This is a genomic window from Aeromonas sp. 96A (genome assembly GCF_051919165.1).
In the GTDB taxonomy this organism is placed as follows: Bacteria; Pseudomonadota; Gammaproteobacteria; order Enterobacterales; family Aeromonadaceae; genus Aeromonas; species Aeromonas veronii.
This window is the reverse complement of record NZ_JBQBFE010000001.1, coordinates 2639810-2697480: the sequence shown is the minus strand read 5'-3', so window position 1 is coordinate 2697480 and position 57671 is coordinate 2639810. Positions and strand designations below refer to the sequence as shown.

The window sequence follows — 57671 nt, the reverse complement described above, 5'->3', positions numbered from 1 at the left end:
ACGTATAGGGTGTGACACCTGCCCGGTGCCGGAAGGTTAATTGATGGGGTTAGCGCAAGCGAAGCTCTTGATCGAAGCCCCGGTAAACGGCGGCCGTAACTATAACGGTCCTAAGGTAGCGAAATTCCTTGTCGGGTAAGTTCCGACCTGCACGAATGGTGTAACCATGGCCATGCTGTCTCCACCCGAGACTCAGTGAAATCGAATTCGCCGTGAAGATGCGGTGTACCCGCGGCTAGACGGAAAGACCCCGTGAACCTTTACTACAGCTTGGCACTGAACATTGAACCTACATGTGTAGGATAGGTGGGAGGCTTTGAAGGCGTGACGCCAGTTGCGCTGGAGCCGTCCTTGAAATACCACCCTTGTATGTTTGATGTTCTAACGCAGGGCCCTGAATCGGGCTCGCGGACAGTGCCTGGTGGGTAGTTTGACTGGGGCGGTCTCCTCCCAAAGAGTAACGGAGGAGCACGAAGGTTGGCTAATCCTGGTCGGACATCAGGAGGTTAGTGCAATGGCATAAGCCAGCTTAACTGCGAGACGGACAGGTCGAGCAGGTACGAAAGTAGGTCATAGTGATCCGGTGGTTCTGAATGGAAGGGCCATCGCTCAACGGATAAAAGGTACTCCGGGGATAACAGGCTGATACCGCCCAAGAGTTCATATCGACGGCGGTGTTTGGCACCTCGATGTCGGCTCATCACATCCTGGGGCTGAAGTCGGTCCCAAGGGTATGGCTGTTCGCCATTTAAAGTGGTACGCGAGCTGGGTTCAGAACGTCGTGAGACAGTTCGGTCCCTATCTGCCGTGGGCGTTGGATGATTGAAGGGAGTTGCTCCTAGTACGAGAGGACCGGAGTGAACGAACCTCTGGTGTTCGGGTTGTCACGCCAGTGGCACTGCCCGGTAGCTAAGTTCGGAATCGATAACCGCTGAAAGCATCTAAGCGGGAAGCGAGCCCTGAGATGAGTCATCCCTGACCCCTTGAGGGTCCTAAAGGGCCGTTGGAGACCACAACGTTGATAGGTGGGGTGTGTAAGCGCGGCGACGTGTTGAGCTAACCCATACTAATTACCCGTGAGGCTTAACCATACAACACCCAAGAAGTGTTCTGGGCCTTGTAACGAATACGAAACTACTTACATCAGCTTTCTCAGATTGAAGAATTTGCCTGGCGGCCATAGCGCCGTGGAACCACCTGATCCCATGCCGAACTCAGAAGTGAAACGCGGTAGCGCCGATGGTAGTGTGGCATTCGCCATGCGAGAGTAGGACACTGCCAGGCACCCAATTTCAAGATTACGCCCAGCGTGGTCTTTACCGGTTAGTGTGCTGATATGGCTCAGTCGGTAGAGCGCATCCTTGGTAAGGATGAGGTCCCCAGTTCGATTCTGGGTATCAGCACCATTTTCAAGTTAGTTTTAAAAGCTTTTGCCTGACGGCAATAGCGCCGTGGAACCACCTGATCCCATGCCGAACTCAGAAGTGAAACGCGGTAGCGCCGATGGTAGTGTGGCATTCGCCATGCGAGAGTAGGACACTGTCAGGCACCTATTTAGAAGAGGCCTCCCATTCGGGAGGCCTTTTTGCATTTCTGTGTTCCAAAAATCTGCCATGCCACCGGGATTTTAGTAAAAGTGCTGGGCTATCAAGGGATTGCCCGTTACTCTTTAGCCGTTGCCGATTAACACGTGATGCTGCCAGCGAGGTATTGATGGCTACGTTGAAGGAAATTGCACAGGAAGCGGGGGTTTCTCTCGCCACGGTATCCCGGGTACTGAACGAGGATCCCAGCCTGAGCGTCAAGGAAGAGACCAAGCAGCGGATCTTCGAGATTGCCGAACGGCTGGAGTACAAGACCAGCAGCGCCCGCAAGGGGGTACACAAGAGCAAGCTGCACTTTCTGGTGGTCTATGCCTATCCCCAGAGTACCGAGGTCAACGACCCTTACTATCTCGCCATCCGTTATGGTATCGAGACCCAGAGTGCCCGCCTCAATATCGAGCTGACCCATCTCTACAACTGTGGTGAAGGGCGTGAATTGAGTGCCGTGGATGGCATTCTGGTGGTCGGCACCCTAACAGCCGAGCGCCTCACCCAGCTAAGGGCTTGTTCCAGCCAGCTGGTGTTTGTCGACTGCCGTTCACAGGGAGAGTTCGACTCGGTCGATGTGGATCTCGCCCTGATCAGCCAGCAAGTGGTGGATTATTTTATCGCTCAGGGACACCAGCGCATCGGTTATATCGGTGGCCAGGATGAGAATCCGGATCTGCGCGAACTGGCCTTCCGGGATTATGGTCAGCGGCTGGGGGTGGTGCAGGAAAGCGATCTCTATCGTGGGGACTTCTCCAGCGCTTCCGGCTACCAGTTGGCGAAGGAGATGCTGGCAGGGGATTGGCCCAAGGCGCTGTTCGTCGCCTCCGACTCCATCGCCATTGGTGTGCTGCGTGCCATTCACGAGAAAGGACTGGCGATTCCCCAGCAGATCGAGCTTATCAGCGTCAACGATATTCCGACCGCCAAGTTCACCTTCCCGCCACTCTCTACGGTGCGGATCCACTCCGAGTTGATGGGCTCCCAGGGGGTCAATCTGCTGGTTGAGCGGCTGCGAGACGAGCGGGATATTCCACTTCGGGTGCTGGTACCTAGCAAGTTGACCCTGCGTGGCACCACTCGCTGATTTTAGTAAAACATTCTGCTTTTTAGTCGCGCCATCTTGCGGTGGTGCGACTCCTCTCCCAAGTAAACTTATTTCCCATATCATCCAGTGACGTCATATCATATTGTTTTATAGTTGATTTTATTGCAGTTCAGCCAACGGCTATCAACATCTATGCCACTCATCCATATCTTGCCCTCCTTTATCTCCCGCTTCTGATCTCGCTCACAAAACCATCTGTTCATTGTGATCAGGTTAAAACTTTACCAATTATTAGCTGATATCTAGTAAAGTTTTATCTAAAGTTTACCCAGTCAAAGTTGCCTTGTTCCGGGAGGACATGTGAATAACTGGGAAAACGTCCAATTCGTTGGTGAAAACAGGCTGGCTCCGCGTGCCTACTTCTTCTCTTATGCCGACCACGCGCTGGCGGCCACCATGCAGCGCGAGCTGAGCCGCCGTTTTCTGAGCCTTAGCGGTCAGTGGCAGTTCCACTACTTCGACCACCCCCTGCAGGTGCCGGAGGCCTTTTACCACAGCCCCATGAGCGAGTGGGGCCAGATCACCGTGCCCAACATGTGGCAGATGGAAGGGCATGGCCAGCTGCAGTACACCGACGAGGGTTTTCCCTTCCCCATCGACGTGCCTTTCGTGCCGACCAACAACCCGACCGGTGCCTATCAGCGCAGCTTCACGCTGAGCCCGGCCTGGGACGGCGAGCAGGTGATCATCAAGTTTGACGGTGTAGAGACCTACTTCGAGGTCTATGTGAACGGCCACTATGTCGGCTTCAGTAAGGGCAGTCGCCTCACCGCCGAGTTCGATATCAGCGCTTACGCCAGCATCGGCGAGAACCTGCTGTCGGTGCGGGTGATGCAGTGGGCCGACTCCACCTATATCGAAGATCAGGACATGTGGTGGATGGCGGGGATCTTCCGCGACGTCTATCTGGTGGGCAAACCGGCCGCCCATGTGCAGGATTTCTTTATTCGCACCGCGCTGGCCGATGACAATCAAAGCGCTACCCTGAGCTGCGACATCCAGCTGGAAAATCTGGGGGCTCCCGCCCGTGATCACCGTCTGGTCTGGTCGCTGCTGGATCAGGGCAGCGAGATCGCCAGCGGCTCGCTCGATCATCTCGCCATTGATGGCAAGTGTGATTGCCGCTTCACGCTGGATATGGCTAACCCCCATCTGTGGAGCGCCGAAGATCCTTACCTCTACCAGCTGCAACTCTCCCTCTACAACGGTCAGGGCGAGCTGCTGGAAGTGATCCCGCAGCGAGTCGGGGTGCGTGAAATCAAGGTCAAGGATGGCCTCTTCTACGTCAACGGCCACTACCTCAAGCTGCACGGGGTGAACCGTCACGACAATGACCACCTCAAGAGCCGCGCGGTCGGTATGGACCGTGTTGAACGCGATATCGTGCTGATGAAGCAGCACAACCTCAACTCGGTGCGCACTGCCCACTACCCGAACGACCCGCGTTTCTACGAGCTGTGTGACCAGTACGGCCTGTTCGTGATGGCGGAGACCGACGTGGAGACCCACGGTTTTGCCAACGTCGGCGATCTCAGCCGCATCACCGACGACCCCTTCTGGGAGCCGGTGTTCGTGGATCGCATCGAGCGCCACGTGCACGCCCAGAAGAACCACCCCTCCATCATCATCTGGTCGCTGGGCAACGAGTCAGGCTACGGCTGCAACATCAGAGCCATGTACCAGCGCTGCAAGGCGATCGACCCGACCCGGCTGGTGCACTACGAAGAGGATCGCGATGCCGAGGTGGTGGATGTGGTGAGCACCATGTATTCGCGCGTCTCCCAGATGAACTGCTTCGGCGAGTTCCCGATGGAGAAGCCACGCATTATCTGCGAATACGCCCACGCCATGGGCAACGGCCCGGGTGGCCTCAGTGAATATCAGCAGGTGTTCGACCGCCATCCCCACATTCAGGGCCACTACATCTGGGAGTGGTGCGATCACGGCATTCTGGATCAGGACGAGCAGGGCCGCCCCGTTTACAAGTACGGTGGCGACTATGGCGACTATCCCAACAACTACAACTTCTGCATGGATGGCCTCATCTATCCGGATCAGACCCCGGGGCCGGGCCTGCGCGAATACAAACAGGTGATCTGCCCGGTCAAGGTGCGGGCTCTGGATCTGGCGAGCGGCAAGCTGGCGGTCGAAAACCGCTACTGGTTCTCCACTCTCGACGACATCCGCCTGCTGGTCGAGGTGAAGGCCGAAGGCGAGCTGCTGGCCAGCCAGCAGATCCGGCTGGAAGGGGTTGCTCCCGGTGCCACCACAGAGCTGCAACTCGAGCTGCCCTCTCTTGATGGGCGGGAAACCTTCGTCCAGCTGCGGGTCATCAAGGCCACCGCCACCCGCTACAGTGCGGCGGAGCACGAGCTGGGCCAGTACCAGTTCCAGCTGAAAGAGTCGACTCGCCAGCTGCAGCCCTTTGCCAATCCCAACGCCACCCCGTTGCAGATCGCCGATGAGCGCCTCGCGCTGACCTTGAGCGGCAGCGGCTTTTCCCTGCGCTTCTCGCGTCTCGACGGCAAGCTGGTGAGCTGGCAGCAGGACGGTATCGAGCTGATTGAGCGGGCACCGCGCCTCACCTTCTTCAAGCCGATGATCGACAACCACAAGCAGGAGTACGAGAGCCTGTGGCACCCGAACCACCTGCAGATCATGCAGGAGCACTTCCGCACTCTGAGCTGGCGCCAGCTGGGTGACGCGGTCGAGGTGACGGTAGAGAGCCTGATCGCGCCGCCGGTGTTCGACTTCGGCATGCGCTGCCGCTACGTCTACACCCTGAGTCCGAACGGTCAGCTGCATGTGGCGCTCTCCGGTCAGCCCTACGGCGGTTATGACGACATCATTCCCAAGATCGGCTTCGAGCTGGGTATTCGTCAGGATCTCGACCGGGTGCACTACTACGGCATGGGGCCGGGTGAAAACTATCAGGACAGCCGCCAGAGCAACTGGATCGACAGCTTCAACAGCACAGTAGGCGAGATGTGGGAGCACTACCCCTTCCCGCAGGACAACGGCAACCGCCAGCAGGTGCGCTGGGCGACCCTGACCAACCGCCACGGCGCCGGTCTCTACGTGCGGCCCGATGCCCCCATCAACCTGAGCGTCTGGCCCTACAGCTGGGAGCATATTCACGGGGCGCAGCACATCAACGAGCTGGAACCGAGCGGCTATCTCACCCTCAATCTGGATCACAAGGTGCTGGGGCTGGGCTCCAACTCCTGGGGCTCCGAGGTGCTGGACTCCTGGCGGGTGCGCTTCGAGCCGTTCAGCTTCGGCCTGACCCTGCTGCCCATCGCCCGTGGCAACCTCAATCCGGCTGCACTGGCCGGGATCGATCTCACCATCAACGGCGGGAGGAACCTCGCATGATCACCCTGGACAACCTGACCCTGTTCAAAAACATCTACCGGGAGGGCAAGAAGTGGGGCCGCTGCGTGGAGGCCATCAACAACCTGCCAAACCTCAAGCCCGGTATCTGCCACTCCATCGGTGACTCCCTCACCTACCGCTTGCAGGAGGGGGCCAGCCCGGCCACCTCACTGTTCGAGGGGCAGCGCCGCTACTTCGATGTCCACTACTACCTGGAAGGGGCAGAGACGGTGGAGTGGGCTGCCAAGAGTGAGCTGGGAGTCGAGCAGGCCTATGACGACACCACCGATCGCGAGTGGCTGGCCGGCGAGGTGCAGGGGCGCCATAAAGTCGGCAACGGTCAGGTGGTGATCTTCGAGAACGACGAAGCCTACCGGTTCGTCGGCGACGGGCCGGTGCGCAAAGTGATCATCAAGGTCACCGTCGAAGGCGGCTACTTCAAGAACAAATAACAAGCCGCCGGTTCTGCACTGATAAAAGCCGGAAGGGCGGGGCTCACCCTACAACCCATGCCTCGCCCTTTCGCGGCAATAACTACAGGTCTGGAGATGCACCATGTCTGATTCCAAACGCAATACGATAGGCAAGTTTGGTCTGCTGTCGCTCACCTTCGCGGCGGTATTCAGCTTCAACAACGTCATCAACAACAACATCGAGATCGGTCTGGCCTCCGCCCCGATGTTCTTTCTGGCCACCATTTTTTACTTCATTCCGTTCTGCCTCATCATTGCGGAATTTGTGTCACTGAACAAAAACTCCGAAGCGGGCGTCTATGCCTGGGTGAAGAGCTCCCTCGGCGGTCGCTGGGCCTTTATCTCCGCCTACACCTACTGGTTCGTGAACCTGTTCTTCTTCACCTCCTTGCTGCCGCGGGTCATCGCCTATGCCTCCTATGCTTTCCTCGGCTACGAGTACATTCTCACTCCGGTGGCAACCACGGCATTGAGCATGGTGTTGTTTGCCTTTGCCACCTATGTCTCCACCAACGGCGCCAAGATGCTCGGCCCCATCACCTCGGTGACCTCGTCCCTGATGCTGCTGCTGACCCTCTCCTACATCCTGCTGGCAGGTGCGGCACTGGTGGGCGGCGTGCAACCGGCCGACCCCATCACGGTAGAGGCCATGGTCCCCGATTTCAGCTGGGCCTTCCTGGGCATCACCACCTGGATCTTTATGGCAGCCGGTGGCGCCGAGTCGGTGGCGGTCTACGTCAATGACGTGAAAGGGGGCTCCAAGTCCTTCGTGAAGGTGATCATCGTCGCCGGGATCTTTATCGGCGTGCTCTACTCCATTGCATCGCTGTTGATCAACGTGTTCGTCCACAGCGGCACCCTGAAATATACCGGCGGCTCGGTGCAGGTGTTTGAAGGGCTGGCAGCCTACTTCGGTTTGCCGGAGATCCTGATGAACCGCTTTGTCGGGCTGGTCTCCTTCACCGCCATGTTCGGCTCCCTGCTGATGTGGACGGCGACCCCGGTGAAGATCTTCTTCTCCGAAATCCCGGCCGGCATCTTCGGCAAGAAGACAGTCGAGCTCAACGAGAACGGCGTGCCTGCCCGTGCAGCCTGGATCCAGTACCTCATCGTGCTGCCGCTGATGGTGATCCCGACCCTGGGTTCCAACACCGCGCAGGATCTGATGAACACCGTCATCAACATGACCGCCGCCGCCTCCATGCTGCCACCGCTGTTCATCATGCTGGCCTACCTCAATCTGCGCCTGAAGCTCGACCACCTGCCACGGGAGTTCAAGATGGGGTCGCGCACCACCGGCATCGCCGTGGTCTCGGTGCTGATCGCCATCTTCTCGGTGGGCTTCCTCGCCTCCACCTTCCCGACCGGTGCCGACATCATGACCATCATCTTCTACAACGTCGGCGGGATCGTGATTTTCCTTGGCTTCGCCTGGTGGAAATACAACAGATACGAGGCCTCCCTCAGCGCCGAGGCGCGAGCGAAAGAGGCTCAGCCGACAGCGCAGGTTGCCATGCAGACGCCATAGGCACGGCATTGAATCCCAATCAAACCGGGTGGCCGTTGGCCACCCGCAAACCGTTGAACCAGAAAAGGAAAAGAGAATGAGCGAGACGATCGAGTTTGCCGAATTCAAGCGGGTCGAGATGAAGGTGGGCAAGGTACTGGAGGTGGTGCGCCACCCCGGGGCCGACAAACTCTACATCGTCCAGATCGACGTGGGTGGCGAGCGGCCGCTGCAGACTGTCACCAGTCTGGTGCCTTACTACAGCGAAGAGGAGCTGATGGGCAGCGAGGTGGTGGTGCTGACCAACCTTAAGCCCACCAAGATGCGCGGCGAGCGATCCGAGTGCATGTTGCTCTGCGCCGAGACCCCGGACGAGAGCCAGAGCGTGCTGTTGCAACCGCGGGTGCCGATGGCGCCGGGCACTCCGATCGTCTGAATGGTATTGCGAGCCGGTGCGGGAGACGGCACCGGTTCAGCAACGAGGCCGTCCACGCGGCCCGATCATAACAAGAGAGTAAAGTGCGGGGCCGACAGACCCTTGCCGAACACATCACAGAGTCACAGCGCTCCCCGCAGGGAGTGCGAGTCCACTGGAGGACACCATGTCTGAATCCGTACGCGGCACCATAGGCAAGTTTGCCTTGTTGTCGATGACCTTTGCCGCCGTGTTCAACGTGCGCAACATCGTCAACAACAACATCGAGCTGGGGCTCAGCTCCGCCCCCATCTTCCTGCTGGCGACCATCGTCTACTTCATCCCGTTTGTTTTCATCATCGCCGAGTTCGTTTCGGCCAATAAAAACTCCGAGTCGGGGATGTACGACTGGCTTAAAAAACCGCTCGGCACCCGGATGGCCTATCTGGGCTCGTTTCTCTACTGGTTCGTGAACCTGTTCTGGTTCGTCTCCCTGCTGCCCAACGTCATCGCCTACGCCTCCTACGCCATGCTGGGCTATGAGTACAGCTTCTCGCCCATGGTCACCTCGATCATCTCCATCGTGCTGTTTGCGGCGGCGACCCACATCTCCACCAAGGGGGCGAGCTGGCTTGGCAAGATTGCCGAGATCGTGGCCTACGGGGTGTTTGCCCTGTTCGCCATCTATGTGCTGGGCGCGTTGATGGCCCTGAGTGGCGATCATGTGCCGGCCCAGCCCATCACCCTGGAAGCGATGACCCCCACCGTCAACTGGGCGACCCTCGGCATCATGTGCTGGATCTTCCAGGCGGCGGGCGGTGCCGAGACCGCAGCGGCCTACCTCAATGACGTGAAGGGGGGCCAGAAGTCCTTCATCAAGGTGATCATCAGTGCCGGCATCGTCATCGGTGCCATGTATGCGGTCGGTTCCCTGCTGGTGAACGTGTTCGTGCCGCGCGAGAGCCTCACCTATGCCGGTGGCATGGTGGAGATCTTCACCGGCATGGCGCAATACTTCGGTCTCTCCGAGGCGCTGGTGGGCCGCTTCGTCGGCGTGGTGCTGTTTATCGCCATGTTTGGTTCCATGATGATGTGGACCTCGGCGCCGGTGAAGATCCACTTCTCCGAGATCCCGCAGGGGGTTTACGGCGAGAAGACCACCCAGCTCAACGAGCACGGCGTGCCGGTGCGCGCCGCCTGGTGGCAGTTTGTCTTCGTGTTCGCGATGCTGGTGGTCAACGGCTTCGGCTCCGAGTCGGTGCAGCAGATGATGAACACCGCCATCAACCTCACTGCTGGCACCGCCATGTTGCCGCCGATCTTCATCATGGTGGCCTACTTCGTGTTTCGCTGGAAACATGACGACACCCCCCGCGACTTCCGCATGGGCTCGCGCACCTTCGGCATGGCGGTGGTCTCGGTGCTGATCGCCATCTTCGTGGTGAGCATGAGCGCCTCCGCCTTCCCGGCCGGGGTGGATCTGGTGCGCGCCTTCTTCATCAACGTCTTTATGACCGCGGTCTTCTCGGCGCTGGCCTACTGGTGGATCTCCCGCTTCGAGAAGCGGCAGGCTCGCAAGCTTGCCGGCAATGAGAAGAAAACGGGCAACGGCAAGCTGGCCAGCCAGCGCTGATCGGCTGGGTGAAAAAGCGGAACGGGCGGCCTGGGTCGCCCGTTTTTTATCCATTTCGCGCCGGTTTGGCGCTATCTGGCCGCGGGTCAGCAACTTCCGCTATTCAACAAAGCAAAGGCGTTAAGCATTGATGAACAATTAACCGCTGCACAACGTTGCGCCTCTCCGTTATCGGGGTAAGCTGGAGGTTCGTTTTAGCGGGAGGTGCCAGACATCTCCCGCTCTGTTTCTTGTCCTCCCCAATCCTGACTGCTGCCATGGCAGCAGGATGCCCTTCTGATGGAGACCTTTCGTGCGTCTGGATCCCTTTACTGTTGTGCTGATTGCGGTGGTCACCCTGGCTTCTCTCTTCCCCTGCGAGGGTCTGGTGGCCGTCTGGTTCGGTCTGCTGACCAAGCTGGCGGTGGCGCTGCTGTTCTTCATGCATGGCGCCAAGCTGTCGCGCCAGAACCTGCTGGCAGGCCTCGGCCACTGGCGGCTCCATCTGGTGGTGATGCTCAGCACCTTCGTGCTGTTTCCGCTGCTCGGGCTGCTGCTCACCCCGCTGGTGCCGGGCTGGCTGAGCCCGGCCATCTACCTCGGCTTCCTCTATCTCTGCGCTCTGCCTGCCACCGTGCAGTCGGCCATCGCCTTCACCTCTATGGCGGGGGGCAATGTGTCGGCGGCGGTGTGCAGCGCCTCGGCCTCCAGCATCCTCGGGATCTTCCTCTCGCCGGTGCTGGTGGGGATGATGATCCACGTGCAGGGGGAGGGGATCGACACCTGGCACTCCATCCAGTCCATCATGATGCAGCTGATGCTGCCGTTCGTGGTGGGCCACCTGTCGCGCCCGCTGATCGGTCGCTGGGTCGATAGCCACCGCCCGCTCATCGGCAAGCTGGATCAGAGCTCCATTCTGCTGGTGGTCTACGTCGCCTTCAGCGAAGCGGTGGTGCAGGGGATTTGGCACCAAGTAGGTTGGTACGATCTGGCCAGTATCGTGCTGCTGAGCTGCGTATTGCTGGCGCTGGTGCTCTGCTGGAACGTCTGGATCAGCCGCCGCCTCGGCTTCGACAAGGCGGACGAGATCACCATCGTTTTCTGCGGCTCGAAAAAGAGCCTCGCCAACGGGGTGCCGATGGCCAACGTCATGTTCCCGGCCGCCAGCGTCGGGGTGATGGTGCTGCCGCTGATGATCTTCCACCAGATCCAGCTGATGGTCTGCGCCGTGCTGGCGCGCCGCTATCATGAGCAGGGGCATTGATACTCGCGCCGTTTTGACAGCCATAACAAGAGAGAGGGAGGCCAGTTGGCCTCCCTCTTTTCATCTGCATGCCGACCGGCGGATTAGCGTTTGCGCCAGACGGTGAGCTGCGCCACCGTGTGCTGGTATTTGCGGGCGGTCTCGCGGATGACGAAGGGCACATCCCGCGGCGGGCAGTGCTCTTCGAACTCCGCCGCCAGCAGCCGTTGCAGCGCCTGATAGGTGGTGAGCGCCTCGCCGTTTTCGCGAATACCGCCGAGCTATATTCCGCCAGCCAGGTATAGGGGCTGGTGAGCACCAGCAGACCACCGCTGCGCAGCCGCGGGGCGATATCCCGCAGGAAGCGGGCGGGCTCCCGCAGCCGGTCGATCAGGTTGGAGGCGAGCACCAGATCGTAGTGGTCATATTTGGGCTTGAGGTTGCAGGCATCCCCCTGACTGAAGTGGATGCGCTCAGCCTGACTTGCCCCCAGCCCGTGGCTCGACAGGCGTGCCTCGCAATACTCCACCAGTTCACCCTCCAGCGGAATGGCGTAGCGGAAACTGTCCTGACTGGCGAGGGCCAGCGCCACATCGATGAAGCGGGCCGAGTAGTCCACCCCGTCCACATGCTGGAAGTGGCGGGCCAGTTCGAAGCTGGCGCGGCCGGTGGCACAGCCGATATCCAGCGCCCGCTGGTGGTTGCTGCACAGCTCGCCAGCAAGATCAGCAAGCGTCTTGGCGTAGTTGGCTACCCCGAAGTGGCTCGGGCCGTACTGGAAGTCGAGGTACTGAGCGACCAGCGTGTCGGTTTCATAGGGATTCACGATAACGGGTTCCTGATAACGGGAGACCAGATAGCGGAAACCCGCATGCTGGAAGAAGTGACGCCGGAAGGCGTAACGGGATGATTTGAGCGCTTCGTTACCCGTGCTGATCCAGCTGCCGCCCTTTATCAGGGTGTGCTTGCCATCAAAGGTGGGGGTGGAGAAGTCGTCGTAGAGCGGGTGGATTTTAAAGCCGTCGAAGCCGTCGATGGCGGTGCTGGTCCACTGCCAGACATTGCCCACCAGATCGAAGAACTCCCCTTGCGGGCAGGCATCCACCGGGCAGGAGGAGGCGAAACGGGCCAGATTGATATTGCCGGGGGCCTGTGTCCAGTCCGGCTGATCGCCGGGTAGCTGCTCGCGCAGCAGCATCCATTCCGCCTCGCTCGGCAGCTGGATGGGGAGTCCGGTCAGGGCCGCCTTCCAGCGGCAGAAGGCAGCCGCCTCCAGCTGATTCACCTCGACCGGCCAGTCCCAGGGCATGGCGATCTGCCCGGTCATCAGCCGCAGTTGCAGTTGTTCGGGCTCGGCGGGGTCACCCACCCAGAAGGTGGGCATCTGCGCCTTGGCGTACTGACACCAACCCCATCCCTCCTCATCCCACCACTGTTGCTGGCCATAGCCGCCCGCCTGAACGAAGGCGAGGTACTCGGCATTGCTCACCAGCATGCGGCTGGCCTGAAACGGGGCCAGCTCGATCTGGCGCTCGCCATATTCGTTGTCCCAGCCGTAGGTGGCGTCCTGCTTGCCAAGGCGCACCTTGCCGCCGGCCACCGGCAGCAGGCTGTTGGCGGGCACCTGATCAATGCGGTGGCGGGCTTCGGTACAGGTGGGCCAATAAGGCTGCGGCCGCACCCAGGCGAGTGGCAACTGGCGGATGAGCACGCTGGAGGTCTCGAGGTGGATGCGCTCGTGCTCTATCCCCATCAGGATCACCCAGGCCGGGCTCTGCCAGTCGATGGGCAGGGTGAGCGGCATCTGGCGAATAAAATCGCACACCAGCGAACGGACTTTGGCCCGATAGCTGCGCAGCTCGCTGACCTTGGGCCAGTCGTAGTGGGTCTCGTCCAGATCGTCCCAGCTCATCTCGTCCACCCCGATGGCGACCATGGCCTCGATGCGGGCATCCAGCCGCTGATCGATCAGGCGTGCCGCCAGCAGCTTGTTGATAAAGAAGGCGGCGGTGTGGCCGTAGTAGAAGATGAGCGGGTGGCGTAGCGGGATCGCCTTGTTGAACCAGGCCCGCTCATCGGCCAGACAGTCGAACAGCGAGTCGTAGAGATCGAAGGTCTGGCAGAAGTAGGCGAGCAGTTCGCGCCGTTTCTGCTGGGGATCGCTGCCGGTCAGCAGCGGGGTGCGAGTCGGTTCCGGCAGACCGGTGGCGGTGGCATAGAGAGGGCTTGCTTGGGTCACGCTCTGGCTCCTTGTTGGCAGTGAAGACTGACAAGACAGTGGTAATGACATTACCGCAATGGAGAGCTTGGTACGCACGAAGTACCACTATTGGCTCAACAGACCGGCAGGGCAATTAAAAACTTCCACGGGCTGTCAGCATAGTGACCGGCAGGGTGACCCGCCAATCAGCCACAATCATATCCGTTCGAGAATGGTTATTTTCACCAAAATATGGTCTAAATGGCTCTCTGAATTCTTCGGTTTGTTCTGGGTTTAATGGTTATTTCCTTTTGAATCATTAAGTTAATTTTTGGCCCGCGCTTTGCAGAGCATGAAAACCAATTGGCCCTGGATGGCCAACACATAAGGAGGAGAGTAGTGATGAAATGGATGATGGTTGTCATGTTGATGGCAGGGCTCAGTGGTTGTCACTGGCTGGATCAGACCAGAGTGACCGGAACGGGAGCTGTGGTCGAGCGCCAGCAGGCGCTTGGTGACGGGGTGACCCGGGTGCTGGCGGGGGTGCCTGCCACCCTCCATCTGGTTGCGGGGGAGCCGCGCGGTATCCTGATCAAGGGGCAGGAGAACCTGCTGCCCTATCTGGTGCTGACCGAGAGCGGCGACAAGCTGGAGATCGAGGTGAAGGAGGGTTACCGGCTCGAGCCTACCGAGCCGCTGGAGCTGACCATCACCTTACCTGTGCTGAACGAACTGGCATTGGCCGGGACCGGCAACGGCGATCTGAGCGGCTTCAAGGGCGATGAGCTGGTGCTGTCAGTGGCCGGTACCGGTGACATCGTCGCCAGTCAGCTGGAGCTGAAACGGCTGGAAGGGAATATCGCTGGCACCGGCAGTCTGGAGCTGGGCAGCGGTTCGGCGCAGGCCATCGAGCTGAACATTGCCGGTGCTGGCGACGTGCTCGGGAGCGAGATGCGCGGCAAGGAGGTAGAGGTCAATATCGCCGGCAGCGGTGATGTGGCGGTACGGGCGCAGGAGACGCTGAAAGTCGGCATCGCCGGTTCAGGCAACATCGCCTACTGGGGCGATCCCAAGGTGGAGCAGCAGATCGCAGGCTCCGGCGGAGTGACCCGAGCGGGCAGTTGATATCAACCGATCACCACAACTGAAACAGGCCCGCAACGGGCCTGTTTTGATCAGAGGTGGCGGGCGTGAAAGCACAGGTGCGCCTCGATAAAGCTCGCCACGAAGTAGTAGCTGTGGTCATAGCCCTCGTGGCGGTTGAGCTCCAGTGGCCACTCCTTGCTGGCGGCCACTTCGGCCAGCGCATCGATATGCAACTGCTCGGCGAGGAAGGGATCATTCAGCCCCACATCCACCAAGGTTGGTAGCAGTGTGACCGGCTGGTGGCGCAGCAGCTGGCAGGCATCCCACTCCTGCCACAACAGCGGATTGCTGCCGAGGTAGGCGCCGAGCGCCTTCTGGCCCCAGGGGCAGCGGCTAGGGTGACAGATCGGGCTGAACGCCGAGACCGAGCGGTAGCGACCCGGCTCCCGCAGCGCGGCGATCAGCGCACCGTGACCGCCCATGGAGTGGCCACTGATGGCGCGGCGGGTCGAGACCGGGAAGTGGGTCTCTATCAAGTCAGGCAGTTCGCGGGTGACGTAGTCATACATCTGGTAGTGCGCCTGCCAGGGGCTCTGGCTGGCATTGACGTAAAAGCCCGCGCCCATGCCGAGGTCATAACCGGGATCGTCCGCTACGCCGTCGCCGCGGGGGCTGGTGTCCGGCGCCACCAGGGCGATGCCAAGCTCGGCGGCGATACGCTGGGCACCCGCCTTCTGCATAAAGTTCTCATCGGTGCAGGTGAGGCCGCTGAGCCAGTAGAGTACTGGGACTTTCTGGCCGGTGAGGGCCTGAGGCGGCAGATAGATGGCAAAATTCATCTCGCAGCCGAGCACGCTGGCGTGGTGGCGATAGCGCTTGTGCCAGCCGTCGAAGCTCTTGTTGCTGCTGATAATCTCCAGATTCATCGAAGGACTCCTGCACCCCGCCCACGATGGCGGGCGGGGTGATCATGCTCAGTAGTGGATGACGGTGCGGATGCTCTTGCCTTGGTGCATCAACTCGAACGCCTCGTTGATCTGCTCAAGCCCCATGGTGTGAGTGATGAAGTCATCGAGACGGAACTCACCCTGCATGTAGCGCTGCACATAGCTCGGCAGTTCGCTGCGACCGCGAACCCCGCCGAAGGCGCTGCCGCGCCAGACCCGACCGGTCACCAGCTGGAACGGACGGGTGCTGATCTCCTGACCCGCTCCGGCGACGCCGATAATGACCGATTCACCCCAGCCCTTGTGGCAGCACTCCAGCGCCGCACGCATTACCTTGACGTTGCCGATGCACTCGAAGGAGAAGTCGACGCCGCCGTCGGTCAGCTCGACGATCACCTCCTGAATCGGTTTGTCGTAGTCGTTCGGGTTGATGCAGTCGGTGGCGCCCAGCTTGCGGGCCAGTTCGAATTTGCTCTCGTTGATATCGATGGCGATGATGCGACCGGCCTTGGCCAGACGGGCACCGATCACTGCGGAGAGGCCGATGCCACCCAGCCCGAAGATGGCGACGCTCTCACCTTCCTTCACCTTGGCGGTGTTCATCACGGCGCCGATGCCGGTGGTGACGCCGCAGCCGAGCAGGCAGACCTCTTCCAGCGGGGCGGCCGGATCCACTTTGGCGATGGAGATCTCCGGCAGTACCGTGTATTCGCTGAAGGTGGAAGTGCCCATGTAGTGATAGATGGGCTGGCCATCTTTCGAGAAGCGGGTGGTGCCGTCCGGCATCAGCCCCTTACCCTGAGTGGCGCGGATCTTCTGGCAGAGGTTGGTCTTGCCGGATCTGCAGAATTTGCACTCGCCGCACTCGGGGGTGTAGAGCGGGATCACATGATCCCCCACTTTGACGCTGGTGACGCCCTCGCCGACCGATTCGACGATGCCGCCCCCCTCGTGACCGAGAATGCAGGGGAAGACCCCTTCCGGATCCTCACCGGAGAGAGTGAAGGCATCGGTATGGCAGACGCCGGTGGCGACGATGCGCACCCGCACCTCGCCCGCTTGTGGCGGCATGACTTCCACCTCTTCGATGGAGAGGGGCTGACCCGGACCCCAGGCGATGGCGGCTTTACACTTGATGCTTTGAACCTGTGCCATGAATGACATCCTTCTTGTTGAGCAGGGTGAACAGAGATGAGTTCGGATATTCAGTGTAGTTTCCCGCCGATTTGGTGATAATGAGGGCAAATCTCAAATCACTTTTACACACAGGTAATAATGTTCGGCTGGGAAGGGATCTGTGAATTTGTCAGCGTGGCGGAGCAGGGGGGCTTTACCCCGGCGGCGCGCAAGCTGGGGGTGTCGGTGGCGCAGGTCAGCCGTCAGGTGGCACAGTTGGAGGATCGGCTGCAGGCCAAGCTGCTGCTGCGCACCACCCGTCAGGTGCGGCTCACCGAGCTTGGCGAGATCTACTATCGCCACTGCCGTCAGCTGCTCGACAACCTCTACGAGGCTGAGCTGGCGGTGGGGCGCCATCAGGCGGTACCGCAAGGGTCGCTGCGCATCACAGCCCCCGTCTCCTACGGCGAGAGCCGCATCGCCCCGCTGGTGAACGACTTCATGGTGCGCTTCCCCCAGCTGGAGGTGACCCTCAACCTCACCAACCAGCTGCTGGATCTGGTGCACGAAGGCTACGATCTGGCGCTGCGGCTAGGTCATCTCAAGGATTCGACGCTGGTGGCGCGCAAGCTGGCGCAGCGGGTGCCCTATGTCTGCGCCTCACCGGCCTACACCGCCCGCCACGGCATGCCCAACAGCCTCTCCGAGCTGACCCGCCACACCTGTCTGGTAGGCAACAGCGACGAGTGGCACTTCACCCTGGATGGTCGCCCCCACAGCGTGCGGGTGCGCGGATTGTTGCAGTGCAACAGCGGCCACGCCCTGCTGGACGCGGCGCTCAAGGGGATCGGCATTATCCAGCTGCCGGACTACTACGTGAGCGACCATCTGGCCCGAGGCGAGCTGATCGAGTTGCTGCCTGAACTGCGGGCCCCGGCGGAGGGGATCTGGGCCCTCTATCCCCATAACCGCCACCTCTCCCCCAAGGTGCGGCTGCTGGTGGACTATCTGGCCGATCGGCTGAGCGACCCTCACCAACCGGCGCTGGTGATGCCGATAGGTTAGGGCGCTTCCCAGCCGCTGACTTACCGGCGGTGGGCGACAGGTGTGATGGCCGGAAAATAAAAGAGCCCTTGAGGAATCAAGGGCTCTTTTGCAGGCAACAACCGGATAGTCAGCGACTCATCATTCGATGTTCTGGATCTGCTCGCGCATCTGCTCGATGAGGACTTTCAGCTCGACGGCGGACTGGGTCACTTCGGCATTGATGGACTTGGAGCCGAGGGTGTTCGACTCGCGGTTGAACTCCTGCATCATGAAGTCGAGACGACGGCCGCAGGCGCCACCCTTCTTCATGATCTTGTTGGTTTCGCTGATGTGCATCTCCAGACGATCCAGCTCTTCGGCCACGTCGATCTTCTGGGCCAGCAGCACGATCTCCTGCTCGATGCGGGCCGGATCCAGCTCCACCTTGGCTTCGGCCAGACGGTCGGTGAGCTTCTGGCGCTGCCACTCGATGATCTGCGGCAGGTGGACGCGTACCTTCTTCACTTCCACCTGAATACCGGCCAGACGCTGTTCGATCAGCGCCTTGAGGTTGGCCCCTTCGCTGGCGCGGGAGGCGAGGAAATCTTCCATGGTCTGGTCAAAACCGCCGAGCAGCTCGGTGGCGACCGCGTCCATGTCCTGCTCGGCGGCGGCCATGACGCCCGGCCAACGCAGTACGTCGACCGGATTGAGTTGGCCCTGACCCGCCTCTTTCATTACCCAGCTGGCGCTGTCGATGATGAGCTTGGCCAGCTCTTCATTGATATGGAGTTGGCTGGCGGCGGCCTGAGCGGCTTCAAAACGCAGGTTGCACTCCACCTTGCCGCGCTGCAGCTTGGCGCGGAAACGCTCACGCAGAACCGGTTCCAGGCTGCGCAGTTGCTCCGGCAGGCGAATGTAGGTTTCCAGATAGCGCTGGTTGACCGAACGAATTTCCCAAACGGCTGTGCCCCAGTCGCCCTTGAATTCCTTGCGGGCGTAGGCGGTCATGCTGTGAATCATTGATTGTTCCGGGCTTGATGAAGTGTGCGGCCAGTATACTCAGCCCGGCCCTGCTCGTCAGCCGATGCCGTGGTTTTAGCGGCTGATATTTGGGGCGGGATCACTTATAATCCCCCGCCAATTTGAGCCAGCCCAGAGGTCCGTTCCATGTCACGTCCAAGCGATCGCAGTGCCGCGCAACTTCGCCCGGTTACCATTACCCGCAATTTCACCAAACATGCAGAAGGCTCAGTGCTGGTGGAGTTCGGTAACACTCGCGTGCTCTGCACCGCCAGCGTCGACACCAGCGTGCCGCGCTTCCTGAAAGGGAAGAACCAGGGCTGGGTGACTGCCGAATACGGCATGCTGCCGCGCTCCACCCACTCCCGGATGAACCGCGAAGCGGCCTCCGGCAAGCAGAGTGGCCGTACTCTGGAGATCTCCCGTCTGATCGCCCGCTCCCTGCGCGCTGCGGTAGACCTGACTGCGCTGGGCGAGCACTCCATCACAGTTGACTGTGACGTGCTGCAAGCCGATGGCGGCACCCGTACCGCCTCCATTACCGGTGCCTGCGTGGCGCTGGTGGATGCGCTGAACTGGATGGTCGAGAAGGGCATGATCAAGCAGAGCCCGCTCAAGCAGATGATCGCCGCCGTCTCCGTCGGCATGTATCAGGGCGAAGCCATCTGCGATCTGGAGTACATCGAAGACTCCGCCGCCGAGACCGACATGAACGTGGTGATGACCGAAGATGGTCGCATCATCGAGGTGCAGGGCACCGCGGAGGCCGAGCCCTTCACCCACGAAGAGCTGCTGGAGATGCTGGCGCTCGCCAAGGGCGGCATTGCCGACATCATTGCGCTGCAGAAGCAGTCGCTCTCCTGATTTTAAAAACGCGGCATTGACCGCGTTTTTTTATACCCCCACACAAGACAACGACAAGCCAAGCAAGGAGCCAGAATGAAAGCCTACCAGCGTCAATTTATCGAGTTCGCCCTGGAGAAGCAGGTCCTCAAATTCGGTGAATTTACCCTGAAATCCGGTCGTAAAAGCCCCTACTTCTTCAACGCCGGTCTGTTCCACAGCGGCCGCGATCTGGCCCGTCTCGGCCGCTTCTATGCCGCCGCTCTGATGGATGCCGGTATCGAGTTCGATGTGCTGTTTGGCCCGGCCTACAAGGGGATCCCCATCGCCTCCGCCACCGCCGTGCAACTGGTGGAGCAGCACGACGTGGACGTGCCCTGGTGCTTCAACCGCAAGGAAGCCAAGGATCACGGTGAGGGCGGCAATCTGGTGGGCAGCCCGCTCAAGGGGCAGATCATGCTGGTGGACGACGTTATCACAGCCGGCACCGCTATCCGTGAATCCATGGATCTGATCCAGGCCAACGGCGCCTCGCTGGCGGGCGTGCTGATCGCGCTGGACCGTCAGGAGAAGGGCAAGGGCGAGCTCTCTGCCATTCAGGAGGTGGAGCGTGACTACGGCGCCCACATCATCGCCATCATCCAGATGAGCGACTTGATCCAGTATCTGGAGGAGAAGCAGGCCGATCAGCCGGAGCTGGCAGCACAGCTGGCGGCCATGAAGGCTTACCGCGCCCAGTACGGTATCTGAGCTCCGCTCACTCCGCGCAATAGCTGAATGCGGCGCCCGTTTGCTCTCTGGCAGCAAACGGGCGTCGTTTTTTTCCATCTGCAAAAAGTGGATCATGTGGCTTGAGCTTGCCCTTACAGTAAAGGTTAGGGTTTGCCCGTCGGCGTTTTGTGGTGCCGACGGGTTCCGGGGAGGAACAACATGACCACTCATCTTCAATCACCCATTCATCTGCAGTTGCCGCTCAGCGGCATGAGCTGCGCCAACTGCGCAGGCCGTATCGCGACCAACCTCAACAAACTCGACGGGGTATCGGCCACCGTCAACTTCGCGCTGGAGCTTGCGGCCATCGAGTTGGCCAGCCCCGACCGCCTGCCTGCGGTGCTCGACAGCATCAAGAGTCAGGGTTACGACTACGGTAGCGAGACCTTTTTGTTTCAAATTACCGGTATGACTTGTGCCGGTTGCTCGGCCCGCCTGAACAAGATGCTGGCGGCGCTGCCCGGCGTTATCTCGGCCGAGGTCAACTTCTCCATCGAACAGGCCCGGATTGTGCTGGTCCCCGGGATGCAAACGCCCGCCGCTTTGCGCGAGCAGATCGAGGCGCTCGGTTTTGGCGCCCAACTGGCGCAAGGCTCGGCCAGCGGCCGCCGCCAGCAGTTGCTGGAGCGGGAAGCGCAGGAGGCCGCCACTGCCCGTCAGGCGCAAACCCGGGTCATCGTCTCGGCCCTGCTGACCCTGCCGCTGCTGGTGGGGATGCTGGCCATGGCCGGACTGTTCCCCTGGCATCTACCCGCCTGGCTGGAGCTGCTGCTCGCCACCCCGGTGCAGTTCTGGATTGGTGCCCGTTTCTATCGCGGCGCCTGGCTCGCCATCAAGAACCGCGCAGCCAATATGGATGTGCTGGTGGCCACCGGCACCAGCGCCGCCTACTTCTACAGCCTCTATCTGCTGTTGACGCTGGGGATGGCTGCCAGCGGCAAGCTCTATTTCGAAGCGAGCGCCATCATTATCACCCTTATCTCCCTCGGCAAGTTGCTGGAGGCGCGGGCCAGACGCAGCACCCAGTCCGCTATTCGCGAACTGATGGCGCTGCGGCCGGAAACCGCCACCGTCTGGCGTGGCGAGAGCTGGCAGAGCGTCGCCATCGATGAGGTGCTGCGCGGCGATCGGCTGCGGGTGTTGGTGGGTGAGCGGGTGCCGGTGGACGGCAAAATCGTGAGCGGCGCCAGCGAGCTGGATGAGTCGATCCTCACCGGCGAGAGTCTGCCGGTGCCGCGCAGTACGGGCGACAAGGTGCTGGGCGGCGCCATCAACCGCTCCGGCGTGCTGGAGATCGAAGCCACTACCGTGGGGGAGGACTCCAGCCTCAGCAAGATCATCGCTCTGGTGGAGAGTGCCCAGATGGGCAAGGCCCCGCTGCAACAGCTGGTGGACAAGGTTTCTGCCGTGTTCGTACCGGTGGTGATGGCCATCGCCCTGTTCACCCTGCTGGTGTGGTACGCCATCAGCAACGACTTCGGTCAGGCGCTGCTGGCAGCGGTGGCGGTGCTGGTGATCGCCTGCCCCTGTGCGCTGGGGCTGGCCACACCGGCGGCCATCGTCACCGGCACCGGCGTCGCGGCGCGCCACGGCATCCTGATCAAGGATGTGGATACCTTGCAGAAGGCCCACGCCATCAAGGCGCTGATCTTCGACAAGACCGGCACGCTCACTCAGGGCAAGCCGGTACTGGCTAGCTGGAGCGGCAATGACGAGCAGTTGCATCTGGCCACCGCCCTGCAGCAGGCGAGCGAACACCCGCTGGCGCTGGCGATGCGCGAGGCGATCGGCAAAGAGGCGGTATTGCCCCAGCCGGAAGCGGTGGAGGTGCTGGTCGGGGCCGGTATTGTCGGTCAGGTAGCGGGTCACACAGTTGCCATCGGCAATGGCGCCCTGCTGGCCCAGCTCGGCATTGATCAGCCGAAACAGGATGAACAAGCCGCCGATGGGGCGACCCGGGTTTGGGTTGCCATCGACGGTGCTGTGGTTGGTATCGCTGCTTTGGCCGATACCCTGCGCCCCGAGAGCCCGGAAGCCATCGCCACCCTGCGCCAGCGCGGCATCGCCAGCTGGCTGGTGAGCGGCGATGCACCGGCGCCGGTGGCCCATATCGCCGCCAAGCTGGGGCTGGACGGGGCCTTTGACTCCGTGCTGCCAGCGGGCAAGGTGGAGAAAGTGGCGGCACTGCGGGCGCAAACCCGCGGGCTGGTGGCCATGGTGGGGGACGGGGTGAACGACGCCCCGGCGCTGGCGGCGGCGGATGTCGGCATCGCCATGGGCTCCGGCTCCGATGTGGCGATGGAGACCGCTTCCATCACCCTGATGCGATCTGACCCGCGGTTGGTGGCCGATGCCATCGATATCTCGGCGGCGACCTGGCGCACCATCCAGCAGAATCTGTTCTGGGCCTTCGTGTTCAACATCATCGGCATTCCGCTGGCGGCGCTGGGTTACCTCAGCCCCGAGCTGGCGGGGGCGGCCATGGCCCTGAGCAGCATCACAGTTTTGAGCAATTCCCTGTTATTGAAACGCTGGCAGCCCAGGGCGGCACACGGGCCAGCATCCAACCCGATCAGTAAGGAGGCATAAATGAACATCAGCAAGGTTGCCAAGGCCACTGGGCTGACCGCCAAGACCATCCGTTATTACGAGAGCATTGGCCTCATCACAGCCCCGGTACGCAGTGACAACGGCTATCGCAGTTACACCGAGGGGGCGCTGCGGGAGCTGCGTTTCGTCAAGCGGGCGCGGGAGACCGGCTTCAATCTGGAAGAGTGTCAGGAGCTGCTGGCGCTCTATCGGGACGAGCACAGAACCAGCGCCCAGGTGAAGAAGCTGGCGCAGGAGAAGATCGTCGATCTGCGGGCCCGCATCGCTGGGCTTCAGGCGATGCTTACCTCCCTGGAAGGGTTGGTCTGCTGCTGCCATGGGGATGAAAATCCCGAGTGCCCGATCCTCGACGAATTGGAGAAGGGGTGAGCAAGGACTCACCTGCCAGCGCAGAAGAAATCGTTATTGATTGATTAACTTCTTAATAAGCGGCGCTTTATTGTTGCGGGTCAGGGGGTAATGGTAGACTGCTCGGCTCTTGTACAGGAGTACTCAGTTGACCCAGAGTGTGACACGCCAGGTTAAGCAGGCCATCATGGCCCAGCTCTATACCCATGCATCGTTCAGTCTCCCCTGTTTGGGCGTGTTGGCATTTGGCTGGAGTCTGCTGTTTCACGACTATCTACCCGCCATCGAAGCGCTCGGTTGGCTGGCAGGCACTTTCCTGTGGCTGCTGGCTCGGGGCTGGCACTTGCGCTGGCGCCGAGCCCGCCTGCACCAGACACCGCTGCCGGTGCTGGAGCGGGAGCTCTTTATCGGAGCCACCATCACCTCCATCATCTGGGCCCTCGGGGTGCTGCTCTACATGGACAAGCTGCCCGATACCTACCGGGCCGCCATGATGATGCTCTCCAGCCTCATTCTTACCGGCAGCGCCATCATGCTGTTTGGCAGCCGCCGTACCCTCTATGGTTCCGCCCTGCCGCTGGGCATGGCGATGCTGTTCGAGCTGGGTAATGGCAACGAGCAGGAGCGGATCGTCTCCTGCATGCTGGCGGGCTATCTGTTTGTCTTTCTGCCGACCCTGTTGCGCCGGATGCGGCGGGATCAGATCGCCTCGCTCCACCACCGTTTCTCGAACGCCGAACTGGTTGCCGAACTGAAGGCGGTCTCCGAGCATTTGCGTCTCACCTCCCGCCTCGACGGCCTGACCGGCATCGCCAACCGCGCCCATCTCGACGACTCTCTGGAGCGGGCCTGGCGGCGCTGCCATCGCGCCCGGGCGCCGTTGTCGCTGGTGCTGGTGGATGTGGATTACTTCAAGCAGTTCAACGATCTCTACGGCCATCAGCTGGGGGATGACTGCCTGCAACAGGTGGCGGGGCTGCTGGCCGAGGTGGAGCGGCGCGAGGACGATCTGGCGGCCCGTTACGGGGGCGAAGAGTTCGCCTTGCTGCTGCCCTGCACCGGCATGCAGGGGGCGTTGCAGGTGGCGGACAATGTGCGGCAGGCGCTCAAGGAGCTGGCCATCCCGCACCAGAAATCGCTGGTCTCCGGTCGGGTCACATGTAGTTTTGGTGTTGCGACACTGATACCGGACAACAGCATGAAAATCGCCGATTTGATCCAAAAAGCGGATGCGGCCCTGTATCAGGCCAAGCATAATGGGCGGGATCGAATCGAAGTAGCCTTGATGGGTAAGGTTGCCTGAATTTAACGTGACAGATTAAAGAGGTTGTCTATGCAATGTCATCGTATCGAAGAGCTGCTGGAGTTGTTGCAGCCTGCCTGGATCAAGGAACAGGATCTCAGCCTGGTGCAGTTTGTTGCCAAACTGGCCCAAGAAGCGGGATTTGAAGGGCCTCTGTCCGAGCTGACCGACGACATGCTGATCTATCACCTCAAGATGCGGGAATCCGACAAGCAGGCGATGATCCCCGGTCTGGCCAAGGATCATGTGCCCGATTTCAAAGAGGCACTACTCAAGGCGCGCGGAATCAAGTGAATCTTTAGCGGAAGCGCATCACCTCGGGGTGATGCGCTTTTTTGTTGCCGAAAATTGCGATCCAACCCCAATATTAGATACATCTAATCCACACAATTAGCATGCTGTTTAAGATATAATCCGCTCCATAACAAATAAGGGAGCGATGTCTTGCAATGGCCGACCACGATAAAATCGATATCAAGGACGTCACCGACAAGGGCGTAACCGGGACCTTCAACCCCAATACGTTCAAAGCCAGCGACGACAGATTCAACCCGGGCAACCGCATCTATGTGCGGGCCCAGAAAGGGTATTGGCAGCGGATGCGCAAGGCCATGGGCTGGTTCTTTGTGGCGCTGTTCGTGCTGCTGCCCTGGCTGCGTTACGACGGGCGACAGGCGGTGCTGTTCGACCTCGGTCACCAGCAGTTCCATATCTTTGGCGCCACCATCTGGCCGCAGGATCTGACCCTGCTCGCCTGGCTCTTCATGATCGCCGCCTTCGGACTCTTCTTTATTACCACCTTCCTCGGTCGGGTCTGGTGTGGCTATCTCTGCCCGCAGACGGTCTGGACCTTCATGTTCATCTGGTTTGAAGAGAAGCTGGAAGGGCCCGCCAACAAACGGCGCAAGCTGGACGAGGCGCCCTGGAGCGGCGAGAAGCTGGCTCGCAAGGGGGCCAAGCATCTGGCCTGGCTGGCGATCTCGCTGGTGACCGGCCTGACCTTCGTCGCCTACTTCCAGGATGTAACTGAACTGGTGCCGGACCTTTTCACCCTGCAGGCCAGCGGATGGGTGCTGTTCTGGGTGATCTTCTTCACCATCATTACCTACGGCAACGCTGGCTGGATGCGTGCCATCATGTGTATCCACATGTGCCCCTATGCCCGCTTCCAGTCCGCCATGTTCGACAAGGACACCTTCATCGTCGGCTATGACACCAAGCGTGGCGAGACCCGTGGTGCCCGCTCCCGCAAGGCGGATCCCAAGGCGATGGGGTTGGGTGACTGTATCGACTGCGATCTTTGTGTACAGGTCTGCCCGACCGGTATCGATATCCGCGACGGCCTGCAGTACGAGTGCATCAACTGCGGTGCCTGCGTCGATGCCTGCGACCAGACCATGGAACGTATGGGCTACCCGAAAGGGCTCATCAGTTACACCACAGAGCACAAGCTGGCCAACGACTCCACCCATGTGGCGCGGCCCAAGCTGATTGGTTACGGGCTGGTGATGGCGGTGATGCTGGGGGTCTTTGTCTACAACGCCATGTCCATCATGCCGATGGGGCTCGATATCCTGCGGGATCGCAACCAGCTGTTCCGCGAAAACAGCGAGGGGCTGATTGAGAACACCTACACCCTCAAGATCCTCAACAAGACCCTGCAGTCCCAGACCTACCAGCTGGATGTGGAGGGCTTGCCCGAGTATCAGTGGTTCGGCCCCCGTGAAGTGACCCTGAAGGCGGGCGAGATCTACACCCTGCCGGTCAGTCTGGCGGTCGATCCCTACAACCTGAAACGGCCGGCGCTGGATATCCAGTTCGTGCTGAAACGGGAGGGGGCTGCGCCCGATGACAGCAAGGGCAACCTGCGCCAGGGCAGCAAGTTTATCAGCCGGTTGTAACTGCGTGTGGCTGCGGGCCGGGCGTGACACCAGTCCGGTCACCAGCGAGCACGGCAATGGCGGGTAGTAGTGATAGAATGGGGCGCAACGGCGCCCCTTTCTTATGGTGGATGACATGCGTTTCAACTATTCCGACCTCAATCCCGACCTCATCATGGATGCGCTCGATCTCAGTGGCCTGCGGCTCGACTCCGGCCTTATCGAGCTCAACAGCTACGAAAACCGGGTCTACCAGTTTCAGGATGAGGATCGTCGCCGCTATGTGGTGAAGTTCTACCGTCCCGGCCGCTGGAGCCGGGCCCAGATCCTCGAGGAGCATGAGTTTGCCACCCGTCTTGCAGAGGCGGAGATCCCGGTCGCCGCGCCGCTCGCCTTTGCAGGCGAGACCCTGCTGGAGCACGAGGGCTACCCCTTTGCCATCTGGCAGAGCGTCGGTGGCCGCCAGTTCGAGGTGGATAACCTCGACCAGCTGGAGTGGGTGGGGCGTTTCCTCGGCCGCATTCATCAGATCGGCGCCAGCAAGCCGTTTCACCATCGGGTGCGGCTCGATGTGGAGAGTATGCTGCATGAACCGCGTCAGCTGCTGGCGTCTGGCGAATGGCTGCCAAGCGGGCTGGCGAAGCAATTCTTCGGGGTGCTGGACGAGCTGATTAAACATGTCAGCGACGCCATGACCCTTGATGTGGCGCAGATCTCCCTGCATGGCGATTGCCACCCGGGCAACATCCTGTGGCGCGATGACCCCATGTTTGTCGACCTCGATGATTGCCGTACCGGCCCCGCGATTCAGGATCTCTGGATGATGCTCAGCGGCGAGCGCCACGAGCAGCAGATCCAGCTCGACACCCTGCTGGCGGGCTACGAGGAGTTTATGGAGTTCGACTCGCGGGAGCTGGCGCTGATCGAGCCGCTGCGGGCGATGCGCATCGTTCACTACATGGCGTGGCTGGCGCGGCGCTGGGAAGATCCCGCCTTCCCCCGTCACTTCCCCTGGTTCAATACCGATCACTACTGGCGCCAGCAGATTGCGACACTGCACGATCAGCTGGAGGCACTCAAGGCGCCGCCGTTGAGTCTGATGCCAAACTGGTGAAATAGAAGGGATCTTGCGCGGCAAGGGGGACTCGATCTCCGGCACTGACCATTGACGTCAGCATGGCGAAACAATAGGCTTGGCACTGCTTCGGTTCGCCGGGCGTGCCTCACAGTGATCCCTTAACAGGAAACATCATGAAAAAAGTTCTATTTTTCCTTGCTGCCATGCTGATGATCCCCATGGTTCACGCCGCCCCCGAGTTCAAGGAAGGCGTCAACTACGATGTGGTCAAACAGACTGGCAGTGCTCAGCCGGAAGTGATGGAGTTTTTCTCCTACTACTGCCCGCACTGCGCTACCTTCGAACCGATCGTTGAACAGTTGAAGGCCGGGTTGCCAGAGGGTGTGCCCCTCAAGAAGAACCCGGTTGCTTTCCTCGGTCGCGAGATGGGCCCCGAGATGCAGCGTGCCTACGCTGTTGCCAGCCTGCTCAATGCCGAAGCCAAGCTGACTCCGGCCATCTTCACCAAGATCCACACCCAGCGTCAGCCGCCGATGAGCCGTGATGACGTGAAGAAGATCTTCGTGGACAACGGCGTACCGGCTGAAGAGTTCGACGGTGCCGTCGACAGCTTTGCCGTCTCCGGCATGGTCTCCCAGTTCGATCGCAACACCGAGAGCTACAACATTCGCGGTGTACCGGCTTTCCTGGTGAACGGCAAGTACATGGTGAAGATTGAATCCATCACCTCTCAAGAGCAGTTCAACAAGCTGGTGCAGTTCCTGCTGGCCAAGAAAGACTGATACCCCTTGAGTCGATAAAAAAGCCCGCTGGTGTGAACCGGCGGGCTTTTTGTTTTCTGATTGTCGGGAAGATCAGACCCCGACGTGGAACGCCTGTTTGAGGTTGCGGATAAACTCTGCATCCCGGCAGAGGGTCTTGCCAGGGCTGTCGGAGATCTTGGCAACCGGGCCGCCATTGCACTCGATCAGCTTGAAGACGATGTTCATCGGGCTGACACCGGGCAGATCGCAGGTGAGCTTGGTGCCGATGCCGAAACTGGTATTGATGCGGCCACGGAAGTGACGGAACAGCTGCACCGCCTTGTCGAGGTTGAGCCCGTCGGAGAAGACCAGGGTCTTGTCGGTAGGATCGATGCCGAGACGCTGATAGTGGCTGATCGCCTTCTCGCCCCACACCACGGGATCGCCGGAGTCGTGACGCAAGCCCTGATAGCTGCTGGCCAGCTCGAAGTCGAAGTCCCGCAGGAAGGCATCCATGGTGATGCAGTCGGTCAGGGCGATACCGAGATGGTCGGTGAACTCGTCCAGCCAGCTGGTGAGGGCTGCGCGCTGGCTGTGCTCCAGCGGGAAGCCAAGCTGCTGGTGCGCCTGGAACCACTCATGGGCCTGGGTGCCGACCGCGGGCAGCTTGTACTTCTGGGCCAGCATGTAGTTGCTGGTGCCGCGAAACGCCGGCAGCCGCTCCTTGAGGCGACCCACTACCGCATCCTGTACCGCGTGAGAGAAGCGGCGGCGGGTGCCGAAGTCGATGAGGTTAAACTCGCTCATCTCGTCGCTGCTCAGCTCCTTCTCCAGCTTGTCGATCTTCTGATCGAGCCGCTCCAGCGCGTGGCTGACGCCGAACTGGGGGTAGCGGAAGCGGTTGCGCATCTCGCTGATGATGGCGAGCACCGGGATTTCCCACAGGATCACATCCTGCCAGGGGCCCTCGACCCGCACATTGATGCGGCCATCCTGCTCGAACACTTTGAGCAGCGAGGCGTCGAGTGGCTTGCGGCGCAGGTGGTCGAGGTAGTCAGGGGTGAAGAAGGGACGCTCGGCCAGAAAATCGAGCTCTGGCTTGGTCAGTCGCAGGGAACCGGCGAGGCGCAGTTGCTCCTCGATCTGCCCCATCATGGGCAGCAGATCCTCTTCATTGCGGCTGTGAAACTCGGCCACCACCTCGGCATCCGGATAGCGATGGAACACCGCCTGCTGCATATGCAGCTTGTAGGCGTCGGTGTCGAGCAGGCTGGTAAGAATCGGTGGCATATCAGGCTCCCCGCAGGCGAGCGAACGCCAGTTGCATAGTTAAATTGCAGGAGCCGCTATCGGATAGGCTGGTGAGGATTGCGGGCATATCAGGCGTCCAGCAGGCGTTGTACATCGATCAGGGTCTGGGCCAGTTCGGCCCCTGCCTCGATCATCTGGGTGTGGGCGCTGGCAACCGTCGCGGGGGCGATGCCACGGCAGGCATCGAGATGGACGATTACCCGGAAACCGGCGCGGCGCAGTTGCAGCACGCTGGTTTTGACACAGTAGTCGGTGGCGAGGCCGCCGACCAGTACGGTATCGACCTGGCGGGCTTGCAGGAATTCGATGAGTCCGGTGCTGCGCCGTTCGGCCAGGTCGTGGAAGCAGGTGCCGTAGGGATGGAGATCCGGTTCGACCCCCTTCCAGACGAAGAAGTCATAGTCGATGGGGGCGGGCAGGCCGTCGAGCAGCTCAAAGCCCTTGCTGCCCGGTACGCAGTGCACCGGCCAGGTGAGGTCTGCATTGGGCAGGTCCAGCGGCAGCAGCATGCCGGCGGGGTCAGAGACGGCCCAGTCGGCATTGGCGGGGTGAGAGTCCTTGCTGCCGATCCGCAGCGTGGCGAGGGTGGCCTGAGCGTTGAGCGCAGCCACAATATCATCACCGCCCGCAACGGGCAGTTCGTTCGGGCAGAGGGGGGTAAAGCCCTTCTGCGCATCAATATCCAGGCTGGCGACGGTTCCCATGATTGGCTCCTGCACATACTATTCGTGTGATATTATCTACCAAACATTAATGGAAGGCGAGCAGGGCGATCGGCATGCTGAGAATGAGTCTGGATATGGTGGTGCTGCGGTTGCATGAGGAGCGGCTCGAGCTGCTGCTTGAGACCCGCGATCGCCCCCCCTATGCCCACTGCTGGCAACTGCCTGCGCTGCGCATCGACGAGACCCGGGATCGGGATCTCGATGCCGCCCAGCGCCGCCTGCTGGCGGAGTGGGGGCTCGGTCACTGCTACAGTGAGCAGGTCTGCACCCTCGGCAATCTGGAGCGGGATCCCCGCGGCTGGTCCACGACCCTGGTCTATCTCTGCCTGGTGGATCCGGAAGTGGAAGCGATCCACGGTTGCTGGCACCCGCTCGCCAACCTGCCGGGGCTGAGCCTCGCCTTCGACCATGTCCAGCTTATCGCCAAGGGGCTGGAGCGGCTGCGGATCAAGAGCCGCTACAGCACCCTGCCGCTGCAACTGCTGGGGCCCGAGTTCACCCTCTCCGAGGTGCAGCGCGCCTTCGAAATCATCCTGCAAACACCCATGAATACGGCCGCCTTTCGCAAGCGGATTCATCGTGCCGACATTCTGGTGGATACCGGCCGCAAGCGCACCGGCAAACAGCGCCCCGCCATCCTCTACCGGTTGGAGAGCCCCTGCTGCGTGATGTTCGATCAGGTGATGCACGGAGCGGAAGCGTGAGTGAGGCCGGCGTGCACAAGGTGCTGGTGAGTGCCTGCCTGCTGGGTCATCTATGTTCGTTGCGTTACGATGGCCCAGGTTTTAGTCAGTGGGGGAGCAAAGCATGAGTAAGACCAGCGTGCACAAGGTGCTGGTGAGTGCCTGCCTGCTGGGTCAGCCGGTGCGTTACGACGGCCAGAGCAAGGGGATTGTCAGCGACTGGCTGAGTGCGCTGAGTGCGCTGGGTGCCGAGGGGCGGGTGCTGGCCTTCTGCCCCGAAGTGGCGGGCGGTTTGCCAACTCCGCGCCCTCCTGCCGAGCGACAGGGCGAGCGCGTAGTGACGGCGAGCGGGATGGATGTGACAGCCGAGTTTGATCGCGGCGCCGAGTTGGCGCTGGAAATCTGTCAGACGCAGGGCATTCGCTTCGCCCTGCTGAAAGAGGGGAGCCCCTCATGTGGCAGCGGCCGTATCTATAACGGCCGCTTCGAAGGGGTCTCTGTGGCGGGCGAGGGCAAGACCACTGCCCTGCTGCGCCGCCACGGGATTGCAGTCTTTTCCGAAGATCAGTTGGCCGAGTTGGCTTCTGCGCTCTCTTTGGATTCCTCCCCGGATTTGGCGACAACCGGCAGCGGCACCTGACCGCTCTGCCACCCCTCCAGCACCTCGTCCTTCTCCTGCCAGCGCTGGTTTAGCCACTCCTGAAAACCGCGCTTGAACTGCTTGTCGTTGAAGTAATCTCCTATCAGCTGCTCATTCACCGGCAGCTCCTCAATCCGCACCTGAATGCGTTTTACCCGCCCCATCAGGAAGTCCTTGAACGGGGTCTCGGCGTTGTCCGGATAGCGGATGGTGACGTTGATCAGGCTGTCGAACTGTTCGCCCATGGCGGCCAGTGTGAAGGCCAGCCCCGCCGCCTTGGGCGGCATCAGGTGACGATAGCGGGAGCGGGCCGCATCCCGTTTCTGCTCGGTGAAGCGGGTTCCTTCCACGAAGTTGATGACGGTAGTGGGGATGTGGCGAAACTTCTCGCAGGCGTTGTGGGTGGTCTCGATATCCTTGCCGCGCAGATGGGGATTTCTTAACAGAAACTCTCTCGAATAGCGGCGCATAAAGGGCATATCGAGCCCCCAGCAGGCGAGCCCCAGCAGCGGGATGTAGATCAGCTCGTGCTTCATGAAGAACTTGGGCACCGGCAGCCTATCGCGGAACAGGTGGCCGAGCACCACGATATCGGTCCAGCTCATATGGTTGCTGATGATGAGATACCAGCCATCCTTGCGCAGCTTGGTATTGTCCTCCACCTGCCAGTCAATACGGGTGGTGAGGCGGATCACCAGCGCATTGCAGGCCAGCCACAGACGCATGAAGCGGTTGTTGAGGCGGCTGCAGGTGCGGCCAAAGGCCGGGATCGGCAGTACTAGTTTGGCCAGCGACACCAGCAGGATCAGGCTGGCGCACAAGGCGGTGAAAAGGATGGTCAGGCCCGCGCTGATGATCAGCATCAGCGGGCCGGGAAGCAGGGATAGCATGAATGTTTACTGCGCCTTGGTTGCCAGCAGTTGGCTCAGGGTCTGGTCCTTCTCGTGCCAGATCCCGTTCAACCACTGTTGAAACTCTTGTTGGAACTCGGGGTCATTGAAGTAATCCCCCACCAGCTTGCGGTCGATCGGCAAATAGCGGACCTGAACCTTGATTTGCCCGACCCGGCCACACATGAAGTCCCAGTAGCTGGGAATGCCGTCCGGATAGGCGATGGTGACATCCACCAGTTGATGCAACTGGTCACCCATGGCTGCCAGGGTAAAGGCGATGCCGCCTGCTTTCGGGTGGAGCAGGTGACGATAGGGCGAACCCTGCTTCTGATGTTTGCCCTTGGTGAAGCGGGTGCCTTCGACGAAGTTCATCACACTCACCGGAATGTGGCGGAACCTGGCACAGGCTTTACGGGTTGTTTCTATGTCTTTTCCCTTCAGATGGGGATGCTTTTCCAGAAATTTCCTGGAATATCGCCGCATGAAGGGGAAGTCGAGCGCCCACCATGCCAGGCCGAGAAAAGGTACCCAAATAAGCTCTTTCTTGAGGAAAAACTTCAGGAAGGGGATTTTTTGGTTAAAAACCCGCTGCAGTACCAGTATGTCGACCCAGGATTGATGGTTGGCAATCACCATATACCACTCATTCCGGCGCCCTTTGTCCACTCCGACCACCTCGAAAGGAGTTTTGATGATGGTTTTCTGGATCAGATTGTTGAAACCGATCCAGCAGCTGGCACAGCCATCCAGCAGCCAGTTGCAGAGGGTGCGCCACCCCTTGAGGGGGAGCAGGAGCTTGAGCAGACCCAGCGAGAAGATGGGGACAAACCAGAAGAGGGTGTTGAAAAAATAGAGCAGGGTGGAGAGGCTGCCGCGCAGTCGCTCTGTCAGCTTGTTGGGCATGAGTCGGGTCCGTCTTGCTGTCGATAAAGGGCCATCAAGTGGTCAGATCTGTGGCCATAATATCAGCCGATTGCCCGTGAGACCATTCAGAGCCGTTACGGGGTCGGACTCACCCTTTTCCCTCCTGTCAGCTGCTGCGCAGTCGCGACAGCAGCCGGTCCATGGCCCTGTAACCGAGTGCCTCGATAAGATGCTCCTTGCCGATGGCGGGTTGCCCGGCCAGATCGGCGATGGTGCGTGACACCCGCAGGATGCGATGCCAGGCCCGGATGCTGAGCCCCAGCTTCTGGATGGCGTTCTCCAAAAATTCGGCATCTTGCGGTGATAAGCGGCAAATATCCTCTATCTCACGGCTATCCAGCAGGTTGTTGAGCTTGCCGTTACGACTCAGCATGCGCTCTCGCGCCGCCAGTACCCGCTCGCGGATCTGCTGACTAGACTCCCCCCGCTCCGCCTTGCCGGTCAGGCTCCCCTTGGGTAGCAGTGGCACTTCCACAGTCAGATCGAAGCGGTCGAGAAAGGGGCCGGAGAGCTTGCCGAGGTAGCGCAGGATCTGATCCGGGCTGGAGCGGGTCTGGCCATCGCCATAGTGGCCGCAGGGGCTGGGGTTCATGGCGCCGACCAGCTGGAAGCGGGCGGGAAAATCGACCTGACGGGCGGCCCGGCTGATGGTGATGTGGCCCGTTTCCAGCGGCTCGCGCAGGGAGTCGAGCACCTTGCGCTCGAATTCGGGCAGCTCGTCGAGAAACAGCACCCCGTTGTGGGCCAGCGAAATTTCGCCGGGCCGCGGGTGGCTGCCACCACCCACCAGCGCCACTGCGGAGGCACTGTGGTGGGGCGTGCGATAGGGTCTGTGGTGCCAGCGACCGGCGCGCGGAGTAAGGCCGCCGATGGAGTGGATGGCGGCGGTCTGCTGCGCCTCCTGCTCGCTGAGCGGCGGCAAGATGCTGGGCAATCGGCTCGCCAGCATGCTCTTGCCGGTGCCGGGCGGGCCGATGAACAGCAGGTTGTGGCTGCCGGCGGCGGCGATCTCCAGCGCCCGCTTGGCCTGAGACTGGCCGATCACATCTTGCAGGTCCGGTACATCGGGCAGGCTCTCCGCGCTTTGGGGATCCGGCAGCGGCAGCTCGTATTGGCCTGCCAGCCAGGCGGTGACGGCCAGCAGTTGGTGGGCGGTGCGCACCTCGGCATCCTGAATGAGAGAGGCTTCCGGGCCGTTCTCTCGTGGTACCAGCAGGGTGCGCCCCGCATCCCGGCAGGCGAGCACGGCGGGCAGCACCCCGAGCACAGGGCGGATCTCTCCGGTCAGGGCCAATTCCCCTAAAAATTCGTGATCGAGCAGATATTTTGCAGGTATCTGCTTGGAAGCGGCAAGAATGCCGATGGCGATGGCCAGATCGAAACGGCCTCCCTCCTTGGGTAGGTCGGCGGGGGCCAGATTGACTGTGATGTGTTTGCTCGGGAACTCGAAATTGCCGTTGAGCAGGGCGCTGCGCACCCGATCCCGAGACTCTTTCACCGAGGTTTCCGGCAGGCCGACCATGTTGAAGGCGGGCAGGCCGTTGGAGAGGTGAACTTCCACTGTAACTTGCGGGGCCGCGATCCCGAGGCTGGCACGGCTATAAACCACAGCTAATGACATAAATCCCGTCCTTGAGTTGATATATGTTCTGACTAACTGCTTGTTGTTGGTTTTTTATTCCAGAGTTTCGGCTGGGGAATAGCCAAAATCAGTGGGTTGTCACAGAAAAAAGGCTTGCCCAATAAAAATCACCGTGCTAGTTCTAATAGCCATTCGCGGTAGAAACCGCCCCAATTTCACAGGATTTCCGGTTGTAACTATGAACATGGCCTCCCGTTTCGTCAGCATTATTGTGGTCCTAGTGGTGATTATTATCTCACCGCTCGGGGCTCGTTTAGCTGCACGGAACAAGGGATAGACCCACCACCGGACAGAACGAAACAAGCGACCCCCGAGCCTCACAGCTCGGGGGTTTTTTTTCGACCAAAGGACAGGATTTTCCACATGAACGGCGCGCAGTTTTTGGTACAGGCTCTCAAGAAACAGGGTGTGACCCAGGTGTTTGGTTACCCGGGCGGGGCCATCATGCCGGTCTACGATGCCCTGTATGACGGTGGTCTGGCCCATCAGCTCTGCCGCCACGAGCAGGGCGCCGCCATGGCGGCGGTGGGCTACGCCCGCGCCTCCGGTCAGGTGGGGGTCTGCATCGCTACCTCCGGCCCCGGCGCCACCAATCTGGTGACCGGTCTGGCAGAGGCGCTGCTCGATTCGGTGCCGCTGGTGGCCATCAGCGGTCAGGTGCCCTGTTCCGCCATCGGCACCGATGCATTTCAGGAGGTCGACGTGCTCGGCATGTCCCTCTCCTGCACCAAGCACTCCTTTATGGTGACTGATGCCGCTGATCTGGGGCGGGTGTTGGCAGAAGCTTTCGCCATCGCCACTGAAGGTCGCCCCGGGCCTGTGCTGATCGACCTGCCCAAGGATGTGCAGCTGGCTGCCGTGCCGCCCCAGAGCCCGCTGTTTGCGGTGGAAGAGCCGGAAGCGCTCACCCCCTCGGAGCTGACCGCAGCCCGCACCCTGCTGGCTGCCGCCGAGCGTCCGGTGCTCTACGTCGGTGGCGGAGTGGGCATGGCCAATGCCGAGCAGCAGCTGCGTGACTTTGCTGCCGCAACCGGCATGCCTGCGGTCACCACCCTCAAGGGGATCGGCGCACTCGACCCCGACAGCCCTGTTTATCTGGGCATGCTCGGCATGCACGGCACCAAGGCGGCCAACTATGCGGTGCAGCAGTGCGACTTGCTGCTGGTGGTGGGCGCCCGTTTCGATGACAGGGTGACCGGCAAGCTGGAGGAGTTCGCCCCCGAAGCCAAGGTGATCCATCTCGATGTGGATGCCGCCGAGTTCGGCAAGCGCCGCGCCGCCGAGGTGGGTATCACCACGGATCTCAAACAGGTGCTGCCGCGCCTCGCCATGACTCTCGACATTGCCCCCTGGCGTGAACACTGTGCCGCCATGGCCCGCGAATATGCGTTTCGCTACGACCATCCGGGTCAGGCCATCTATGCCCCGGCTCTGCTCAAGCAGCTCTCTGCTCGGCTGCCGGAGAGCAGCGTGGTGGCCTGCGATGTGGGTCAGCACCAGATGTGGGTCGCCCAACACATGCGCTTCACCAGCCCACGCAACCACCTCTCCAGCGCCGGTCTCGGCACCATGGGCTTTGGTCTGCCCGCCGCCATCGGCGCCAAGATGTCGCGCCCGGAGGATGAAGTGGTGCTGGTGAGCGGTGACGGCTCTTTCATGATGAACGTGCAGGAGCTTGGCACCATCCGCCGGGCCCAGCTCAAGGTGAAGATGGTGCTGCTGGACAACCAGCGCCTCGGCATGGTGCGTCAGTGGCAGGAGCTGTTCTTCGACGGCCGCTACAGCGAGACCATCCTCTCCGACAACCCCGATTTCATCGCCCTGGCTGCCGCCTTCGGCATCCCCGGCGAAACCATCACATGCAAGGATCAGATAGCCGGCGCCCTCGATCGCCTGTTGGCCAGCGAGAGTGCCTACCTGCTGCATGTGGCCATTTCAGAGGAAGAAAACGTCTGGCCCCTGGTTCCGCCAGGAGTCGCCAACCACCAGATGATGGAGCAACGCCCATGAGTCAGTTCAATACCTTGCAAATCCATGCCCAGCCCAGACCCGAAGTGATGGAGCGGGTGCTGCGGGTGGTTCGTCACCGAGGTTTCAACCTCTGCGCCCTCAACATGGAGCAGGATTGCCAACAACTGCGGATCACGGTTACTGTCGAGTCGGTGCGTCCCATCCAGCAGTTGTGGAGCCAGCTGGTGAAGCTGGTGGACGTTTCCCGGGTCGATGCACTTGAACAGCAACCCCGGATCAGAGCTTAAGGAGCCAAGCCAATGTCACAGCCTTCCCAATCCGCCACTCACCCCCAATACATCTGGTTCAACGGCAAACTGGTGCCCTGGCAGGATGCCCAGGTGCACGTGATGAGCCACGCCCTGCACTACGGCTCCTCGGTGTTCGAAGGGGTACGTGCCTACGACACCCCCAAGGGCACCTGCATCTTCCGCCTGCAGGAGCACACCCGCCGCCTGTTCGACTCCGCCAAAATCTACTGGATGGACGTTCCCTACAGCGAGGCCGACGTGAATGAAGCCTGCCGCACCGTGGTGCGCGAGAACGGCCTGAAGAGCGGCTATCTGCGCCCGCTGGCCTTTGTCGGCAACGTGGGGCTGGGGCTGCACCCGCCGCTGGATGCCAAGGCCGACCTGATGGTGGCCGCCCTGCCCTGGGGCGCTTATCTGGGGGAGGAGGGGCTGAAAAACGGGGTGGATGTGTGTGTCACCTCCTGGAACCGGCTCGCTCCCAACACCATTCCCACCGGCGCCAAGGCCGGCGGCAACTATCTCTCTTCCCAGCTGATCAGCCGCGAGGCCAAGCGCAATGGCTTTGCCGAGGGGCTGGCGCTGGATGTGAACGGCTACCTGAGTGAAGGGGCGGGGGAGAACCTGTTCCTGGTGAAGAACGGCGTGCTGTTCACCCCGCCCGCTACTGCCGCCATCCTGCCCGGCATCACCCGCGACACCATCATGACGCTGGCCCGCGATCTGGGTTACGAGGTGCGCGAGCAGGCGCTGCCCCGCGAGGCCCTGTATGTCGCAGACGAGATCTTCATGACCGGCACGGCCGCCGAGGTGACCCCGGTGCGTTCCGTTGATCGAATGAAAGTGGGAGCTGGCAGCCGTGGCCCGGTGACCGAGCAGCTGCAAAACGCCTTCTTCGGCCTGTTCAATGGCCAGACCGAAGACAAGTGGGGCTGGCTGACGCCCGTCAACGACTGATGAGAGAGGGGAGGCGTCATGCCTCCCCGAGTCGCTTCCGGTCAGGGCACTGCGCTGTGCCCTCACCAGGATCGATTCCCGATCCGAGAGTCACTTTTTCATTTCCAAAGATAATGAGCCCGCTGGGCATTCAGGGAGTAGAGACATGCCGAAGTTGAGATCCGCCACCACCACCCACGGACGTAACATGGCCGGGGCCCGCGCCCTGTGGCGTGCCACCGGAATGACCGATCAGGATTTCGGCAAGCCCATCATCGCCGTGGTCAACTCCTTCACCCAGTTCGTGCCGGGCCACGTCCACCTCAAGGATCTCGGCCAGCTGGTGGCCCGGGAGATCGAAGCCGCGGGCGGTGTCGCCAAGGAGTTCAATACCATCGCCGTGGATGACGGCATCGCCATGGGCCACGGCGGCATGCTCTACTCCCTGCCATCGCGCGAGCTTATCGCCGACTCGGTGGAGTACATGGTCAACGCCCACTGCGCCGACGCCATGGTCTGTATCTCCAACTGCGACAAGATCACCCCGGGGATGCTGATGGCCGCCCTGCGCATCAACATCCCGGTGATCTTCGTCTCCGGCGGCCCGATGGAAGCGGGCAAGACCAAGCTCTCCGACCAGATCATCAAGCTGGATCTGGTGGACGCCATGATCCAGGGTGCCGACCCCAAGGTATCGGACTCCCAGAGCGAACAGGTGGAGCGCAGTGCCTGCCCCACCTGCGGCTCCTGTTCCGGCATGTTTACCGCCAACTCCATGAACTGCCTGACCGAGGCGCTCGGCCTCTCCCAACCGGGCAACGGCTCCATGCTGGCGACCCACGCCGATCGCGAGCAGCTGTTCAAGCTGGCGGGTCAGCGCATCGTGACCCTGGCCAAACGCTGGTATGAGCAGGATGACGAGACCGCCCTGCCGCGCAATATCGCCACCAAGGCGGCGTTTGAGAATGCCATGGCGCTCGATATCGCCATGGGCGGCTCCACCAATACCGTGCTGCACCTGCTGGCGGCGGCGCAGGAGGCGGGCGTCGACTTCACCATGGCCGATATCGACCGCATGTCGCGCAAGGTGCCACAGCTCTGCAAGGTGGCGCCCTCCACCCAGAAATACCATATGGAAGATGTGCACCGTGCCGGTGGTGTGGTCGCCATTCTGGGCCAGCTGGAAAAAGCGGGTCTGGTGCATGGAGATACCCGTACCGTGCTGGGTTGCTCCCTCGTCGAACAGCTCAATGAGTATGACGTCAGCCGCCAGCCGAGTCAGGAGGTGGTGGACTTCTACCGCGCCGGTCCGGCCGGGATCCGCACCACCAAGGCGTTCAGTCAGGATTGCCGCTGGCCGGAGCTGGATCTGGACAGAGCAGAAGGCTGCATTCGTTCGCTGGACAACGCCTATAGCCAGGAGGGCGGCCTCGCCGTGCTTTCCGGCAACCTCGCGGTCAACGGCGCCATCGTCAAGACTGCCGGTGTGGATGAGGAGAACCTCACCTTCCGTGGCCCGGCACGGGTGTTCGAGAGTCAGGAGAGCGCGGTGAGCGGCATCCTCGACGGTACCGTGAAAGCAGGCGAGGTAGTGGTGATCCGCTACGAAGGGCCGAAAGGGGGTCCGGGCATGCAGGAGATGCTCTATCCCACCACCTATCTGAAATCAATGGGACTCGGCAAGGCGTGTGCCCTGATCACCGATGGCCGCTTCTCCGGCGGCACCTCGGGTCTCTCTATCGGCCATGTCTCGCCGGAGGCTGCTTCCGGCGGCACTATCGGTCTGGTGGAGGATGGCGACATCATCAGCATCAACATCCCGGCCCGCAGCATGGTGCTGGAGGTGGCCGACAGCGTGCTGGCTGCCCGCCGTGTCGCCGTGGAAGCCCGTGGCTGGAAGCCGCTCGATCGTCAGCGTCAGGTCTCCTTTGCCCTGCGCGCCTACGCCATGTTCGCCACCAGCGCCGATAAAGGCGCAGTGCGCGATCGCTCGATGCTGGGGGAATAAATCATGGTTTCTGCGGCGGATTATCTACGCAAGGTGTTGCTCTCCCCCGTCTATGAGGCGGCGCGAGTCACCCCTTTGCAAACCCTGAAGAAACTCTCCGAGCGGCTCGGCAATCACGTCAGCCTGAAGCGGGAGGATCTGCAACCGGTCCACTCCTTCAAGCTGCGCGGTGCCTACCACAAGATCGCCACCCTGACCGAGGAGCAGAAAGCGCGCGGCGTTATCGCCGCCTCTGCAGGTAACCACGCGCAGGGGGTCGCCCTGTCGGCCGCCAAGCTCGGCATCAAGGCGATCATCGTGATGCCCAAGACCACGCCGGATATCAAGATCGACGCGGTACGCCGTCAGGGCGGCAACGTCATGCTGTTTGGCAACAGCTTCGACGAGGCCTATGGCGAGAGTCGCCGCCTCGCCACGCTTGAGGGCTACACCCTGATCCCGCCGTTTGACGACGTTGAGGTGATCGCCGGGCAGGGCACCATCGGCAAGGAGCTGCTGGAGCAGGATACCCACCTCACTCACGTCTTTGTGCCGGTGGGCGGTGGCGGGTTGGCTGCCGGGGTGGCGGTCTATATCAAGCAGTTGCTGCCGGATGTGAAGGTGATCGGGGTGGAGGCTGAAGGCTCCGCTTGTCTCAAGGCAGCCATGGCTGCTGGCGAGCCGGTCAATCTGGAGCGGGTCTCGCTGTTTGCCGACGGGGTGGCGGTCAAGCGCATCGGCGAGGAGACCTTCCGCCTCTGCAACCAGTATCTGGACGAGGTGGTGACCGTCTCCAACGACCAGATCTGCGCCGCGCTCAAAGACATCTTCGATGACTGCCGCGCCATTGCCGAGCCGTCGGGGGCCCTGTCGCTGGCCGGTCTGAAGGCCTACAGCGAGCGGGAGCAAGTCAAAGGGGGGCGGATGGCGGCCATTCTCTCCGGCGCCAACGTCAACTTCCACAGCCTGCGCTATGTGTCGGAGCGCTGCGAGATCGGCGAGAAGCGCGAGGGCATGCTGGCGGTGACCATCCCCGAGCGCAAGGGGGCCTTCCTCGACTTCTGCCGTCAGCTCGGGCCGCGCATGGTGACCGAGTTCAACTATCGCTACGCCGATGCCGAGCAGGCGTCGTTGTTCGTCTCGGTGCGCCTCACCGGCGGTGACGAGGAGCTGGGCCAGATCATCGATCAGCTCGGCGGCAACGGCTATCCGGTGGTCAACATGACCGAGAGCGAGCTGGCCAAGAACCACGTGCGTTACATGATTGGCGGCCGCCCGGCCCGGCCCCTCGGTGAACGTCTCTACAGCTTCAAGTTTCCGGAGCAGCCTGGCGCCCTGATGCGCTTCCTCGAGACCTTGGGCTGTCGCTGGAACATCAGCCTGTTCCACTACCGCAACCACGGTGCCGACTACGGCCGAGTGCTCTGCGCCTTCGAGCTGCCGGACGAGGACGTGGCAGCCTTCCACGACTACCTGCGCGAGATTGGCTACGGCTGGAAAGAGGTGAGCGACGACCCCGCCTACCGGTTATTCCTGGCTAGTTGATGGCGAGATCGCTATGAAGAAGGAGGGAGGCGTTGGCCTCCCTCAGTTTTTAGGCTGCAATTGGGAACTTCGGTCTGAGCCATTGAAATCCATGGGCCAGCGCCATCACTAGCAGGGTACCGGGCAGCACCGTTTGCCACAGGAATGCTGGCTCTTGTCCTGTCATCAGGATCAGCAAGGGATTGGCGCCAGCCGGAGGGTGAAGAATATTCAGTCCCTGCATCAGGGCGATGGCCAGCCCGGTTGCCAGAGCCATCTGCACTTCTGCGGGGAGGGGAAGCATGCCGATAACCAGTCCGACGCAGGCCGTCAGCAGGTGACCGCCCAGCACGTTTTTGGGGCGCGCCAGCGGACTATCTGGCAGGGAAAACAACAACACACAGCTGGCCCCGAAAGGTGCCATGACTAGCGCGACATGCCAGCTCAGATTGAGCCATCCCAATATGCCGATGGTGAGTGCGGCGCCCACACCTGCCCATAACGGGCCATACCATTTTGTCATCATGCTTTCCTCTTGGTTTGCCAGAACTGATTAGGCACATTAGGTAGACAGATCGGTGTACTTCAAGAGGCAAATCATGAGTGAGAAGCGTCAACAACTGGTGGCGACGGCCTACCGTCTGTTCAACCGTCATGGCTTTCATGCCACCGGCATAGATCGCATCTGGGCCGAGGCGGGGAGTACCAAGCGTACCCTCTATCGCCACTTCCCGACCAAGGATGCCTTGATTGAGGCGGTGCTGCTCGCTCGTGACCGGGAGTTCTTCGCCCTGCTTGACCAACGGCTGGCCGACGTGACCGGACGCGAAGATCGCCTGCAGGCGCTGTTTGATGGTTTCGCAGAATGGTTTGGCCGCACTGATTTCTATGGCTGCAACTTTATCAACGCCAGCGCCGAATTTGCCGACCCGCGTCATCCGGTGCGCAAGCTGGTGATGGCGCACAAGCAGGCGTTGCTGGGTTGGGTGATAAACCAGCTCAATTGCTCTCTGGGTCAGGCGACCGGGCTTTGCCTGCTGCTGGAGGGGGCGATCGTGATGGCTCACAGCTATCAGCAGCCACTGGCGCTGGAGCAGGCCAGAATGCTGGCAAAGACCATTTTGGCCGACGATACCGCGATAATGCAGGCTGCTTCACACTCCTGAGCTGCTGGTCATTTGAGGCTGCGTTCGGATGGGATACCCTGAATAGCGGAGAGGCCGCCTGACGGCTTCACACAGGGAAAGTGCGCACTCAGGCGCCCATAACGACTTATTGCAGAGGCGAAAATATGAATAAATCCATGCTTGCCGTATTGGTCAGTGGCTTGCTGGCGGCCGGAGCCGTACAGGCCGCCGCTCAGGACAATACTTGGTACGCCGGTGGCAAGGCCGGTTGGTCAAAGTATTTTGACGTCGATCAGAAGCAGGTGGTTTCCAGCACCTTGGGAGCGCTCGGCAACACAGGTACTAGCCAAGATGCTCTTGGATTGGGGGCGTTTGCCGGGTACCAGGTTAACCCTAATCTGGCGTTTGAGCTGGGTTATGACTGGTTTGGCAAGTACACCTCATCCGGTGAGATGAGTGGGGTCAAGATCGAAGGCGAAGCTAAGAGCCAGATGATTCAGGCCACCATGAAGATCAGCTTCCCGGTTAACGATGTGTTCGATCTGTATGGCCGGATTGGTGGTGGCTATGCCTGGACCAATAGTGAGCTATCAGCCCGCACTGCTACCGATTTCATCAAGGAAAGTGGTAACAAGCATGGCGCCGCCTTCGTTGGTGCGCTGGGTGCCGAATACGCCATCGATCGTGACTGGGCTGCCCGTCTGGAGTACCAGTACACCACGCCTCTGGGAGATGCCTCTCTCGATCGTTCCGGTATCGAGATGGATAACGGCCTGATCTCGTTCGGGATGCTCTATCGCTTCGGTCAGCAAGGTGGCGAGGTCGCTGCACCGGCGCCCGCTCCGGCAGCCGAACCGGCACCTGTAGCCGTGGTTGAGCCCAAAACCTTCAGCCTGAGTTCCGATGTGCTGTTCGAGTTCAACAAGGCGACCCTGAAACCGGCTGCCAATCAGGCGCTCGATGCCCTGTTCAGCCAGATTGTGGCGGCCAATCCGAAAGATGGTGTCGCAACTGTCATCGGTTATACCGACCGCATCGGTTCCGACAACTACAACCTGGCCCTCTCCGAGAAGCGGGCTCAGAGCGTGGCCAGCTATCTGGTATCCAAAGGCTTGTATGCCGACAAGGTACGGGTCGAGGGGCGTGGCAAGTCCAATCCGGTCACTGGCAACAGCTGTGCCAGCCGCTCCAAGCAAGAGCTGATCGCCTGTCTGGCACCGGATCGCCGGGTGGAAATTCATCTGGAAGGGGTTTCCCAGCCTGTCCAATAAGCAGAGCGACGGGAGCAATAAATGTAAAAACGGGAGGCTTAGCCTCCCGTTTCTTATGGGGTGTTTACGATATCGAGCCTCAGAGCCCGAACAGCGGGCGCAGGCGAATGCCGATCAGGCTGCCAGCCAGGGCCATCAACATCCAGACCCAGCCGTGCAGGCTGCCAGACGCAGTGCCATCGAAGAAGCCGCCGAGGTTGCAGGCGGCGTACATGGCGCCCATCCCCATCAGCAGGCCGCCGAGGATGGAGGCCAGACTGTTGCCGATCCGCATCGGGGCGAAGTTGCCGCCACCACTCAAACAGCGCGCCAGCATGGCCCCCAGAATCCCGAGCCAGAACATGCCGACCATGGGGTTGATGAAGAGCGGCTGGGCCAGTTTGGGGTTGCCCTCGAACAGGCCGAACAGGGAGGCGCCGCGCAGCGCCATGTCATAGACGGCGCCGGTGATGGTCCAGGCCGAGCCGTGTAGAGCGACCACAGACGAGTTGAGCAGGGCGATGATGATGCCGCCGGTCAGCACGGTGAAGCGGCCATCGCGCCAGAACAGGTTGCCGCCGCTGAAGAGGGGCTTGAGCTCGCCGGTACGCTTGAGTTCGCTGTTGCGAAACAGCAGGAACAGCGCAGCGACCAGCGCCAGGTTGAGCAGCATGCCGCTCCAGATATTGCCGGTCAGATCCCGGGCCAATACCACATGGCTGGAGAAGGTAGCCTCCAGTTCGGGGCGGAACTGGTTGCTGATGAGGGTGCCGATGCCGTAGCAGATCAGCACCAGCCAGAAGCGGGGTTGCCCCTCGCCGCAGCAATAAAGAGTGCCGGTGGCGCAGACGCCTGCCAGCTGCATGCCGATGCCGAACAGGAAGGCACCGACGATGAAAGGAATGCCGATAGCCATCACGTTACCCACCATGGCATCGCCAAACAGGGCGTGGCTAAAGGAGAGGAAGGTGGTGAACAGCAGAATCTCGATGGCGATGGTGAGCAGGTGAACCCGCACGTAGTAACTGTTGCGCTTGGTCAGCATCTCGCGCCAACCGAACACGATGCCGAAGCGGCTGAAGGAGAGGGTGAAGCCGAAGCCGAATCCGATCAGGGCCATCAGAGCCCATTTCATACCAAAAGTATTGCCAAGCCAGAGTAACGCTCCCCCCGCGATTGCCACGATGGGGAGCGACCATTTTCGAGTCATGTCAGTTGATCCTTGCAGTTGGTTTTCAGAGGGGCGGATCCTATTCCCTCATGGAGTCTAATGCTACCCATTTAACCAGTGCAGAGAAAAAGGGGGGGCGCTGACTCCCGTCAGCGCCGGGGATCAATGGCGGGTGGTGTCGAGATGGAAGTGGTGAGTCTGTCTGCTCAGGATGCGGGCGTGCTGGGCGACCATGGTCGCCTCTTCGGCGGCCTGACTGGCGCTCTGGTTGGCCTCGGCCGCCAACCGCGACATCTCCCCGACCTGATGGTGGATCCCTTGCACCAGCCGGGTCTCATCGCTCATCAACTGATCGACCTGAGCGATGCGCTGATTGATCTCCTCGCAGCTCTGCGCGATCCGGGCGACGCTCTGGCGCGCTGTCATCGTGTGAGTGACCGCCTGTTCGACCCGGGCCAGCTCGGTATCCATCTCGCTGGCGGCGCGCAGGCTGACATCCTGGATCTTGCCGATGATGGTGTTGATCTCGGTGGTGGCGCTGCCGGTGCGGGTCGCCAGCGAGCGTACTTCATCAGCTACCACGGCAAAACCGCGTCCCTGTTCACCTGCCCGCGCCGCTTCAATGGCGGCGTTCAGCGCCAGCAGATTGGTCTGCTCCGCAATATCGTGAATGGCGCCCGCCAGCCCGGCAATCTGCTGCGAGAGGCCAGCCAGATCCGAAATGGTATGGGAGACCTGCTTCACTCCCATGACTTGCTCCCCGATCACCTGTTCCACTGTGTGGATGGCGAGTGTCGCCTCTTGTGCCCGCTCTGCTGACTGCAGGGTTTGCTCCCCCACCTGATGCAGCTGGCTACCCGCCTGTTCAATGGAGTGGGTGAGCTGTTCGATGGCCTGTTCGATATGGTGGGCCGCCCCGACCTGAGCCTGACTGTCATCGGTGTGCCGTTGTGCCATGGCGGTCAGGCTGGTGGCGCGATCATCCAGCGTACTGGCGCTGCGCTGCAGGGACTCCACCAGGGTTGCCAGCTGGTCACGCATGGCCCCGATCTGGCGGATCAGCTCGCCGATGGCATCAAGCCCCGGCTCCGGCATGGGGCGGTTCAACTCCCCTTCGGCGATGGCGGCGGTGGCCTTGCCAGCGGCCAGCAGTCGCTGTTGGGTGGGGCGTCCCAGCCAGAAGATGAGCCCTGCCCCCAGCAGCGCAGCGCACAACAGCAGGGCGTAACAGAGTCGGGTGGTGTTGGCGAGATGGGCCATCTGCTCGGCGGCATACTGGTTGCCGCGGATGACGGTGGTGTCCACCCCTAGCCGGTGGGCGTTATAGAGGGTGTGCAGGCGTGCCGCAATCGCGCCCGCCTGCGCCAGATCCCCCGCCTTGATGGCGGGGACAAACTTGTCGTTGAGCAACTGCCAGAACAGTTCCCCCTGCACTTTTTGCTCCCCCTGCAGCAGCACCCTGAGGGGCTCGTTCAGGCTGCTCTCTTGCCAGAAGCGGTTACGGATCTCGAACTCTTGCTGAAGCCGGGTGAGGGTTTGCAGCAGGATCTCCCGCTCCTCCGGTTTGGCATGGAGCAGGGTGTAGACCTGCAACTGGGATTCGATGAGGTAGAGAGGCGGCGGCAGAATATCGGCTACCACATCCTTCCCCTGTCCCATCTGATCGGCTGCGCTCCGGACCGAATAAAGCCCGAAAAAGCTGATGGAGATCAGCGTGATAATGACCATGATCCCCAGAACCTGACCAAAAAGCAGGGATCTGTCGTGAATGTGCTTGAGCATGTTGCCTCCATTCGGCTCCGTTCATGGATAGCATAGCTCTCTGGCGGGATAGTGAGACTCGGGTGTGGTCTGTTGATGGTCAGTCGGCTCTGGAGAAGGGGAAGTCGCAGTCAGAAGGCCGCTGGTGGCACGAAAAAGAACCCCGGCCTATGAGCCGGGGTCGCTGATGGTGAGGCGGTGTCAGGTCCGGCTTGGCGCGGCTTTGCCGCTGCGCAGCCCATCCAGACTGAACAGTACCAGCGCGCTCCAGATGCAGGCGAAGGTGAGCAGTTTGTCCATCGCCAGCGCTTCCCCATAGAGGGTGACTGCGAGGATAAACATCAGGCTGGGGCCTATGTACTGGAAGAAGCCCAGGGTGGAGAGCTTGAGCCGGGTCGCGGCGGCGGTGAAGCAAAGCAGGGGGGCCGTGGTGACGGCGCCTGCGGCGATCAGCAGCAGGTTGAGGTGCCAGTCGTTCTGGGTGAGATGGCTGGTGGGGCTGTCGGCAAAGCCCCACAGATAGATGGCCGCTGGCGGCAGCATGATCATGGTTTCGATCAGCAGACCGGTGAGGGCATCGAGGGCCAGTTTTTTGCGCACCAGCCCATAGATGGCAAAGCTCGACGCCAGCACCAGCGCAATCCAGGGCAAGGAGCCAAAGGCGATAAGCTGGATGGCCACCCCGGCAAAGGCCAGCGCCACCGCCCACCACTGCAGGCGGCGCAGCTTCTCGCTCAGAAACACCATTCCCAACAGTACGTTGAACAGCGGGTTGATGTAGTAGCCGAGGCTGGCATCCAGCATATGGCCGTTGTTGATGGCCCAGATGAACAGCAGCCAGTTGCCGCCGACGGTAACCGAGGTAAACGCCAGGGTGAGCAACACTTTTGGCTGGCGCAGCACCGCCTGCACCTTGTGCCACTGGCGTCCTGCCAGGGTGAGTACCATCAGCAGCACGCAGGACCAGATCATCCGGTGGGTCAGGATCTCGGCGGCTGGGACGGCAGAGATGGTCTTGAAATAGATGGGGGCTATGCCCCAAAGGGTATAGGCGCACAGGGCGTAGATGACGCCCTGACGCTGGATCTGTTGCGGCATGCGGATGACCTTTACTGAAGCGTTGGATGCGGGAAAACATCGCAAAAAATCAGTGTAGCGATCCTTTTGCGGGGAAAGAAGCGAATAAACGAAGTTTGAGGGATAAGAGGAGGGGGGCTGGCCGGTCAGCCTTTACCGCGGCGGATCTTGTCGACATCCATCAACAACCACAACATCAGGGCGATGGCGGAGATCCAGGGGCCCCAGGTCACGTAGGCCTCGCCGTGCCCCAGCACGAAGAACAGCAGGGGCAAACCGATCACCAGAAAAAGTACGCTTCCCAGAAAAAATAGCATTTTTGTCTTTATATTTAACATGTTGGCTTTTTTATCATTATAAGGATTGAGCCCGGTGATGGAAGGCCAAAAATGCAAAAGGGGGATTTCTCCCCCTTTTTGATCCGATAGTGCTGCTTTGTCGTGTTATTCCAGCTGAATCCAGGTGCTTTTCAGCTCGGTGTACTTCTCCAGTGCATGAAGTGACTTGTCGCGACCGTTGCCGGACTGTTTGAAGCCGCCAAATGGCATGGTCATGTCACCACCGTCCCAGTTGTTGACGAACACGGTGCCAGCGCGCAGGGCGCGGGAGCCTTTCACCGCCTTGTTGAGATCCGCCGTCCAGATCGCCGCCGCCAACCCATAGTCGGTGTCGTTACCCAGCGCAATGGCCTCCTCCAGCGTATCGAAGCCGGTCACCGCCAGCACAGGGCCGAAGATCTCCTCGCGGAAGATGCGCATCTGCGGGGTCACGTCGTCGAAAATAGTGGGTTCGATATAGAAGCCGCCACTCTCCATATTGGTGCGGTTGCCACCCAGCAGCAGCTTGGCCCCCTCCTGCTTGCCAATCTCGATATAGCGCAGCACCTGCTCCATCTGGATGTGATCCACCATGGCGCCGATACGGGTCGCAGGGTCGAGCGGGTTGCTCGAGATCCACTCGCGGGCATGGGCCAGCAGTCGCTCCATGAATTGCGGCTTGATGCTGTTTTGCACCAGCAGCCGAGAGGCGGCGGTGCACACCTCGCCCTGGTTGTAGAAGATGGCGCCAGCGGCGCTCTTGGCCGCAGCGTCCAGATCCGGTGCGTCGGCCAGTATTATGTTGGGGCTCTTGCCGCCGCACTCCATAAAGGCGCGCTTGAGGTTGGACTTGCCGGAGCACTCCACCAGATGTTTGCCGATTTTGGTGGAGCCGGTGAAGGTGATGCAGTCCACATCCATGTGCATGGCTAGCGCCTCGCCCACGGTATGACCAAAGCCCGGCAGCACGCTGAACACGCCGTCCGGAATACCCGCCTCCTTGGCCAGACCTGCGATACGCAGGGCTGTCAGGGGCGATTTTTCGGAAGGTTTGAGAATGACCGAGTTGCCGGTAGCGAGCGCCGGGCCCAGCTTCCAGCAGGCCATCACCAGCGGGAAGTTCCACGGCACGATGGCGGCAACCACCCCGAGCGCTTCGCGGGTCACCAGCGCCAGTGCTGACTCCTCCACCGGGGCGACCTGATCGTAGATCTTGTCGATCGCTTCGGCGTTCCAGGCGATGCAGTTGGCGGCGGCGGGGGCGTCATAGCCCATAGCGTCGCCGATGGGTTTGCCCATATCCAGCGACTCCAGCAGCGCCAGCTCCACCTTGTTGAGGCGCATCAGCTCGGCGAAGCGCTGCATGATCTGTTTGCGCTGTTTCGGCGGCAGGCCGCTCCAACGCTTGTCGTTGAAGGCGTCACGGGCAGCCTGTACCGCCAGTTCGGCATCGGCGGAATCGCAGGCTGCCACCTTGGTCAGCAGCTTGCCGTTGGCCGGGTTGATGCAATCGAAGGTGGCGCCATTGACGGCATCCCGATAGCTGCCGTTGATAAAGGCTTGCGAGGGCAGGGTCAGATGGGCGGCCTTGTGTTGCCACTGGGCCAGGGTAAGGTCACTCATGTTCACTCCTTGAACCGGCAAAAGTCAGTTTTCGCGTATCAATATGCTAAACATCCTGCCGCTTGTAAATCCATCTTGTAACAATTCATTAAACATTGCTCCCCTGCCGATGCGCGTCTGAATGTCAGAAACTGGCGGGGGTGTTGGCCGAGATCAGCACGCACTCCTGCTCGCCGCTATTGCGAAAACGGTGGGGGGTGCGGCTGTCGAAGTAGTAGCCATCCCCGGCGCCCAGCAGGTAGATCTGCTCGCCCACGGTCACTTCAACCTCGCCCTTGATGACGATGCCGCACTCTTCACCCTCGTGGCTCAGCATGTCGTCGCCGGTGTCGGCGCCCGGTGGCAGCACCTCCTGCAACATGCCGATGGCGCGGTTGGCGCGGCTGTGCCCAACCAGCCGGTAGCTGATGGGATGGGTGCCGAGATCCGGCATATCGGCGGCGCGGAAGATCACTTCGGTGCCCATTTCGGTCTCTTCTGTGAAGAAGCTGGCCAGCGACATGGGGATCCCTTCCAGCACCTTGCGCAGGGAGGCGACAGAGGGGCTCACCTGATTTTTCTCGATCTGGGAGATAAATCCGTTGGTCACACCGGAGCGCTTGGCCAGCTCGCGCTGGGAGAGGGCAGCCTTGGTGCGAACCGCCTTGAGGCGGTGACCGATATCCATCTATAGACACTCCTTGACTGTTTACTATTATTAAAATTGTGTTAAATATCTTATACCACCCTGCTGATGCGTCTAGCTAGGGGTGGCACCAGACAGGGCGATAACGGGCCCTTTTTTATGGATTCAGGTGTTTAATTTAATAGGCATTGGCCGACAGTTGCTAAACACCTTAAGGATGAGGTGACCATGAAACCGATCAGCGACATCAATACGCCCTCCGACATGTCCGCCTTCTGGATGCCGTTCACCGCCAACCAGCAGTTCAAGGCGGCGCCGCGCATCCTGAAGTCGGCAGAGGGGATGTATTATCACTCAGAGGATGGCCGCAAGATACTGGATGGCACAGCCGGACTCTGGTGTTGCAACGCGGGCCATGGTCGGCGCGAGATTGCCGAGGCGGTCTCCCAGCAGATTTCCCACCTCGATTTCGCTCCCACATTCCAGATGGGCCACCCCCTGCCGTTCGAGCTGGCCAACAAGCTGGTGGAGATCGCCCCCAAGGGCTTTGGTCACGTCTTCTACACCAACTCGGGTTCCGAGTCGGTTGATACCGCGCTGAAAATCGCGCTGGCCTGGCAGCGGGCTCGCGGTCAGGGCACCCGCACCCGGCTGATTGGCCGCGAGCGTGGCTATCACGGGGTCGGCTTTGGCGGCATCTCGGTGGGGGGGATTCCCGGCAACCGCAAGTGGTTCGGCTCCCTGCTGACCGGGGTGGATCATCTGCCCCATACCCTCAACATCGCCAAGAACGCCTTCACCAAAGGGCTGCCCGAGGAGGATGTGGCGCTGGCTGACGAGCTGGAGAAGATCGTCTTCCTGCACGATGCCAGCAATATCGCGGCGGTGATCGTCGAGCCCATCGCTGGCAGTACCGGCGTGCTGATGCCCCCCAAAGGCTACCTCAAGCGGCTGCGGGAGATTTGCACCAAGCACGGCATCCTGCTGATTTTTGACGAGGTGATCACCGGTTTCGGTCGCCTCGGTTCCCCCTTCGCGGCACAGGAGTTCGATGTCACCCCCGACATGATCACTTGCGCCAAGGGGCTCACCAACGGTGCCATCCCCATGGGTGCGGTGCTGGTGCAGAAGCACATTTATGACGACATGATGGCGGCAGGAAAGGGGGCAATCGAGCTGTTCCACGGCTACACCTATTCTGGTCATCCGGTGGCTGCGGCTGCGGGGCTCGCGACCCTCGAGATCTATCGCAACGAGAACCTGCTCAGCCGCGCCGCCGATCTGGCGGGCTACTGGGAGGAGGCTGCCCATTCGCTGAAGGGCTGCAAGCATGTGAAGGATGTGCGCAACTACGGGCTGGTGGCGGGTATCGAGCTGGAGTCCATGCCGGATGCGCCGGGCAAGCGCGCCTACGAGGTGTTCGTGCGCTGCTTCGAGAAGGGGGCATTGATCCGGGTGACCGGCGACATCATCGCCCTGTCGCCGCCCCTCATCATCGAGCGCAGCCAGATCGACGATCTCTTCACCCTGCTGCAGGATGCCCTGCAGGCACAACCTTAACCCATTTGATGGCCCCGCACTGGCGGGGCCTTGCGTTGATTTGCTCAGCGCATTTACTGCATCAGTTATCACGGAGGATACATGACATACAGGGTCAGCAACTTCATCAACGGCCAACCGCAGGAGAGTCGCAGCGAGAGGCAAGGGGCCATCTTCAATCCCGCTTGTGGCAAGCAGCAGGGGAGCGTGGGGCTTTCCAGCGCCGCCGAGTGTCAGGAGGCGATCGCCATCGCCGAGCGCGCCTTTACCGACTGGTCGCAAACCCCCCCGCTGGTGCGGGCCCGGGTCTTTTTCCGCTTCAAGGAGTTGATGGAGCAGCACAGGGACGAGCTTGCCCAGCTCATCAGTCGCGAACACGGCAAGGTCTTCTCCGATGCGCAGGGTGAGTTGACCCGCGGGCTGGAGGTGGTGGAGTTTGTCTGCGGCATTCCCCATCTGCTCAAGGGGGAGCACTCCCTCAACGTCGGTCGCGGGGTAGACAGCTACTCCATGATGCAGCCGGTGGGGGTCTGCGCCGGTATCACCCCGTTCAACTTCCCGGCCATGGTGCCGCTCTGGATGTTCCCGGTCGCCATCGCCTGCGGCAATACCTTCATTCTCAAGCCCTCCGAGAAGGATCCCTCTCTCTCGCTGCGGATGGCAGAACTGCTCAAGGAGGCCGGTCTGCCGGATGGCGTGCTCAACGTGGTGAACGGTGACAAGGAGGTGGTGGATGTGCTGCTGACCGATCCGCGGGTCGGAGCCGTGTCGTTTGTCGGTTCCACCCCCATCGCCCAGTACATCTATGCCACTGCCTCGGCCCACGGCAAACGGGTGCAGGCGTTGGGCGGCGCCAAGAACCATATGGTGGTGATGCCGGATGCGGATCTCGATCAGGCGGTCTCCGCACTGATGGGGGCTGCTTATGGTGCCGCTGGCGAGCGCTGTATGGCCATTTCGGTGGCGGTGGTGGTAGGTGACGAGACCGCCGATGCGCTGGTGGCCAGGCTGACGCCGCTGGTGGAAAAACTGCGAGTCGGCCCGGGGCTGGGCCAGAGCCCGGAAAACGAGATGGGGCCGCTGATCAGCCGGGAGCATCTGGCCAAGGTGCGCGGCTACGTGGATCAGGGGGTGACCGAGGGGGCTGTGCTGCGGGTCGATGGTCGCACGCTGAGCCACGACGAGGGTTACTTTATCGGGGGCTGCCTGTTTGACGAGGTGACCCCCGAGATGCGCATCTACCGCGAGGAGATCTTTGGCCCTGTGCTCTCCATCGTGCGGGTGCCGGATTACGAGACGGCGCTGCGCCTCATCAACGAGCACGAGTACGGCAACGGCACCGCCATCTTTACCTGTGACGGCGACACCGCGCGGGACTTCACGGCGCGGGTGCAGGTCGGTATGGTAGGGGTGAACGTTCCCATTCCGGTGCCGATGGCGTTTCACAGCTTTGGCGGCTGGAAGCGCTCCATCTTCGGGCCGCTCAACATGCACGGGCCGGACGGGGTTCGCTTTTATACCCGGATGAAGACGGTGACGGCGCGCTGGCCCCAGAGCCTGCGCAGTGGTGCCGAGTTCTCCATGCCGACCATGAAGTGACGCGCTGGCGCGTGCTCATGGCCTAACCTCTTGCCCTCGCTGGTCAATGATTGGCGGGGGCGAACTCTGTAAAGGAACAACAGATGCGATTGGGAATACTCGATTGTGACCGGCTCGATCCCGATCTGGCGGATCGTTTTGGCCCCGTTTACTCCGAGATGTTTATCAGGGGCTTTGCGGCCCTGGCCCCCGAACTGGAATTTCGGGTCTGGTCGGCTCTCGATGGGGAGCTGCCGGAGGATCTGCACGAGTGCGATGCCTGGCTCATCACCGGCTCGCGCCACGATGCTTACAGCGATATCCCCTGGATTCAGGCACTGCGGGCGTGGATCCGTCAGGCGCACGATGCCGACGTCAAGCTGGCCGGTGTCTGCTTCGGTCATCAGGTGATCGCCCAGGCGCTGGGCGGCGAGGTGGTGAAGTCTACCAAGGGGTGGGGGCTGGGTGTGTCGGTGCACCCCATGCTGGCAGATGAGCCCTGGATGGCGCCGGCGCGGGATCAGATCCGCATTCTGGCCAGCCATCAGGATCAGGTGGCCCTGCTGCCGCCGGGGGCGACCCGACTGGCGGGCAACGACTTTTGTCCCAACTTCATGTTTTTGCAGGGTGATCACATCGTCGCCATTCAGGGGCATCCGGAGTTCTCGGTGGAGTACAACCGGGCGCTGATCGAGCGGCGCCGCGGCCTGTTGCCCGACGAGCGCTACCAGAGCAGCCTCTCCTCGCTGGAGGGGGAGGTGGATTCGGCGACCATGATGCAGTGGCTGCTGCAGTTTCTGGGGATCCTGCCGCTGCGGGCTGGCGCGGCCTGAGCCCGGTTTGTCAGCCACCCCTTCAGATGCTAGATTTTGTAGCAAAATGAAGGATCAAGCGCTGAGATGTCGGGATCGGATGGTACACTGGCCGCCCATGTGGCGGCCTGTTTGTCTGGCTTGATTGCCGTCCCGGCCTGAGCCAAAGCTGTCTGAGCCAAACCAGTGTGAGAGTGTGACGCCTTGAAACTACAGCAATTGAAGTATTTGATCGCGATCCGGGACCACAACCTCAATGTGTCCGTGGCTTCCGATGCGCTCTTCACCAGTCAGCCGGGGGTCAGCAAACAGATTGGCCTGCTGGAGAGCGAGCTGGGGGTGCGGATCTTCGAGCGCCGTGGCAAACACCTGCACCGCATCACCCCAGTGGGGGAAGAGATCATCAAGTGTGCCGAAGCAATGCTCAATATCGAGAGCAAGATCAAGGCGATCTCCCGCGAATATCTGGACCCGACCGTGGGCACCCTTAATATTCACACCACCCACACCATCGCCCGCTATCTGCTGCCCAAGTCGGTCACCTACTTCACCAAGAAGTATCCCAAGATCTCGTTCCACCTCCATCCGGTGATGTCGGCGAGCAAGGAGCAGATCAGCAAGGGTTACTCCGATTTCTCCATCGTTGCCCACGAGATTGGCTTCGACAAGGAGCTGATCGCGCTGCCCGCCTACCTCTGGACTCTCTCGCTGGTGGTGCCGCAGGATCACCCCCTGGCCAAGGTGAAGAAGCCGACCCTGGAGCAGCTCTGCCACTACCCCATCCTCAGCTACGAGAGTGGCGCCACTGGTCGTCAGGTGCAGGACGAGGTATTCCATGCCGCCGGTCTCACCCCGAGCTACTACATGACGGTGATGGACGCCGGGGTGATCAAACGCTACGTGGAGCTGGGCTTTGGCATCGGCATCATCTCCTCGCTGGTGGCCAACGACAATGACACCCCCGGGCTGGTCTCCATCAATCTGGAGCACCTGTTCAAGCCCTGCCCGGCGCAGCTCTGTTTCAGCAAGAGCATCCTGCTGCAGAACTACATGTATGACTTCATCAGCTCCTTCTCGCCCCACCTCACCAAGGAGGTGATTCAGAGCGTGATGCAGCAGCCGAGTCAGGCGCGCATCGACGAGCTGCTGGCCGGGGTGGAGCTGCCCATCTATTGATCCCGATCGGATTCCCGATCGCTGCCGGTTGTCTCTTCTGTCAGGCTGGGCTCTACTCGGGGTTCAGCCTGTCTCTTTTGGGCTATCTCCATCGTCCGAGGTCTCTATGTCCCGCATTCTGCTGCTTGCCAATCTCAACTGTGATCATGTGCTCTCCCTCTCCGAACCTCTGGTGGCGGGGGCCCGGCTGCAATATGTGGATCAGGGGCGCAGGCTGGGAGGTGGCGCTGCCAATACCGGCATAGGGCTGGTGTGGGCGGGCCACGAGGTGACCATTGCTTCCCGTATCGGGCTGGACGAGACCGGCGACTGGCTGCTGGAGCAGGCGGCCGGTTACGGGTTGGATTGCAGCCATGTGGAGCGCTTTGGCGGCGAGACCGGCGAGCTGCTGATCCTGGTGGACTCCACCGGCGAGCGCACCATACTGCGCCGCCCGCGGCGTCCCGACCTGCCCGGCGATCTGCCGCTGGAGGGGATCGACTGCCTCTATGTGAACTATCCCGGCACCGCCATCATCAGCTACATGCGCCAGATGCTCGGCAAGAGCTTCGTGGTGGCCCAGTATCCCAAGGGCGGCCAAGCGCGCCGTCCCTGCCATGTGCTGGTGGCCTCCCGCTCCGATCTCGGCGAGGTGAGCGACCCCTGGCAGCATGCCCGCCAGCTGGCGGGGGAGCAGCTCGAATGGCTGGTGCTGACCGAAGGAAAGGCGGGCGCGGTTGCCATCCACGGCGATGAGCAGATCCGGGTCGCCGCTCGGCCCGTCTCGGTGGTCGATACTACGGGGGCGGGTGATGCCTTCGCCGGCGGATTGATCCATGGTCTGGCGCGGGGCATGGCGATCAAGGATGCGTTGCAGTGCGCGGTGGACTGGGGCGCGTTTGCCGTCGCCTCCGAGAGCTCCATTCCCTCGGTCGCGCTGAAAAATTGGCTGAAACAGCCCCACTGAACCACCTTTCTGGCGGTCGATTCAGGGGCGGTTCGCGGGCCATATGGCTGCTGGTCGAAGTGGCTTGGTGAAGGAGACTATTCGGGAGATTTACCCGCCATAAAGCGGGTAAACGCCGGGCTAACCCGGCAAGTTTGCGATCAATCAAAGAAAGTGTCGATTTATGTGCATCTTCATCGACACCCGGTTGTGCTGCTCTTAACCTGTCACTCCGCAACTCAGATTAAGAGACAGGCCCTCCTCTGGCGAACCAATGGGCAAACAGAGGCAAACCGGTTGTCTCCTGCCTCTTAGCTCAATGTTGTCGTCCTGATTCCTGGCTTGTAGTAAGAGGCAAGTGCGACCATGCAACTGACACGATTTACCGACTACGCCCTGCGTACCCTGACCTTCCTGGCGGTTCAGCCGGGGGATCGTCTGTCGACCATTACTGAAGTGGCCGATACCTTCGGCATCTCTCGCAACCACGTGGTCAAAATTGTGCACCAGCTTGGCATCAAGGGGTACATCGAAACGGTACGCGGCAAGCACGGTGGCATCCGCCTCGGTCGCTCGGCGGTCTCCATCAATTTGCGGGATGTGGTGATGGACATGGAGCATGTGCTCTGTCCGGTCGATTGCAAGCGTGAAAACTGCCGACTCTCCGGCGGCTGCCGCATTCAGGGCATTCTGCGCCGCGCCATGAACGCCTTCCTCGAAGTGCTGGGTGAGTACACTCTGGCCGATGCGGTGCGCGATCCCAATCGTCTCTGCCACCTGCTGGGTATCGAGCAAGAGACTATTGTGACCATGGCCTGACGGGGCGTGGAATATCGAACAAGATGTGAAAGGGGCCTGATGGCCCCTT

The 57671-nt window shown here is 61.0% G+C and carries 48 protein-coding genes, 1 tRNA gene, 3 rRNA genes and 1 pseudogene (1 of these 53 cut by a window edge); 37 read left to right on the top strand and 16 right to left on the bottom strand.

All coding sequences use genetic code 11. From position 1 onward, the window contains the following. From ACTG2W_RS12375 to ACTG2W_RS12325, 11 genes are all read left to right on the top strand, one after another. A 23S ribosomal RNA gene (locus ACTG2W_RS12375) occupies positions 1–1091 on the top strand (it extends 1799 nt beyond the left edge of the window). A 78-nt stretch (positions 1092–1169) separates the two neighbouring features. Beyond that, positions 1170–1284: ribosomal RNA gene (gene rrf, locus ACTG2W_RS12370) — 5S ribosomal RNA — on the top strand. A 46-nt stretch (positions 1285–1330) separates the two neighbouring features. Then, a tRNA-Thr gene (locus tag ACTG2W_RS12365) sits at positions 1331–1406 on the top strand. Between the two features lie 27 nt (positions 1407–1433). Then, a 5S ribosomal RNA gene (gene rrf / locus ACTG2W_RS12360) occupies positions 1434–1548 on the top strand. Between the two features lie 165 nt (positions 1549–1713). Further along, complete coding sequence (gene ebgR / locus ACTG2W_RS12355) at positions 1714–2679, top strand: transcriptional regulator EbgR (protein WP_106844336.1); 966 nt, start codon at positions 1714–1716, stop codon at positions 2677–2679. A 321-nt stretch (positions 2680–3000) separates the two neighbouring features. Beyond that, positions 3001–6075, top strand: coding sequence for a beta-galactosidase subunit alpha (ebgA, locus tag ACTG2W_RS12350; RefSeq protein WP_106844335.1), 3075 nt, complete (start codon positions 3001–3003; stop codon positions 6073–6075). After that, on the top strand, positions 6072–6527 hold the full coding sequence (locus ACTG2W_RS12345; protein ID WP_106844334.1) for a beta-galactosidase subunit beta: 456 nt from the start codon (positions 6072–6074) through the stop codon (positions 6525–6527). The genes ebgA and ACTG2W_RS12345 overlap by 4 nt, the downstream gene beginning before the upstream one ends. A gap of 103 nt (positions 6528–6630) precedes the next feature. After that, positions 6631–8076, top strand: a complete 1446-nt coding sequence (locus ACTG2W_RS12340) for an amino acid permease (RefSeq protein WP_106844333.1) — start codon at positions 6631–6633, stop codon at positions 8074–8076. A 76-nt stretch (positions 8077–8152) separates the two neighbouring features. Further along, positions 8153–8491, top strand: coding sequence for a tRNA-binding protein (locus ACTG2W_RS12335; RefSeq protein ID WP_005342042.1), 339 nt, complete (start codon positions 8153–8155; stop codon positions 8489–8491). Positions 8492–8657: 166 nt separating this feature from the next. Then, positions 8658–10103, top strand: coding sequence for an amino acid permease (locus ACTG2W_RS12330; protein ID WP_106844332.1), 1446 nt, complete (start codon positions 8658–8660; stop codon positions 10101–10103). A 292-nt stretch (positions 10104–10395) separates the two neighbouring features. After that, positions 10396–11346: a bile acid:sodium symporter family protein gene (locus tag ACTG2W_RS12325; protein ID WP_106844331.1), complete on the top strand. Its 951-nt coding sequence runs from the start codon at positions 10396–10398 to the stop codon at positions 11344–11346. Between the two features lie 83 nt (positions 11347–11429). Here ACTG2W_RS12325 and ovoA read toward each other — a convergent pair. Beyond that, positions 11430–13564: pseudogene (ovoA, locus tag ACTG2W_RS12320) on the bottom strand (5-histidylcysteine sulfoxide synthase). Positions 13565–13927: 363 nt separating this feature from the next. Here ovoA and ACTG2W_RS12315 point away from each other — a divergent pair. Next, on the top strand, positions 13928–14650 hold the full coding sequence (locus ACTG2W_RS12315; protein WP_106844330.1) for a head GIN domain-containing protein: 723 nt from the start codon (positions 13928–13930) through the stop codon (positions 14648–14650). A gap of 50 nt (positions 14651–14700) precedes the next feature. On the opposite strand, the gene fghA is transcribed toward ACTG2W_RS12315, so the two are convergent. Continuing rightward, positions 14701–15537 (bottom strand): S-formylglutathione hydrolase, encoded by an 837-nt coding sequence (gene fghA, locus ACTG2W_RS12310; RefSeq protein WP_106844329.1) that lies wholly within the window; start codon positions 15535–15537, stop codon positions 14701–14703. 48 nt (positions 15538–15585) lie between these two features. Continuing rightward, positions 15586–16713, bottom strand: a complete 1128-nt coding sequence (locus ACTG2W_RS12305) for an S-(hydroxymethyl)glutathione dehydrogenase/class III alcohol dehydrogenase (RefSeq protein ID WP_106844328.1) — start codon at positions 16711–16713, stop codon at positions 15586–15588. Between the two features lie 120 nt (positions 16714–16833). Between ACTG2W_RS12305 and ACTG2W_RS12300 the strand changes: the two genes are divergently transcribed. Then, positions 16834–17739 carry a LysR substrate-binding domain-containing protein gene (locus tag ACTG2W_RS12300; RefSeq protein WP_106844327.1) on the top strand — a complete coding sequence of 302 codons (906 nt, stop codon included), beginning with the start codon at positions 16834–16836 and terminating at the stop codon, positions 17737–17739. A 120-nt stretch (positions 17740–17859) separates the two neighbouring features. Here the strand turns inward: ACTG2W_RS12300 and ACTG2W_RS12295 are convergent, their stop codons facing one another. Further along, entirely contained in the window at positions 17860–18723 is an 864-nt protein-coding gene (locus tag ACTG2W_RS12295; protein ID WP_005342032.1) for a YicC/YloC family endoribonuclease, read from the bottom strand. A 147-nt stretch (positions 18724–18870) separates the two neighbouring features. On the opposite strand from ACTG2W_RS12295, the gene rph reads away from it, so the two are divergent. From rph to ACTG2W_RS12250, 9 genes are all read left to right on the top strand, one after another. Further along, positions 18871–19587 carry a ribonuclease PH gene (gene rph / locus ACTG2W_RS12290; protein WP_005339589.1) on the top strand — a complete coding sequence of 239 codons (717 nt, stop codon included), beginning with the start codon at positions 18871–18873 and terminating at the stop codon, positions 19585–19587. A 75-nt stretch (positions 19588–19662) separates the two neighbouring features. Further along, entirely contained in the window at positions 19663–20316 is a 654-nt protein-coding gene (gene pyrE / locus ACTG2W_RS12285) for an orotate phosphoribosyltransferase (protein WP_106844326.1), read from the top strand. Between the two features lie 180 nt (positions 20317–20496). Beyond that, the gene (locus ACTG2W_RS12280) at positions 20497–22926 is read left to right on the top strand and encodes a heavy metal translocating P-type ATPase (RefSeq protein WP_106844325.1); all 2430 of its coding nucleotides are present in this window, start codon (positions 20497–20499) and stop codon (positions 22924–22926) included. Next, positions 22927–23316, top strand: a complete 390-nt coding sequence (cueR, locus tag ACTG2W_RS12275) for a Cu(I)-responsive transcriptional regulator (protein WP_005356117.1) — start codon at positions 22927–22929, stop codon at positions 23314–23316. A 127-nt stretch (positions 23317–23443) separates the two neighbouring features. Continuing rightward, positions 23444–24598: a GGDEF domain-containing protein gene (locus ACTG2W_RS12270; RefSeq protein ID WP_179902785.1), complete on the top strand. Its 1155-nt coding sequence runs from the start codon at positions 23444–23446 to the stop codon at positions 24596–24598. Between the two features lie 30 nt (positions 24599–24628). Beyond that, on the top strand, positions 24629–24892 hold the full coding sequence (locus ACTG2W_RS12265; RefSeq protein ID WP_005339598.1) for a YihD family protein: 264 nt from the start codon (positions 24629–24631) through the stop codon (positions 24890–24892). Between the two features lie 155 nt (positions 24893–25047). Further along, positions 25048–26499: a cytochrome c oxidase accessory protein CcoG gene (ccoG, locus tag ACTG2W_RS12260; protein ID WP_005357450.1), complete on the top strand. Its 1452-nt coding sequence runs from the start codon at positions 25048–25050 to the stop codon at positions 26497–26499. A 103-nt stretch (positions 26500–26602) separates the two neighbouring features. Continuing rightward, positions 26603–27592: a serine/threonine protein kinase gene (locus ACTG2W_RS12255; protein ID WP_440016239.1), complete on the top strand. Its 990-nt coding sequence runs from the start codon at positions 26603–26605 to the stop codon at positions 27590–27592. A gap of 137 nt (positions 27593–27729) precedes the next feature. Then, positions 27730–28338, top strand: a complete 609-nt coding sequence (locus ACTG2W_RS12250; RefSeq protein ID WP_005339604.1) for a thiol:disulfide interchange protein DsbA/DsbL — start codon at positions 27730–27732, stop codon at positions 28336–28338. A gap of 72 nt (positions 28339–28410) precedes the next feature. Here ACTG2W_RS12250 and pncB read toward each other — a convergent pair whose 3' ends face one another. Together pncB and ACTG2W_RS12240 are read right to left on the bottom strand one after the other, a co-directional pair. Next, entirely contained in the window at positions 28411–29589 is a 1179-nt protein-coding gene (pncB, locus tag ACTG2W_RS12245; RefSeq protein WP_005339605.1) for a nicotinate phosphoribosyltransferase, read from the bottom strand. 89 nt (positions 29590–29678) lie between these two features. Next, positions 29679–30314, bottom strand: coding sequence for a nicotinamidase (locus ACTG2W_RS12240; protein WP_005356142.1), 636 nt, complete (start codon positions 30312–30314; stop codon positions 29679–29681). Between the two features lie 74 nt (positions 30315–30388). Between ACTG2W_RS12240 and ACTG2W_RS12235 the strand changes: the two genes are divergently transcribed. Together ACTG2W_RS12235 and ACTG2W_RS12230 are read left to right on the top strand one after the other, a co-directional pair. Then, positions 30389–31039, top strand: coding sequence for an NUDIX hydrolase (locus ACTG2W_RS12235; protein ID WP_440016238.1), 651 nt, complete (start codon positions 30389–30391; stop codon positions 31037–31039). A 103-nt stretch (positions 31040–31142) separates the two neighbouring features. After that, positions 31143–31658, top strand: coding sequence for a DUF523 domain-containing protein (locus ACTG2W_RS12230; protein WP_440016237.1), 516 nt, complete (start codon positions 31143–31145; stop codon positions 31656–31658). Here the strand turns inward: ACTG2W_RS12230 and ACTG2W_RS12225 are convergent. The 3 genes from ACTG2W_RS12225 to ACTG2W_RS12215 form a co-directional block, all read right to left on the bottom strand. Then, the gene (locus ACTG2W_RS12225) at positions 31583–32548 is read right to left on the bottom strand and encodes an acyltransferase (RefSeq protein ID WP_440016236.1); all 966 of its coding nucleotides are present in this window, start codon (positions 32546–32548) and stop codon (positions 31583–31585) included. The two genes, ACTG2W_RS12230 and ACTG2W_RS12225, sit on opposite strands and share 76 nt — an antisense overlap. A gap of 6 nt (positions 32549–32554) precedes the next feature. After that, complete coding sequence (locus ACTG2W_RS12220; RefSeq protein ID WP_005339610.1) at positions 32555–33454, bottom strand: acyltransferase; 900 nt, start codon at positions 33452–33454, stop codon at positions 32555–32557. 127 nt (positions 33455–33581) lie between these two features. After that, the gene (locus ACTG2W_RS12215) at positions 33582–35096 is read right to left on the bottom strand and encodes a YifB family Mg chelatase-like AAA ATPase (RefSeq protein WP_245148205.1); all 1515 of its coding nucleotides are present in this window, start codon (positions 35094–35096) and stop codon (positions 33582–33584) included. Positions 35097–35480: 384 nt separating this feature from the next. On the opposite strand from ACTG2W_RS12215, the gene ilvG reads away from it, so the two are divergent. From ilvG to ilvA, 5 genes are all read left to right on the top strand, one after another. Then, positions 35481–37127 (top strand): acetolactate synthase 2 catalytic subunit, encoded by a 1647-nt coding sequence (gene ilvG, locus ACTG2W_RS12210; RefSeq protein ID WP_245148204.1) that lies wholly within the window; start codon positions 35481–35483, stop codon positions 37125–37127. Continuing rightward, on the top strand, positions 37124–37375 hold the full coding sequence (ilvM, locus tag ACTG2W_RS12205) for an acetolactate synthase 2 small subunit (protein WP_005306810.1): 252 nt from the start codon (positions 37124–37126) through the stop codon (positions 37373–37375). The genes ilvG and ilvM overlap by 4 nt, the downstream gene beginning before the upstream one ends. A gap of 12 nt (positions 37376–37387) precedes the next feature. Next, positions 37388–38332 carry a branched-chain amino acid transaminase gene (locus ACTG2W_RS12200; protein WP_128834710.1) on the top strand — a complete coding sequence of 315 codons (945 nt, stop codon included), beginning with the start codon at positions 37388–37390 and terminating at the stop codon, positions 38330–38332. A 145-nt stretch (positions 38333–38477) separates the two neighbouring features. Then, positions 38478–40319: a dihydroxy-acid dehydratase gene (gene ilvD, locus ACTG2W_RS12195; protein WP_128834712.1), complete on the top strand. Its 1842-nt coding sequence runs from the start codon at positions 38478–38480 to the stop codon at positions 40317–40319. A gap of 3 nt (positions 40320–40322) precedes the next feature. Continuing rightward, positions 40323–41843 carry a threonine ammonia-lyase, biosynthetic gene (gene ilvA / locus ACTG2W_RS12190; protein WP_106844317.1) on the top strand — a complete coding sequence of 507 codons (1521 nt, stop codon included), beginning with the start codon at positions 40323–40325 and terminating at the stop codon, positions 41841–41843. Between the two features lie 49 nt (positions 41844–41892). Here the strand turns inward: ilvA and ACTG2W_RS12185 are convergent, their stop codons facing one another. After that, the gene (locus ACTG2W_RS12185; protein WP_279462298.1) at positions 41893–42345 is read right to left on the bottom strand and encodes an HPP family protein; all 453 of its coding nucleotides are present in this window, start codon (positions 42343–42345) and stop codon (positions 41893–41895) included. Between the two features lie 76 nt (positions 42346–42421). Between ACTG2W_RS12185 and ACTG2W_RS12180 the strand changes: the two genes are divergently transcribed. Continuing rightward, positions 42422–42988, top strand: coding sequence for a TetR/AcrR family transcriptional regulator (locus ACTG2W_RS12180; protein WP_128834714.1), 567 nt, complete (start codon positions 42422–42424; stop codon positions 42986–42988). Between the two features lie 125 nt (positions 42989–43113). Beyond that, on the top strand, positions 43114–44220 hold the full coding sequence (gene ompA / locus ACTG2W_RS12175; protein WP_127007163.1) for a porin OmpA: 1107 nt from the start codon (positions 43114–43116) through the stop codon (positions 44218–44220). 79 nt (positions 44221–44299) lie between these two features. On the opposite strand, the gene ACTG2W_RS12170 is transcribed toward ompA, so the two are convergent. The 6 genes from ACTG2W_RS12170 to ACTG2W_RS12145 form a co-directional block, all read right to left on the bottom strand. Then, positions 44300–45409 carry a YeeE/YedE thiosulfate transporter family protein gene (locus ACTG2W_RS12170; RefSeq protein ID WP_236296521.1) on the bottom strand — a complete coding sequence of 370 codons (1110 nt, stop codon included), beginning with the start codon at positions 45407–45409 and terminating at the stop codon, positions 44300–44302. A 123-nt stretch (positions 45410–45532) separates the two neighbouring features. Beyond that, positions 45533–47152 carry a methyl-accepting chemotaxis protein gene (locus ACTG2W_RS12165; protein ID WP_106844314.1) on the bottom strand — a complete coding sequence of 540 codons (1620 nt, stop codon included), beginning with the start codon at positions 47150–47152 and terminating at the stop codon, positions 45533–45535. A gap of 180 nt (positions 47153–47332) precedes the next feature. Then, positions 47333–48229 carry an EamA family transporter RarD gene (rarD, locus tag ACTG2W_RS12160; RefSeq protein ID WP_005356175.1) on the bottom strand — a complete coding sequence of 299 codons (897 nt, stop codon included), beginning with the start codon at positions 48227–48229 and terminating at the stop codon, positions 47333–47335. Between the two features lie 125 nt (positions 48230–48354). Then, on the bottom strand, positions 48355–48525 hold the full coding sequence (locus ACTG2W_RS12155) for a hypothetical protein (protein WP_005341999.1): 171 nt from the start codon (positions 48523–48525) through the stop codon (positions 48355–48357). A gap of 126 nt (positions 48526–48651) precedes the next feature. Then, complete coding sequence (locus ACTG2W_RS12150; RefSeq protein WP_106844313.1) at positions 48652–50148, bottom strand: aldehyde dehydrogenase; 1497 nt, start codon at positions 50146–50148, stop codon at positions 48652–48654. A 124-nt stretch (positions 50149–50272) separates the two neighbouring features. Further along, complete coding sequence (locus tag ACTG2W_RS12145; RefSeq protein WP_005339643.1) at positions 50273–50815, bottom strand: cupin domain-containing protein; 543 nt, start codon at positions 50813–50815, stop codon at positions 50273–50275. A gap of 186 nt (positions 50816–51001) precedes the next feature. Here ACTG2W_RS12145 and ACTG2W_RS12140 point away from each other — a divergent pair, with 186 nt between their 5' ends. From ACTG2W_RS12140 to ACTG2W_RS12115, 6 genes are all read left to right on the top strand, one after another. After that, entirely contained in the window at positions 51002–52333 is a 1332-nt protein-coding gene (locus tag ACTG2W_RS12140; RefSeq protein WP_106844312.1) for an aspartate aminotransferase family protein, read from the top strand. 81 nt (positions 52334–52414) lie between these two features. Beyond that, positions 52415–53911: a CoA-acylating methylmalonate-semialdehyde dehydrogenase gene (locus ACTG2W_RS12135; RefSeq protein ID WP_106844311.1), complete on the top strand. Its 1497-nt coding sequence runs from the start codon at positions 52415–52417 to the stop codon at positions 53909–53911. A gap of 83 nt (positions 53912–53994) precedes the next feature. After that, the gene (locus ACTG2W_RS12130; RefSeq protein ID WP_005357481.1) at positions 53995–54723 is read left to right on the top strand and encodes a glutamine amidotransferase-related protein; all 729 of its coding nucleotides are present in this window, start codon (positions 53995–53997) and stop codon (positions 54721–54723) included. Positions 54724–54906: 183 nt separating this feature from the next. After that, positions 54907–55878: a LysR substrate-binding domain-containing protein gene (locus ACTG2W_RS12125; protein WP_106844310.1), complete on the top strand. Its 972-nt coding sequence runs from the start codon at positions 54907–54909 to the stop codon at positions 55876–55878. Between the two features lie 106 nt (positions 55879–55984). Further along, the gene (locus ACTG2W_RS12120) at positions 55985–56824 is read left to right on the top strand and encodes a PfkB family carbohydrate kinase (protein WP_042079777.1); all 840 of its coding nucleotides are present in this window, start codon (positions 55985–55987) and stop codon (positions 56822–56824) included. 345 nt (positions 56825–57169) lie between these two features. Beyond that, positions 57170–57622 carry an Rrf2 family transcriptional regulator gene (locus ACTG2W_RS12115; protein WP_005339654.1) on the top strand — a complete coding sequence of 151 codons (453 nt, stop codon included), beginning with the start codon at positions 57170–57172 and terminating at the stop codon, positions 57620–57622. Positions 57623–57671 lie beyond the last annotated feature (49 nt).

Bases quoted from the DNA above. Each gene is read 5' to 3' on its own strand.
- ebgR (WP_106844336.1), top strand. From the start codon at position 1,714: ATGGCTACGTTGAAGGAAATTGCACAGGAAGCGGGGGTTTCTCTCGCC.
- ACTG2W_RS12345 (WP_106844334.1), top strand. From the start codon at position 6,072: ATGATCACCCTGGACAACCTGACCCTGTTCAAAAACATCTACCGGGAG.
- ACTG2W_RS12340 (WP_106844333.1), top strand. From the start codon at position 6,631: ATGTCTGATTCCAAACGCAATACGATAGGCAAGTTTGGTCTGCTGTCG.
- ACTG2W_RS12335 (WP_005342042.1), top strand. From the start codon at position 8,153: ATGAGCGAGACGATCGAGTTTGCCGAATTCAAGCGGGTCGAGATGAAG.
- ACTG2W_RS12330 (WP_106844332.1), top strand. From the start codon at position 8,658: ATGTCTGAATCCGTACGCGGCACCATAGGCAAGTTTGCCTTGTTGTCG.
- ACTG2W_RS12315 (WP_106844330.1), top strand. From the start codon at position 13,928: ATGAAATGGATGATGGTTGTCATGTTGATGGCAGGGCTCAGTGGTTGT.
- fghA (WP_106844329.1), bottom strand. From the start codon at position 15,537: ATGAATCTGGAGATTATCAGCAGCAACAAGAGCTTCGACGGCTGGCAC.
- ACTG2W_RS12305 (WP_106844328.1), bottom strand. From the start codon at position 16,713: ATGGCACAGGTTCAAAGCATCAAGTGTAAAGCCGCCATCGCCTGGGGT.
- ACTG2W_RS12300 (WP_106844327.1), top strand. From the start codon at position 16,834: ATGTTCGGCTGGGAAGGGATCTGTGAATTTGTCAGCGTGGCGGAGCAG.
- ACTG2W_RS12295 (WP_005342032.1), bottom strand. From the start codon at position 18,723: ATGATTCACAGCATGACCGCCTACGCCCGCAAGGAATTCAAGGGCGAC.
- rph (WP_005339589.1), top strand. From the start codon at position 18,871: ATGTCACGTCCAAGCGATCGCAGTGCCGCGCAACTTCGCCCGGTTACC.
- pyrE (WP_106844326.1), top strand. From the start codon at position 19,663: ATGAAAGCCTACCAGCGTCAATTTATCGAGTTCGCCCTGGAGAAGCAG.
- ACTG2W_RS12280 (WP_106844325.1), top strand. From the start codon at position 20,497: ATGACCACTCATCTTCAATCACCCATTCATCTGCAGTTGCCGCTCAGC.
- cueR (WP_005356117.1), top strand. From the start codon at position 22,927: ATGAACATCAGCAAGGTTGCCAAGGCCACTGGGCTGACCGCCAAGACC.
- ACTG2W_RS12265 (WP_005339598.1), top strand. From the start codon at position 24,629: ATGCAATGTCATCGTATCGAAGAGCTGCTGGAGTTGTTGCAGCCTGCC.
- ccoG (WP_005357450.1), top strand. From the start codon at position 25,048: ATGGCCGACCACGATAAAATCGATATCAAGGACGTCACCGACAAGGGC.
- ACTG2W_RS12255 (WP_440016239.1), top strand. From the start codon at position 26,603: ATGGTGGATGACATGCGTTTCAACTATTCCGACCTCAATCCCGACCTC.
- ACTG2W_RS12250 (WP_005339604.1), top strand. From the start codon at position 27,730: ATGAAAAAAGTTCTATTTTTCCTTGCTGCCATGCTGATGATCCCCATG.
- pncB (WP_005339605.1), bottom strand. From the start codon at position 29,589: ATGCCACCGATTCTTACCAGCCTGCTCGACACCGACGCCTACAAGCTG.
- ACTG2W_RS12240 (WP_005356142.1), bottom strand. From the start codon at position 30,314: ATGGGAACCGTCGCCAGCCTGGATATTGATGCGCAGAAGGGCTTTACC.
- ACTG2W_RS12235 (WP_440016238.1), top strand. From the start codon at position 30,389: ATGCTGAGAATGAGTCTGGATATGGTGGTGCTGCGGTTGCATGAGGAG.
- ACTG2W_RS12230 (WP_440016237.1), top strand. From the start codon at position 31,143: ATGAGTAAGACCAGCGTGCACAAGGTGCTGGTGAGTGCCTGCCTGCTG.
- ACTG2W_RS12225 (WP_440016236.1), bottom strand. From the start codon at position 32,548: ATGCTATCCCTGCTTCCCGGCCCGCTGATGCTGATCATCAGCGCGGGC.
- ACTG2W_RS12220 (WP_005339610.1), bottom strand. From the start codon at position 33,454: ATGCCCAACAAGCTGACAGAGCGACTGCGCGGCAGCCTCTCCACCCTG.
- ACTG2W_RS12215 (WP_245148205.1), bottom strand. From the start codon at position 35,096: ATGTCATTAGCTGTGGTTTATAGCCGTGCCAGCCTCGGGATCGCGGCC.
- ilvG (WP_245148204.1), top strand. From the start codon at position 35,481: ATGAACGGCGCGCAGTTTTTGGTACAGGCTCTCAAGAAACAGGGTGTG.
- ilvM (WP_005306810.1), top strand. From the start codon at position 37,124: ATGAGTCAGTTCAATACCTTGCAAATCCATGCCCAGCCCAGACCCGAA.
- ACTG2W_RS12200 (WP_128834710.1), top strand. From the start codon at position 37,388: ATGTCACAGCCTTCCCAATCCGCCACTCACCCCCAATACATCTGGTTC.
- ilvD (WP_128834712.1), top strand. From the start codon at position 38,478: ATGCCGAAGTTGAGATCCGCCACCACCACCCACGGACGTAACATGGCC.
- ilvA (WP_106844317.1), top strand. From the start codon at position 40,323: ATGGTTTCTGCGGCGGATTATCTACGCAAGGTGTTGCTCTCCCCCGTC.
- ACTG2W_RS12185 (WP_279462298.1), bottom strand. From the start codon at position 42,345: ATGACAAAATGGTATGGCCCGTTATGGGCAGGTGTGGGCGCCGCACTC.
- ACTG2W_RS12180 (WP_128834714.1), top strand. From the start codon at position 42,422: ATGAGTGAGAAGCGTCAACAACTGGTGGCGACGGCCTACCGTCTGTTC.
- ompA (WP_127007163.1), top strand. From the start codon at position 43,114: ATGAATAAATCCATGCTTGCCGTATTGGTCAGTGGCTTGCTGGCGGCC.
- ACTG2W_RS12170 (WP_236296521.1), bottom strand. From the start codon at position 45,409: ATGACTCGAAAATGGTCGCTCCCCATCGTGGCAATCGCGGGGGGAGCG.
- ACTG2W_RS12165 (WP_106844314.1), bottom strand. From the start codon at position 47,152: ATGCTCAAGCACATTCACGACAGATCCCTGCTTTTTGGTCAGGTTCTG.
- rarD (WP_005356175.1), bottom strand. From the start codon at position 48,229: ATGCCGCAACAGATCCAGCGTCAGGGCGTCATCTACGCCCTGTGCGCC.
- ACTG2W_RS12155 (WP_005341999.1), bottom strand. From the start codon at position 48,525: ATGCTATTTTTTCTGGGAAGCGTACTTTTTCTGGTGATCGGTTTGCCC.
- ACTG2W_RS12150 (WP_106844313.1), bottom strand. From the start codon at position 50,148: ATGAGTGACCTTACCCTGGCCCAGTGGCAACACAAGGCCGCCCATCTG.
- ACTG2W_RS12145 (WP_005339643.1), bottom strand. From the start codon at position 50,815: ATGGATATCGGTCACCGCCTCAAGGCGGTTCGCACCAAGGCTGCCCTC.
- ACTG2W_RS12140 (WP_106844312.1), top strand. From the start codon at position 51,002: ATGAAACCGATCAGCGACATCAATACGCCCTCCGACATGTCCGCCTTC.
- ACTG2W_RS12135 (WP_106844311.1), top strand. From the start codon at position 52,415: ATGACATACAGGGTCAGCAACTTCATCAACGGCCAACCGCAGGAGAGT.
- ACTG2W_RS12130 (WP_005357481.1), top strand. From the start codon at position 53,995: ATGCGATTGGGAATACTCGATTGTGACCGGCTCGATCCCGATCTGGCG.
- ACTG2W_RS12120 (WP_042079777.1), top strand. From the start codon at position 55,985: ATGTCCCGCATTCTGCTGCTTGCCAATCTCAACTGTGATCATGTGCTC.
- ACTG2W_RS12115 (WP_005339654.1), top strand. From the start codon at position 57,170: ATGCAACTGACACGATTTACCGACTACGCCCTGCGTACCCTGACCTTC.